This is a genomic window from Pseudomonas sp. HS6 (assembly GCF_023375815.1).
Classification (GTDB): Bacteria; Pseudomonadota; Gammaproteobacteria; order Pseudomonadales; family Pseudomonadaceae; genus Aquipseudomonas.
In genome coordinates this window covers 794,180-851,850 of record NZ_CP067412.1, presented here as the reverse complement: position 1 = coordinate 851,850, position 57,671 = coordinate 794,180, and the positions used below count along the sequence as shown (strand labels likewise).

Below are 57,671 nucleotides of genomic sequence, written 5' to 3'. Positions count from 1 at the left end.
TCCTGGTGTTGATCGCCTACAGCTTCAACGCCAACCGCTCGGCGACGGTGTGGACCGAGTTCTCGTTCGCCTGGTACGGGCGGATCCTGGCTAACCCGTCGATCCAGACGGCGGCGCTGAACTCGATCATCGTCGCGACCATCGCCACCGTGTGCGCCACGGCGATTGCGCTGCTCGCGGCGCTGGCGACTTACCGGCCGTTCTACGGGCAGAAAATGGTCGAAGGCGGGATCAACCTGCCGCTGATCCTGCCGGAGATCGTCACCGCCGTGGCCACCTTGCTGCTGTTCATGGCGCTGGGGATCAAGCTCGGGCTGGTCACGGTGATCGTCGCGCACATCGGCTTCTGCATTCCGTTCGCCTACCTGCCGATTCGCGCACGGCTCAACGATCTGGATAAGAGCCTGCTGGAAGCTGCCAACGACCTGTACGCCAACCCATGGCAGGTTTTCCGCCGCGTGACTTTGCCACTGCTGTGGCCGGCGGTGCTGTCCGGTTCGGTGCTGGCGTTCGTGGTCAGCCTCGACGATTTCATCATGACCTTCTTCGTCGCCGGCCCCGGTTCGACCACGTTGCCGGTGTACATCTTCTCGGCGATCAAGGCTGGCGTAACGCCTGAGATCAACGCGATCTCGACGTTGATGCTGGTGATTTCCATCGTGCTCGTGGTGCTGGCCTTCTGGCTTGGCCAACGCGGCAAACAACAATAAACCTGGAGCGCTCTGTTCATGAAAACCAAAAGCATGCGTTTGGCTATTTCCGGTCTGGCCCTGAGTTGTTTCACCGCGCTCAGCGCCCACGCCGCCGAGCCCAAGGAATTGTTCTTCTACAACTGGACCGATTACTACCCGGTGGACCTGCTGGCCAAGTTCGAAAAAGAGACCGGGATCAAGGTCACCATGGACGGCTACGACAGCAACGAAACCCTGCTCGCCAAATTGCAGGCCGGCGGCGCGGCGTATGACGTGATCGTGCCGTCGCAGTCGATCATGCAGACGCTGATCAAACAGGATCTGCTGCTGGAAATCGACACGCCGACCCTGAGCAACTTCCAGTACGTCAAAGGCCCGTTCCGCGACCCGAGCTTCGACCCGGGCCGCAAGTTCTCGGCGCCGTACCTGTGGGGCACCACCGGGTTTTCCTATGACAGCGCCCGGGTGCCCGGCGGCAAACTCGACGATTCGTGGAAAGAGTTCTTCGAACCGCGCAAGGAACTGCAGGGCCAGCTCGCCGCCCTCGACACCTCCAGCAGCGTGATCAACGCCGCCAGCCATTACCTGAACGTCGACGAATGCACGGAAAACCCGCAGGACGCCAAGCGCATCCTCGAGCTGCTGCAAAAGCAGAAACCGTTTTTGAAGATGTACAGCTCCGACAACACCGTGGACCGCATGGCCTCGGGCGAGGTGATCATGATGCAAAACTGGAACGGCTCGACGGCCCGGGCCACGTTGCAGAAGAGCACGATCAAATACGTGTACCCGAAAGAAGGCCTGGCGATGTTCCAGGACAACTTCGCCGTACCGAAAAGCGCCCCGCATCCGGGCAACGCGAAGATCTTTATCGACTGGATGATGAAGCCTGAGAACGCGGCAGCCGTGTCCAACGCGATTGCCTATGCCAACGGGATTCAGAGCGATCAGTTGCTGGATGCGAAATGGAAGGTTATGGACGCGATCAACATGCCCGAGGAATACGCCTCGCGGCTGCGGCCGGAAAAAGAATGCAGCAACAAGGCGCGGGAGCTGCAGGATCGGATTTGGTCGAAGCTCAAAGGCTGATCGTGGATCGCTGGTTTTAGTGAAACGCCGACTTTCCAGGTTGACCTCGAAGAGCCCCCTCACCCTAACCCTCTCCCCGAGGGAGAGGGGACTGACCGAGTTGTCTCGCGCTGTCCGCCGACCTGAAAGACCTGGTCGATTATGGATTCAGAGATCAAGTCAATTATGGATTCAGAGAGCGAGTCGATTATGGATTCAAAGTAGATCGTTCAGGTCGGCGTAACTCTTCAATATCCCCCATTCGGTCCCCTCTCCCTCCGGGAGAGGGCTAGGGTGAGGGGAAAAAATTTAAAGAACAAAAGAGGTTCCAATGACTGCCCCCCGCTGGCTCAGAAACATCCGCCCCTACGGCGCCCCCGCCGAAGACCTGCTGATCGAAAACGGCAAATTCACCCAACGCCGCCCGGCCTCCAGCACCCCGTTGGCCGCCACCGACATCGACGGCCAGAACCAGCTCCTGACCGCCCCGCTGGTGGAAAGCCATGTCCACCTCGACAAGACCCTTTACGGCCAACCCTGGCGCCCGAACAGCGCCGGCCCGACGCTCAAGGACTACATCAGCAACGAGCGCCGCGTCCTGCGTGAAGTCAAAGCGCCGATTGCCGTACGCGCCGGCGCCCTGCTAGAAAACTGCATCGCCAGGGGTTCGCTGACGATGCGTTGTCACGTCGACATCGATCCGGAATTCGGCCTGCGTCACGTCGAGGCCATGCAACAACTGCGCGAAACCTACAACGACCTGATCGACCTGCAACTGGTGGTCTTCCCGCAAACCGGCCTGATCAGCCGTCCCGGCACCGCCGGGCTGATGCGCGAAGCCATGGCCCTGGGCGTGGAAAACGTCGGCGGGCTCGACCCGTGCGGCATCGACAACGACCCGATCGCGCAGCTGGATTTCGTGTTCAAACTGGCCAGCGAGTTCCAGCGCGGCGTCGACATTCACCTGCACGACAAAGGTGAACTGGGTCTGTGGCAGATCGCCCGGATCGCCGATTACACCGAGCGTTTCAACCTGCAAAACCGGGTGATGATCAGCCACGCCTATTGCCTCGGCATGTTGCCCTGGAGCCAGGTCAAACCGGTCGCCGAACGGCTTGCGGCGCTGGGCATTTCGCTGATGAGTTCAGCGCCGGCCGACTGCGCCGTTCCACCGTTTCTGGCGCTGCGCGAGACCGGCGTCAACGTGTGCCTGGGCTCCGACGGCATTCGTGATGCGTGGTCGCCGATGGGTAATGGCGACATGCTGGAGCGAGCGATGTTGCTGGCGTTCCGTTTCGACCTGGGCAAGGACGATGAACTGGCGGCCGCATTCGAAGCAGCGACGGTCAACGGTGCGCGCGCATTGGGGATCCAGGATTACGGCTTCGACATCGGCCGGCCGGCGGACTTTCTGTTGATGCCGGTCGAAACACTTGGCGAGGCAGTCGTCGCGCGGCCAGTGCGTCAGGTCTATCGCGGCGGCGAACTGATCGCCAGCGGCGGTCGTTTGCTGGGCAGCCGTCTGTGAAACGGATCGGCCTGAAGGCCGGTTGCGTAGTCGGTTTCGACGGCACGCAACATGTGCTGTGGCGCGACGGCGAAGTGGTGTTTGCCGGCTCGCGGATCGAGTTTGTCGGGCGCGGTTATCCAGGGCTGGTGGATCAGTGGATCGACTACGGCAATGCGCTGATCGGTCCCGGTTTCATCGACCTCGACGCCCTCGGCGATCTCGATTCCACGGTGCTGACCCTGGACAACGGCGATGAACGTGCGATGGGCCGCATGTGGTCGGCGGAGTATCTGGAGGCCGGGCCGCGTGAGTCGTTCAGCCCGGAAGAAGAGGTCTTCAAATACCGCTACGCCTTCACCCAGTTGATCCGCAACGGCATCACCACGGCAATGCCGATCACCTCGATGTACTACCGTGAATGGGCGGAAACCTACGACGAGTTCGCCACTGTCGCCGACGTGGCGGGTGAACTCGGGCTGCGTACCTATCTCGGCCCCTGCTACATGAGCGGCATGAGTTACTGGCGCGCCGATGGCAGCCTCGCCCACCACTGGGATGAGGCGCGGGGTCTGGCCGGGCTGGACGCGGCCGCACGTTTTTTCAAGGATTTCGATGGCGCACATGCTGGACTGATTCGCGGTGCGCTGCTGCCGGATCGCATCCAGACCTGCACCCCGGCGCTGCTGCAACGCACCTCCGCATTGAGCCGTGAACTAAATGCACCGATGCGTCTGCATTGCTGTCAGGCGCCCGGTGAAGTCGCGATGGTTGAACATCTGCGCGGCACCTCGCCGTTGGGCTGGTTGCAACAACTCGACTTGCTCACCCCGCGCAGTCTCTTGCCCCACGGCATCTACACCTCAGGCGATGACGATCTGCAACGGATCATCGACGGCGGCGCGAGTCTGGTGCACTGCCCGCTGGTGTTCGCCCGCGACGGCGAGGCGCTGAATTCGTTTGGCCGCTATCGGGCCAAAGGCATCAACTTCGCCCTCGGCACCGACACATGGCCGGCGGACTTGCTGGCAAACATGCGCCACGGTTTGAACATCGCCCGCTTGATGGAGGGCGACTCGGCGCTGACCAGCAGCCTCGACCTGTACAACGCCGCGACCCTCGGCGGCGCCAAGGCTTTGGGTCGTGACGACCTCGGACGTCTGGCCCCCGGCGCTAAAGCCGACATCACCGTGTTCAATCTGCGCGGCCTGCACCTGGGCCCGCTGTTCGATCCACTGAAAAACCTGCTGTTGGCTGGACGCGGCGACGACTGCATCGCCAGTTACATCGATGGTCGCTGCGTGATGCACGACGGTCTGGTCAACGGCGTCGACTACCCCACTCTGCAACGCCAGGCCCAGCGCCAATACGAAAAACTGATGCGCAGCCACAGCGACCGGGCCTTTGGCCGACCGGACTGGAAAACCCTGTTCCAGCCGGCCATTCCGTTCGCCGACGACTACAGCGCCGAAGCGCCATTGAGCGCCATTGATCCACTTTCCTAGAGATTTCTGCCATGCACAGCTTCGATTTCAGCCAACTGAGCCCACGGGAAAAATACAAGATTCTGATCGGCAGCGTGGTGCCGCGCCCGATTGCACTGGTCACCACCATCGATGCCGAAGGCCGGGTCAACGCGGCGCCGTTCAGCTTCTTCAATGCGCTGTCGGCGGACCCGCCCATTCTCGCGCTCGGCGTGGAGAACTACGGCGACCAGAGCCCCAAAGACACCACGCGTAATATCCAGATGAAACAGGAATTCACCGTCAACATTGTCAGCGACGCACTGGTGGAAGCCATGAACGTCTGCGCCGTGCCGTTCGCGCCAGGCTTCGATGAATTGACCGCAGCCGGCCTGACGGCAATCCCCGGCACCTCGGTCAAATGCCCGCGAATCGGCGAAGCACCGGTGGCGCTGGAGTGTCGGCGGATGATGGCGCTGAACATCGGCCAGTCGCGGGAGATCATTTTTGGCGAGGTGTTGATGGCGCATGTGCGTGACGAGTTGATAGACCCGAAAACCCTGTACATCGATCAATTGGGGCTGGATGCGATCGGGCGCATGGGCGGCCATGGTTATGCGCGAACCCGGGATTACTTCGACCTGCCGACCCGCTCGTTGCAAGCGTGGACGGAGGCACCGGGGGGGGGGCGAGCGGTTCTGGCCCGCCAAATAAAACGGCGGCTCACCGAGGTGGGCCGCCGTTACAGGTCGATCAGTCAGTGCCGTACTTCGGCGACCGTGGCCCATACAGCAGGCCTGCCGGATGACCGGCCGACAGCAGACGGTTGCTGGCCACACCGGCAATCGGGTAGCCGGCATCGGTGGAGCTGTTGACGATCTGCTTCACCGCAGCGGTGATCAGCGCGCCGATCAGGCCGCCGCCACTGTTATTGCCGCCCTCTTCGCTCGACGCCCGGGCCGAACCGGTCCACAGGGTGGTGCCGGTTTTCAGGTCGACCAGTTTGGCGCTGGCGGTGACAGCGGTTTCGCTGCTGATCACCATGTAGCGCGTGCCGTACTCGCTGACGGTGATGTACAGCGCCGCGTCGGCACCGAAGATTTCGTGCAATTTGTTGGCCGGCGCCTGATGGATGTCATCCGGCGTGGTCAGGCCGTTCTGGCGGAACGTCTCGTCGACCAGGGTGATCGGCAGCACGTAGTAACCGGCCTCGGCTAGCGGGAACGTCACTTGCGACAGCAGACTGTAGGACGCCTTGACGTCCGGCGAGGTGTTCAGCGGCGGCAGCACCAGAATGGATTTCGGGCGCGCTTGCTTGTACGCCGAATAGTCCACGGCCTTCGGGGCAACGCAGCCGCCGAGAACGGTCAGCGCCAGGCCCGCAGCCAGCCCTTTCAAGGCACGCGAGATCATTTGGCGTCTCCGGTCTTGGCGTTCTTAAGCAGAAAATCCATGTACGTGCCGGACTCGGGGAACAGGGTCTTTTCGGTGCGCAGTTGCTGCACCATCTGATCGTCCTTGCCCATGCTCAGGTACAGCAGACCGAGGTGTGCGTGGTAACCCGGCGGGACGGGTTTGCCACTGGCGCGGATTTTTTGCAGATCGGCTTCCAGCGCTTCGGCCTGGGCCTCTTTCGGCGTTTCGCTTTTGAAGTATTCGTAGACTTGTGGCTGGTAGCCTTCCCACTGGTAAAGGGTTTGCGGGCTGCTGCAACCAGCCAGCAAGGCGCTGGCGGTCAGTGTCAAGGCCATCAACGGCCGGGACAGGGACAGATTCATGGTGTGTTGCTCCTTGCGATGGGCGTCTATCAGTTGCCCGGTTTCCAGGCACCGGCGTTCATGCCATCGACCAGACGATTGATCGCCTCGCGCATGGCCAGATCGAGGACTTTGCCGTTGAGAGTGGAGTCGTAGGCAGCGGTGCCGCCGAAACCGATGATTTCGCGGTTGGACAAGGCGTATTCACCGGCGCCCTGGGTCGAATACACCACTTCGGACGTGCTGATGTTGACGATGTTCAGGTTGACCTTGGCGTACGCGACCTGGGTCTTGCCACGGCCGAGAATGCCGAACAGTTGGTGATCGCCGGTCTCTTTGCGGCCGAACTCGGTGACGTCACCGGTGACCACGTAATCGGCGCCTTTCAGACGCTGAGCCTGGCCCTTGATCGCGGCTTCCTGCTGGATCTCGCCCATGTTGTCGCGATCGAGCACGGAGAAACGGTTGGTCTGCTGCAAATGAGTGATCAGGATGGTCTTGGCCTGACCGCCGAGACGGTCGACGCCGTCGGAGAAGATCCCGCGCATGTAGCTCGAACGGTTGTCGAACTTGCCCACGGCCATCGGGATACGGACACCGGACCAGGCCTGAGAGGCGCTTTCCACCTTGGCCACTGGCAGTGCGCGGGAGCTTTCGGTGGCGCAACCGGAAAGCGAGCCGGCCAGGGTGCCGAGGACGGCAATCGCAACGCCCGAGACCAACATCCGGGAGATCATTCTCACTGTGCATTCCTTCTGAAAAATGATGTGTCCCGGCACCGCAAAGTCGTGGGGGATCGGGAAAGGGGCGGCATTATGCCAAAGTGCCACCATTGAGGACAGGTTTTTTTGACGTCAGCAAATTGGCTTGCGGATCAGCCAACTGCCGTCAGTGGAAGTCGCGGCTCTGCACACGAATGCCGTTGAGCAACGGGCTGAGGTCACTCAAGCGTCCTGCGATCAGATGCCGGACTTCGCCTTCACGCTCCCAACGGCCATCGACCTTGAGCAATTGCGAGCCCACCAGCACCTGACGCTGACGCTCGGCCAGATCGCGCCAGACCACCACGTTGACGTTGCCGAACTCGTCTTCCAGCGTCACGAAAGTCACGCCACTGGCGGTGCCCGGTCGCTGGCGCCCAGTCACCAGCCCCGCCACGCTGACCGGCCGGCCATGCTCGACCTCCAGCAACTCCCGGGAACTGCGACAACGCCGCGCCCGCAACTCGTCGCGCAACAAGGTCAGCGGGTGCGGCCCCAGCGTGGTGCCGAGGGTGGCGTAATCGGTGAACAGGTCTTCGCTGACACTCGGCGCAGGCAGCAGCACATCCGGCTCCTCCTGACTCGGCAACCCGGCAAACAGTCCAAGCTGTTTCTGCACCCCGGCCACTTCCCAGCGCGCGCGATGGCGGTGACCGGCCAGGTCGCGTAACGCGCCAGCATCCGCCAGCAATGCCTGGGCCCGACTGTCGAGCCCGGCCCGTTCACCCAGATCGGCGACATCGGCAAACGCGCCCCTCGCCCGCGCGCTTTCGATGCTCCGCGCATCCTCCTCGCGAAAACCCTTGATCATCCGCAGGCCCATGCGAATGGCCGGTTGCTCGCCGGCAATCGGCTCCAGGCTGCAATCCCAGTCACTGGCGCGCACGTCCACCGGACGGATCTGCAAATGATGCCGGCGCGCATCCTGAAGAATCTGATCCGGGCTGTAGAAGCCCATTGGCCAGCTGTTGATCAGCGCACAGGCAAACGCCGCCGGTTCATGGCACTTGAGCCAGCAACTGGCATAGGTCAGCAAGGCAAAACTGGCGGCGTGGGACTCGGGAAAACCGTAACTGCCGAAGCCTTTGATCTGCTCGAAGATCTGCGCGGCGAATTCCGGGCTGTAGCCGTTTTTCTTCATGCCGGCGGCCAGCCGTTCCTTGTGCGGCTCCAGCCCGCCGTGGCGTTTCCATGCGGCCATCGAGCGGCGCAACTGATCGGCCTCGCCGGGGCTATAGTCGGCGGCGACAATGGCGATCTGCATGACCTGTTCCTGAAACAGCGGCACGCCGAGGGTGCGTTTGAGCACCACTTCCAGTTCCGGCGACGGATAGGTTTCCTCTTCTTCCTTGTTCCGGCGACGCAGGTACGGATGCACCATCCCGCCCTGAATCGGCCCCGGCCGGACGATGGCCACCTCGATCACCAGGTCGTAGAAGGTTTGCGGGCGCAGGCGCGGCAGCATCGACATCTGCGCCCGGGACTCGATCTGAAACACGCCGATGGTGTCGGCGCGGCTGATCATGTCGTAGGTCGGGCGATCGTCAGGCGGGATGGTGGCCAGGCTCAGATCCTGATGGCGATGGCGGCGCAGCAGGTCGAAACAGCGGCGAATCGCGCTGAGCATGCCGAGGGCGAGGATATCCACCTTGAGCAGCCCGACCGCATCGAGGTCGTCCTTGTCCCACTGGATGATGGTGCGGTCGGCCATGGCGGCGTTTTCCACCGGCACCAGCGTGTCCAGCGGTTGCTCGGAAATCACGAAACCGCCGGGGTGCTGCGACAGGTGCCGGGGGAAACCGATCAGTTGCCCGGTCAGGCTCAGCACGCGATGCAGGATCGGGCTGTCCGGGTCGAAGCCGTTTTCACGCAAGCGCTCCACGGGCGGCGTTTCATCGCTCCAGTGACCGCAGCAGTCGGCCAGCGCGTTGATCTGGTCTGGCGGCAAACCCAGCGCCTTAGCCACATCGCGCACCGCACCGGCAGCGTGGTAGGTGCTGACCACTGCCGTCAGCGCCGCACGACGGCGACCATAGCGACGAAACACGTATTGCAGGACTTCTTCGCGGCGCTCGTGCTCGAAATCCACGTCGATGTCCGGCGGCTCGTTGCGCTCCCTCGACATGAACCGTTCGAACAGAAGCGTGGTGTGATCCGGGTCGATCTCGGTGATACCCAAGGCAAAACACACCGCCGAGTTGGCCGCCGACCCGCGACCCTGACAGAGAATTTTCTGCTCCCGGGCGTAACGCACCACGTCGTGCACGGTGAGGAAGTAGCTTTCGTAGCCGAGTTCGGCAATCAGCTCCAGCTCATCGTCGATCTGTTTGAGCACCTTGGGCTGTGCGCCTTTCGGCCAACGCCAGGCGATACCCTCCTCGGTCAGATGCCGTAGCCAGGAACTGGCGTCGTGTTCCTCGGGCACTAGCTCTTTGGGGTATTGATAGCGCAACTGGCCCAGATCAAACGTGCAGCGGCGAGCCAGTTTCACCGATTCGTCCAGCAAGGTCTGCGGATACAACTCGCGCAACACATCGAGGCTGCGCAAATGCCGCTCGCCGTTGGGGTGCAGGCGCAACCCCGCTTCGGCCACCGGGACGTGATGGCGGATCGCGGTCATGGTGTCCTGCAAGGCCCGGCGACCACGGGCGTGCATGTGCACATCGCCGCTGGCCACCGCTGGAATCTGCAGTTCGTCCGCCAGACTCAGCAATGCGGCCAGCCGCTGCTGATCGTTCTGCCCGCGATGCAGCTGCACCGCCAGCCACAGGCGCTCGCCGAAGGTCTGTTTCAGCCAACGACCCTCTTCCACGTCATTGACCGTATCCGGCACCCACAGCACCAGCAATCCCGGTAATGGTTCGCTGAAGTCCTCGCGCAGTATTTGATACTGGCCTTTCTGGGTACGCCGTCGGGCCTGAGTGATCAAGCCGCACAGTGCCTGATAACCCTCAATGTTCTCGACCAGCACCACCAGCTTCGGACCGTTCTCGATACGGATTTCGCTGCCGATGATCAGCGGCAGCTCCACGGATTTGGCCGCCTGCCAGGCACGGACGATCCCGGCCAGGGTGCATTCATCGGTGATCGCCAGCGCCTGATAGCCGTGCTTTTTCGCCCGTTGGAACAACTCCAGCGCACTGGACGCACCGCGCTGAAAACTGAAATTCGACAGGCAGTGCAGTTCGGCATAACCCTGGTTCACGCGAACCAGCCCTGCAGCCACAACGGGCCGCCCTCACCCACCGCCCGGTACGCCCAGCCTTGCTGGCCGGCGCGGTTCTGGATCAGGTAATAGTCGCGGCGCACGTCATCACCGTCCCACCAACCCGATTCGATGCGTTCCGGGCCCATGAGGATGCGCGCCGAACCTTCGGGCACGGACTGCGGCTCGCCCAACAACCAGCCCGGACGCTGCACGCCCGGCAATGCCGCGCAACGCTGCTTGTCGTCGGCGCTCTGCCATGCGCACTCCGGTCGGTGATCGGCCTGAAAGCGCAGCCCCTGCACCGCCTCATCCCCCAGCCGTGCCCGCAAGCGTTCGCGCAGTTGCTCCCAGGGCAAGGTCTGCTGCGGACGGTCGTCGAACAATTCCTGAAACTGCGGCACGAAACTCGGCAGGTCTTCGGCGCGCAGACGAAAACCGCGCACCGGGGCTTCGACCTGCACCTGCTCCAATCGACCACGGGCCAGCTCGAAGAGCATCGCCGGATCGCGCTCGGCGCTGAGCAGGCCGACCTTGATCAGCGTGTCCGGCAGCCCCGCATGTTCCAGATGCAGATCGAAGCGCTGTACGCCGCTGTCGCGCCCGCACAAAAACGCCGCCAGATCGGACGTCAGGCGGCGCAACGGGAACAGCAGCGCCTGATGGGACTGCACGTCGAAATTGAGTTCGATGCGCACATCGAAGCGATCCGGCGGCAGGTAGAACGCCAGCGCCAGTGGCCGTGCGCCGAACAGCGTATCCAGATGCTTGAGCATCGGCGCCTCGAAACGCCGGGCCAGGGCCTGACGCGGCAGACCCTGCACCTGATGGAGGTTGCGAAGGCCCATGCGCGACAACGCCGTGGCCACGCTCGGTTCAAGCCCGATGCGGTCGACCGGCAGTTGCCCGAGGTGATGGCGCAGGGCTTCACCGTCGGGCACCACCAAGCCGTCATAGGCATTGGCCAACACCCGCGCCGCCACCGGGTTAGGCGCGGCGACGATGCGGTGACGAAAGCCCAGCTCAGTCAGCTCCGTGCGCAAGCGCGCCTCGAACTGCGCCCAGGAACCGAACAGTCCGAGGCTCGATTCAATCTCGAACACCACGGTGCGCGGGTAATGCACGCTGACCTGAGCGCTGAAGCGATAGGCCCAGGCCGCGAGAAACTGCTGCCAGTGCTCGACCTCGGCTGCGTCGTAATCGACGGTGACAAACCCTTTGCTCATGGCCTGCGCGGCGGTCATCGACTGCCCCGGACGCAAGCCCAGCGCCCGCGCCGAAGGATTGACCGCTTGCAGCACCCGGCGCTGGGCCGGGCCGCTGAGCAGCGCCAAGGGTTGCTCGGGATCGGGGCGCTGACGCAGCACGGCGTCGAGGGCCAATTGCGGGAACAGAATGCAAACCCAGCGCATGGCGACCTCAATGCCCCACGGTGAAGGCAATCGGTGCACTGCGCGCCAGTCCGCCCCGGCATTTGAGCACGCGCAATTGCGCCGGGCGCGCATCGATGGCAATGCGCAGCGCGGCCGGTGACGGGTTGACCGCTTCGCTCAAGGGTCGCCATGCGAACGCCAGGGTCTGGCCGGTTTCCGCCGCCACCTGCAATCGTCGCAAGGCGCGGTCATCGGCCTTGTGCGGCCAGCACAGCACCGCGCCGCAACTGCCCGAGCGCAGGCATTGCTCCGCCGCCCACAACGCATCGCGTTCGCTGGCCTGGATCACCGACAACTGACGCAAATCGACCCCGGCATTGGCCCACGCCTGCGGATACGGCACGAACGGCGGCGCCACCAGCACGATGCGCTCGCCCGCCGCTGACAACCGCGCCAGCGTCGGCCACACCAGTTGCAGTTCGCCGACACCGGGGCCAGCCAGGAGGATTTCGCTCAGCGCCGCTTCCGGCCAGCCGCCACTGGGCAAGGCGGCGTCCAGCGCCGCGTGCCCGGTGGGTTGCGGGCTGGCGGCCGGTGGCGCAGGCCGGCCCTTCCAGACCTGGCCGCCATTGAACAGCGTATCCAGCGCAACGACGGCACCCATCAGCCTTGCCTCACCAGACCGCAGAACACCCCTTCGATGGCCAGGTCCTGATCGGCCCGCACGACAATCGGCTGGTACGCCGGGTTGCGCGGCAGCAGGCGAACCTCATCGCCGACCCGCTCGAAGCGTTTGATGGTGACCTCACCGTCGAGCCGCGCCACCACGATCTGGCCGTTGAGCGCCTCGGGGTTGCGGCGTACGCCGACCAGATCGCCATCGAGAATGCCGTCTTCGATCATCGAATCGCCCTGCACCCGCAGCATGTAGTCGGGCGTGCGGGAGAACAGCGCCGGATCGAGCATCAGCCGATTGTGGATGTCGGCATCGGCGCCGATGGGCGCACCGGCGGCCACCCGACCGAGTACCGGGACTTCGAGCAGTTCCGGTCGCGCCGGTTGCCCGAGCAAGCGAATGCCCCGGGCCTGATGCGGATTGACCTCGATAAACCCGGCTTCAGTGAGCGCCAGCACATGCTTGCGCGCCACGCTGCGGGAGGCAAAACCAAAAGCCTCGCTGATTTCAGCGAGGCTTGGGGGCTGACCGTGTTCGGCGATGCGTTCGCGGATAAAGGTCAGGATGGCGGTACGGCGGGGAGTCAGAGTCGTCATGGAGTACATTTGTACTCTTATGGGAATTTCCTGACAAGCACCGCCAGTCAGCTCAAATCCTGTGATCGATGGTTCCCACGCTCTGCGTGGGAACCATCTCTCTGTCAGCTCAAACCGCGTTCGGCGAGAAACCCTGCGATGTAGTCGATAAACGCGACAACCTTGGCCGTCGCCCGTCGATGGCTCGGGTACACCGCCAGAATGTGCGGGCCGAAGCTGTCCGGATCGATCTCGTAATCGGCCATGACCCGCACCAGTCGCCCGTCGGCGATGTACGGCGCGGCGCTCCACAGTGGCGTGTGCAGCAAGCCGCGTCCGGCCAGGGCGCTGGCCAGCAGCAAATCGTAATTATCACTGCGCAACAGCGGCGCCGCCGGTTGCGCCAGGCTCAGGCGCTGGCCGTCGCGTTCGGCCCACCAGAACTCGCGGCTGAGCAACGGATGTCGGTACAGCAGCCATTCATGCTGATCGAGGGTTTGCGGTGTCACCGGCAAGCCCTTGCGCGCCAGGTATTCGGGGCTGCCGCACAGTGCCAGGCGATTGCTGCCGACCACTCGGGCAATCAGCCCCGGCAAGTCGTCATGTCCCTCGCGCAACGCCAGGTCGTAACCGCTTTCCAGCAGATTGACGAACTCGTCGCACAAATCCACTTGCAGGCTGATCTGCGGGTATTGCTGCAAAAAACCGTCACACACCTGATCGAGAAACGCCCGCCCGTACGCCAGCGGTGCGGTGATTTTCAGGCTGCCACGCAAACCATGCTGCAACTGCTCGATTTCCTCGCTGGCCTCGTCCAGCCGTTGCAACACCTGGCGTGCGGTTTCCAGATACAGCCGGCCGATTTCGGTCAGCAGGATCCGTCGCGTGCTGCGCTCGAACAGCCGCGCGCCGAGTTCGGATTCCAGATGATTGACCGCTTTGGTCAGGGCCGACGGGGTCTTGCCCAGTTGCTCGGCGGCGCGGCTGAAACTGCCGAGCTGCGCGGTGACCACGAACATTTTCAGTGCACCCAGCTTGTCCATGCTTTTTCCATTCAGGCAAAAACGTTTTTCGTGAGGGAGGCGTTCTGTCGGGCGTTGACAGCCACTAATCTGGCCATCAGACGCAATAACAAGGAAATGTTCAATGAAAAGATTCATTCCGCTTTTCACCAAAAATGTCTTGATCGCCGCTGTGAGTTTTGCCTCGATGGAAGCCATGGCCGCCACCGATCTGGTGCTGCTCAATGGCAAGATTTTCACCGCCGACCGCGCTCAACCGAAGGTTCAGGCCCTGGCCGTGGAGAACGGCAAGGTGCTGAAAGTCGGCAGCGATGCGCAGATCAAGGCCTTGATCGAGCCCGGCACCCAAGTGATCGACCTCAAAGGCCAGGCGCTGATGCCCGGTCTGATCGACAGCCATTCCCACGCGATTTTCGGCGGACTGGAAATGGTCTCGGCGAACATGGAAGACGACGTGGTCGGTCTGGATGAACTGCAAAAACGCCTGCGCGGCTGGCGCGACGACGGCAAGGCCCGGCATGGCGATGTGCTGAGCGTGGCCGGCATGAGCTCGGTGTATTGGGCCAAGGCTGAAGCCCTGGGCAAGATTTTCAACCACGGCGAATGGGCCGACGTGCCAGTGGTGTTCACCGGCAGCGATCACCACACCGCATGGGCCAACGACGTGATGCTCAAGCGTGCGGGCATCGACGTCGCGCTGCTGAAAGCCCTGCCGGACGCGGAAAAAGACACCATCGGCAAACTGCCCAGCGGTGAACCGAACGGCTTTGTGGTCGATGCCGGTTGGGATCGGGTCGCCTCGAAAATGCCGGTGCCGAGCCCGGCCGACATGCTCAAGGCGGCGCAATCGGCGGTGCGCTTCAACAACAGCCTCGGCATCACCGCGTGGATGGACCCCGCCGCCAACGCCGCGCCGGGCGAACCCGTATTCGCCCTCAAACCCACCGAAAAAACCGTCGGCGTATTGCCGGCCTACAAGGCCCTGTCGGAAAGCGGCGGCATGACCGCCCACGTCGCCGCGCTGCTGGTGGCCAACCCGAAAAGCGTCCCGGCCGATCTCGACACCCTCGACAAAGTACGCCAGCAATTCCAGGGCATTCCCAACCTGACGCTGCCGGGGATCAAGATCTTCGCCGACGGCGTGATCGAATACCCGGCCCAGAGCGCGGCGATGATCGATCCCTACAGCAACTCGCACAAACAGGGCGAGTTGCTGATCGATCCGCAGCATTTCGGCGAACTGGTCAGCGCCATCGACCAGCGCGGCTGGCTGGTGCACATCCACGCCATCGGCGACCGCGCCGTGCGCGAATCACTGAACGGCATCGCCCAGGCGCGCAAGGATCGGCAGAGCGGCGTGACGCACTCGATCACGCACCTGCAAATGGTCAATCCGAAGGAGTTCGCCCGCTTCAAGCCGCTGAACGTGATTGCCTCGATGCAACTGCTGTGGGCCAGCGCCGACGACTACACCACCGACATGATCAAGCCTTACGTCAGCGCCCTCGCCTTCCGCTATCAGTACCCGGCGCATTCGCTGCTCAAGCAAGGCGCGACGATTGCCGGCGCCAGCGACTGGCCGGTGTCCTCGCCGAACCCGTGGAACGCCATGGCCCAGGCCATCACCCGCACCGGGCCGCTGGGCGTGCTCAACGCCGACGAACGCCTGGACCGCGAAACCATGTTCTACGCCTACACCGTCAACGCGGCGCGCACCATCGGCCTGGAGCAACAGATCGGCTCGCTGAGCCCCGGCAAACAGGCCGATTTCATCGTGCTTGATCGCGACGTATTCAGCGTCGATGACAAGGCGCTGCATGACACTCAAGTCCTGCAAACCTGGTTCGCCGGCCGTCAGGTCTACGCCCCTACCCTCTAATAACAATGGCCGTCCCCCCTGCCCGACCCCGCGCCAGCCGCCGGGGTCCGGCGCAGCCTTGCCCGCTTCCTGCCCATAACAATCACAACATCGGGACTTCACATGAAAGCCATGCCCCTGCTCGCCCTCACTTCCTTGAGCCTGCTACCTTTGAGCAGCCACGCGATCCCCTTGAACGATGATTTCGCGGTGCTGGTCGACCTGACGCTGGCCAGCGACTACCGCACCCGCGGCATCTCCCAAACGCAGAACGATCCGGCGGCACAGGCCGGTTTGACCCTGGCCCACAGCAGCGGTCTGTACCTCGGCGCGTGGAGTTCGAACGTCGATTTCGGCGGCGGCCTGAAAACCCGTCAGGAAGTCGATTACTACGCCGGCTGGCTGTGGCAGGCGACCGAGGCTGTGAGTCTGGATTTGGGCTACATCAAATACGCGTATCCCAAGGAGAGCCAGTTCAACCAGAGCGAGGTGTATTCGATTCTCAGCGCTTATGGCGTGAAACTCGCGGCGTATTACTCCAGTGACGCGCCGGGCATCGACAGCAAACAAAGTTCGCTCTACAGCTACATCGGTTATGAAACCGAATTACCGTTCGATTCCAGTCTGAAGCTGCGCTACGGCAACATGGACTTCAAAGACCCGCATCTGTACTCGGCATCCGGCCATAGCGAAGAGTCCTACCGGGAGTGGGAAGTCAAACTGACCCACAACCTGGCCGGTGTGGTGCTGGGCCTGAGCTACATCGACACCGACCTGTCGCAGAACCAATGCCTGAGCAACTGGGGCTTCAAGGATGTGTGCACGGCGACGGTGGTGGCCAGCGTCAGTAAGTCGTTCTGAGCCACTGAAAACCTGCCGCGGTGCAACGATTCGACTTACCGGCGATGGGGCCATGGTGACTGGCGGGCAGCCATCGCTGGCAAGCCAGCTCCCACAGGGGACGCGGTGTCCTCAAGTATTGAGCTGCGCCAGGTACTGCCACGGGTAGATCCCGCGTTGATGACCATCGCTGAACACCAGTTGCAGGCCGTAACCCTGGGGGTTGAGTTCGATCACACGCACCCGATCATCCACCAGCGGCGCCGAGCCCCGCAGGCGAAACGCCCGGCACTGCGAACACGGGCACTGGCGGCGCAGTTCGGCATGGTCGAGCAACTGCTCGCGGCCATCCGGCCAGCTCAGCCGTAACCGGTGTTCACTTTGGGAATTGCCGATCGCCAGCGGATTCATTGCAGCTGACTCAGGGCAATCCGCACGGCCTTGCGCACTTCCGGGTCGCCGTCATCCTGCGCGGCCTGCAACGCCGCCACCGCCCCGCGATCATTCAGCTCGCCCAGCGCCAGCGCCGCTTCCTTGCGCAGGTTGCTGATGCGATGACCGAGGGTGTCGATCAGGGCGTCGAGGGCCGGCACGTAACGCAAACGGCCGAGGCTGCGGGTCGCGCGCAAGCGTACTTGCCAGTAATCGTCGCCCAAGGCTTCGATCAAGGCCGGCCCCGCGTCGGAATGGCCGACTTTGCCAAGTGTGGTCGCGGCTTCTTCGCGCACTTGCCAGGCGTCGTCCTGCAAGGCCTGACGCAAGGCGGGCAGCACGTCAGCACCACTCGCCAGGCCCAAGGCGCCGGTGGCTGCGCGGCGCACTTCGGTGTCCGGATCATCACTCGCCAATCGGGCCAGGGCTGGCAGTGCGTCGAGTTGCTTGAGCCAGCCAAGCACGCCAACGGCTTCGCGGCGCACGCTGGCATCAATATCGTTCAACGCCTGAATCGCGGCAGGCGCGGCGCCGGGGAAACGCAACTCGCGCAAGGCCCGAAACGCGGCAACCCGCACGCTGGTTTCGCCATGGCCAGTCCACGGCAGAATCACCCTCCCCGCCGCTTCGGTTTTGAGCAGGCTCAGGCTCTGCGCCGCAGCAGCTTGCACCGCTGACGACGGATCGGTCAGCGCCTGGCACAGCGCTTCAACCACCGGCTCGTCTTCCCAGGCCTCCAGTAAACGCGCCGCTTCGGCACGCACTTCTTCGGCCGGGTCTTCGGCCAGTCGCTCGACCAGCCAGAGCAGACCGTCCGGCTCTTCGAGGTCTGCCAGGTCGATCAGGGCAATCCTGCGCACACCGGCGTCATCAGCGGTCAGACGCGGTTGCAGGGCGAGAATATCGTCGTTATCGGTCACAGCAAAAAATGAGGTCATAGGGCAAATCTCGGCAAGGCGTTTTCAGGAGGCAAACCGAGCGGATTGAGGCGCGGCAGCGGTCGGTCGTTGTCGTGGCGCAGCAGGTCGAGGCAGTGGCGCTTGAGGCGCGAGAACTCGTGGCTGGTGACCAGTTCGGTGGTGCGGGGGCGCGGGAAATCCAGGCGCAGGTCTTCGATGATCCGCCCTGGTCGTGCGCTCATCACCAGCAGACGGTCGGCGAGGAACAGCGCTTCGTCGATGTCATGGGTGACAAACACCACGGTGGTGCGAATCCGCGTCCAGATGTCCAGCAGCAGTTCCTGCATGTTCAGTCGGGTCAACGCATCCAGCGCGCCAAAGGGTTCATCCATCAGCAACAGCCGGGGGCGATTGACCAGCACTCGGGCGATCTCCACCCGTTGCTGCATGCCGCCGGAAAGCTGATCCGGCCAGCGCTCGGCGAAACCTTCGAGGCCGACCAGTTTGAGGATGTCATCGGCGGCGCGATGGCGCTCGGTCTTGCCGATGCCACGCATCTTCAGGCCGAAAGCGACGTTGTCGCGCACCGTGCGCCATGGGAACAGCGTGTGATGCTGGAACACCATGCCGCGCTGTGGCGACGGGCCGGACACTTCGGTGCCATCGACTTTCAACTGCCCGCCATGGGGTTGCAGATGCCCGGCCAATGCGCCGAGCAAGGTCGATTTGCCGCAACCGGACGGCCCGAGAATGCACACGAACTGGCCGGGCTCGATCTGACAATCTAGGCCCTGCACCGCTTCGAACGCCTCCCGGCCTTCGCCGAGGACGATGGATAACTGGCGGATGTCGATCCGCCCTTCCGGGGTTTGCATCACGCTCATCAGGCTTTTCCTCGTGGTCGGTGCCAGGGGGTGAACAATCCGCCCAGGCGTTTGATCAGCAGGCTGCTGCCCATGCCCAATACGCCGATCAGCAACATGCCGACCACGATGTCGGCGTAGTTCTGGATGGTGTAGGACTCCCAGGTGTAGTAACCGATGCCGAACTGGCCGGAGATCATTTCGGCAGTCACCAGGCAGAACCACGAGGTGCCCATGCCGATCGCAAGGCCGGTGATGATGCTCGGCGCGGCGCCCGGCAGGATCACTTCCAGCAGGATGGCCCGCCGCCCAGCCCCGAGGCTTTTTGCCGAGGCGATCAAGCGTGGGTCGACGCCTTCGACGCCGTGCACGGTGTTGAGCAGAATCGGGAACAGCGCGCCGGTGAAGGTGATGAAGACCATCGACAGTTCCGACGACGGGAACATCAGGATCGCCAGTGGAATCCATGCGACGGCGGGGATCGGGCGCAGGACTTCCAGCGGTGGCAGCAGCAGGTCTTCGGCCCACTTCGATCGGCCGATGGCCAGGCCCAGGGCGATGCCGATGATCAGCGCTGCAAGGTAGCCGGCGAACACTCGGCCGAGGCTGGCGGTCAGGTGCTGGAGGAGTTTGCCGGAGTCGCCGAGGCCGAGGGCGGCTTCGATGACGGCCACCGGGGTTGGGACGTTGGCGAAGGTGACGAGGCCCAGGTTCCAGTGGTGGCTGGCGGCTAGTTGCCAGAAGAGCAGGCAGAGTGACAGGGAGGTTGCTCTTGGTATCCAGCGGTTTTTTGGGATTTTCATGGAGCGGATTTCCGTGTGATGGCTGAGATCGAACCCCCTCACCCCAGCCCTCTCCCCCAAGGGGGCGAGGGGGAAAGGGAGCCGATCTTCAAGCCTTTCAAAATCTCGGTTCGGCTCGATAGCGAGCAGGTACTCATGACTTTCAAACCTGAGCTCGGCTCGATAACGAGCAGATGTTCATGATGTTCAAAACCTGAGTTCGGCTCGATATTTCAGGTCGGTGTAGCTCCAGCAAACACCTCGGTCAGTCCCCTCTCCCTCCGGGCGGTCCGACGTTTCGGGAGGGTTAGGGTGAGGGAAAGCTTTTGATCTGCTGTTAGCGTGCGGCAACGGCCTGGGTCGTGGCATCGGTGAAATCAAACACCTTCCCCCCCTGCGCCGATGCAAATTGCTGAGCCTGCCCTTTAAGCAAAAACGCACTCAACCGCCCCTTCCCATCACTGGCAAACCAAGCCTGCTCCGCCAGCAACTTGATCCCGCTGTCACTCGCCTGCGCATACACCGCCCGGATGTTCTTGCCTTCCGATTTCAGACCGGCCAGTGCGGTAAACGCCTCTTCAGCCGAAGAATAGCGACGAACCTTGTCCTCACCCCGCACCCAGATTTCCGCAACATGGCTGAAATCCGAAATGGTCTTTCCGGTCACCGCATCGACGGACTTCAACGGCGTCTGCGCGTAGTTGGCCAGTTGCGCGGTGTAATCCAGATTCGAGGCCTTGAACGCCGCGCGGATGTACTGATCGTCGATAAAGGTATTCAGGTCGAGCCCGCGATCCGCTTTCTTCAGCAGCTTCAGCGTGTCGATGGCGGTGCCCACAGCCTGGCGATACTCCGGTTTCCAGCTCAGGTCACGGGTCTGTACGCCGAGCGGGCCGTGGAACAGGTAATTGACCTCGGCATCGACACCGGTGACTTTGGCGATCAGCTCGCTGTACTTCTCGGGTTCGGCGGCCAGCAGTTGATTGGCCTCGATGCTCGCGCGCAGGTAGGCGACGACAATTTCCGGGTACTTCTTCGCGTAAGCCTGATCGACCAGCGCACCGTGGAAAGTCGGCGCGTTGGCTTGGGCGCCGTCGTAGATCTTGCGGGCGAAGCCACGGCTCGGGAACAGTTCGGCGAACGGCACGAAGTCGGCGTGGGCGTCGATCTTGCCGGCCTGCAAGGCAGAGCCTGCGACCTCCGGCGGCTGGGCGATGATGTTCACATCCTTCAGCGGATCCCAGCCCTGCTCCGCCACGGCGCGCAGCAACATGCCGTGGGCGGTGGAAGCGAACGGTACGGAAATGGTCTTGCCCTTGAGTTCGCTCAGCGACTGCACACCAGACGCACTCGGCACCACGATGCCGTTGCCGCTGCCCTTGATGCTTCCCGACAACACGCTGATGAACAGGCTGTGTTTGCCGGCGGTTTCGAACGCCACGCCGTTGAACGCGCCGGGGAAATCGGCCATGGCGCCGAAGTCGAGTTTGCCGGCGACCATCTCGTTGGTCAGTGGCGCGCCGCTGGTGAAGTTCTTCCACTGCACGTCGTACTTGGCGTCCTTGTAGGCGCCGTCGTGGGGCAGGTATTTGTCGAGCAGGCCCAGCTCGCGGATCAACAGGCCGCCAGCGGCGCAGTTGATGGTGGTGTCCTGGGTGCCGATGGCGATGCGGATGGTTTCGGCGGACGCCGACAGGGTGAACGAAGCCAGTACCAGACCGGCGATTGCTGCACGCAACATGGTTGAATCCCCTCGAATCATTTATAGGATGTTCGTCTCCGCCGCGATCAGGGCGCGGTGGGAAACGAGGGGTGTTTGGTGAATCCAGCGTCCGGGGTTTACGGATGGCTTTTGGGCTGTCTGTGCGGGCCTCATCGCTGGCAAGCCAGCTCCCACGGGTTCTATGGCGTTTGCGAATTCTTCATCCCACTACAAATCCTTGTGGGAGCTGCGGTGCGACGATTCGACTTGCCAGCGATGGCGTCCTTTCAGTCAACGCAGTAAGTAAGGAATGTCGACTTTTACCGCACCGGTCGGGCAGTCCTTTTCGCACGGCATGCAGTACCAGCATTCGTCGAACGCCATGTAGGCCTTTTGCGTGGCCGGGTTGATCGCCAGCAGGTCCATCGGGCAGACGTCGACGCACACGGTGCAGCCCTTTTCGGCGATGCATTTGTCCTCGTCCACGGTGACGGGGGCGTTGGAGCGGAAGAAGATTTCCTGGGCTTGATAGGCCATGGTTCGGACTCTCTCTAGTGATGCATCAAGCGGCGAAAGCGCCAACCCGAAGGCGGTCATAGGCCTGCATTTCCTCGGCATCGAGCGGGATGATGTAAGGCTCGACGGCTTTCTTGAAACTGGTCATGCGTCCGTCCTCGCCCTTCTTCAGGTGGCAATGGCAGAACCATTCGCGGTCGTCCCGTTGTGGGTGATCGACGCGGTAGTGGTACAGGCCCCAGCGACTTTCGGCGCGGAACAGCGAGGCGCGTGCAGCCATTTCGGCGCAGTCGCGGATCACGCTGGTTTCCATGGCGCGCATCAGTTCGTGGGCGTTGTTGGCCTTCATCTCGTGCAGATCGCGTTCGATGTCGCTGAAGCGTTGCAGGCCGATTTCCATTTTTTTGGTCACTTTCGGCGGTTGCAGATAGTCGTTAACGAAGCGCCGCAGCTTGTACTCGACCTGAGCCGGCGGCAGACCGTGTTCGCGATCCAGCGGTGCGTAGACCCGCGCCTTTTCCTTCTCGATCTGCTCGGCATTCAGCACGGAGAACTCACGTCCGGCGACAAATTCCGCGGCGTTGTGGCCAGCGAACCAGCCGTAGGTGAACGCGCCGAGCATGTAGTTGTGCGGCACGGCGGCCATATCACCGGCCGAGTACAACCCTTTCACCGACGTTTCGGCCCGCTCGTTGACCCACACGCCGGACGCCGAGTGACCGCTGCAAAAGCCGATTTCCGAGATGTGCATCTCGACCATTTGCGTGCGGTAGTCGGTGCCGCGATTGGCGTGAAACTGGCCGCGACTCGGGCGTTCGTTGCTGTGCAGGATTTCTTCAATGTTCTGGATGGTTTCCTCGGCCAGGTGATCGAGCTTGAGGAACACCGGGCCGTTGCCGCTTTCCAGCTCCTGGTGGAACTCCCACATCATCTGCCCGCTCCAGTAATCGCACTCGATGAAGCGTTCGCCCTTGTTGTTGGCGGTATAACCGCCGAGCGGGCCGGTGACGTAGGCGCAGGCCGGGCCGTTGTAGTCCTTGATCAGCGGGTTGATCTGGAAGCACTCGAGGTTGGCCAGTTCGGCCCCGGCGTGATACGCCATCGCGTAACCGTCACCAGCGTTAGTCGGGTTTTCGTAGGTGCCCATCAGGTAACCCGAGGACGGCAGGCCAAGCCGCCCGGCAGCGCCGCAGGCAAGGATCACCGCTTTGGCCTTGATCACATGGAAATCGGCGGTGCGGCAGTCAAACCCCATCACGCCGTTGACGGCGCCCTCCTCGTCGGTCAGCAAACGGGTGCAGACCAGTCGGTTGGTGATGCTCACCCGCGCCCGCTTCAACTGGCGATACAGGACTTTCTTGATGTCGTGACCTTCCGGCATCGGCAGCACGTAGGCGCCCATGTGGTGGACTTTTTTCACCGCGTAATCGCCGGTTTCGTCCTTCTCGAACTTCACGCCCCATCGGTCGAGCTGTTCGATGGTTTCGAAACTGTGTGTCGCGTAGGCGTACACCGCCGCCTGATTGACGATGCCGTCATTGGCGATGGTGATTTCCTTGGTGTACTGCTCCGGCGTCGAGTGGCCGGGGATGATCGCGTTGTTCAGGCCGTCCATGCCCATGCTGATCGCGCCGCTGCGCTTGACGTTGGCCTTGTCGACCAGCAGCACGCGCAGTTCCTTGTTCTTTTCCTTGGCCTTGATCGCGGCCATCGGGCCTGCGGTGCCGCCGCCGATCACGACGATGTCGTATTCCTGTTCAAGAGTATTGCGGGTCATGTCAGGCCCCTTTTTGCCGGTCGATCCGCAAGCGGTACTGGAACGCATCGCCACGGTAGTAAAGGTGTTCGAAGTCCAGCGGCTGGCCGTTGGCGTCGTGGGTCAGACGCTCGATGCGCATGATCGGCGAGCCGGCTTCGACGTTCAGCGCCTGGGTCAGGTCGCTATCGGCCAGCACCGCGTCGATGGCCAGATCGGCGTGGCCGAGGGCGATGCCGCAGTCGTTTTCGAGGATCAGGAAGATGTCGCGGGTGACCAGGTCGGCCTTCTCCAGCCGTTCACCGACGGCTTTGGGCAGGTAGGTGATTTCCAGCGAGATCGGCTCGCGGTTGATCAGCCGCACGCGTTTGATCTGCGCGACGATCTCGCCCTCGGCGACCTGCAAACGCTCGGCGACCAGTTTGTCGGCGGCGATGAATTTGAAGCTGCGCAGGCGGTTGATCACTTCGTAGCCACGGCCGGTCATGGACTCGGCGAGGCCTTGCAAGGTGCTGACGTTTTGAAAGGTCTTGGGTTTGGCGACGAAAGTGCCTTTGCCGTGGATCTTGAAGATCAGCCCTTCTTTCTGCAGATCGCCCAGGGCCTGGCGCACGGTGATGCGGCTGACCTTGAACAGCGTGCCAAGCTCGCTTTCGGACGGCATCTGACTGTCTTGCGGGTATTCGCCGTCGAGAATCCGGGCGCGCAGCACGTCGCGCAGTTGGGTGTGCAGCGGGACGCTGCTTAAGGAGAGAACGTTATCGGTCATCACGGGATCACTTGTTATAACGAGTTATGACGTGATCTTAGAGACGTTATGACAAGCTTGAGAAATACCGAATGAGCATAAGGTTAGATGCGCCTTCAGTGACGCTTGAGGATCTGGTCCATGACCCAATCGGTCTTCAGGGCTTCGGCGGCGACTGCCGGGTGCTGCGATTCACCGCGAATCTGCGCGTTCATGCCGAGTACGTGATGCCACTGGATGTGTTCGTGATGGGGGATTTCCAGGCTGATATCTTCTTCCGCGTGCAGCTCGACCGGATGCTCATCGAACACCGAAAAGCCGATCCGCCCTTGGCTGCCAATGATCTCGACCCGATCCTCACGGCGATCCGCGACAAAGCTCCAGCAGCCCATGCCCAACGCGCCCGATGCGAATCGCCAACTGGCGCTGACTGCATCTTCCGCCGCGTACAAACCCGCTTGACGCGCGGTGAAGCCAGCGACTTCAACGATGTCGCCGAGCAGGTACTGGAACAGGTCGAAGCCATGGCTGGCCAGATCCGCGAAATACCCGCCCCCGGCCACCGCCGGATCGGTGCGCCAGTTTGCGCTACCGTCCAGATCCTTGGGCGACGGCGCCTTGGTCAGCGTCCAGCTCAGATGCCGCACTTCGCCGATGCGGCCCTGCTCCAACCATTGCCGAACCTGCTGGAAACGCGGCAACGAACGGCGGTAATAGGAGACGAACAGGTGCAAACCGGCATCGGCAAACACCTGCTGCATTTCGCGGCTTTGCCCGGCGTTGAGCGCCATGGGTTTTTCCACGCAGCAATGCTTGCCGGCGGCGGCGACTTTCAGGCTGTAGGCGTGATGGCTGTCGGGTGGCGTGGCGATGTACACCGCGTCCACCTCGGGGTCGTTGATCAAGGCATCGACGTCGGTGTAAGTCCGGGCGATGCCGTGGCGTGACGCGTAATCGGTCACGGCATCGAGGCGTCGGCCCATCACCGCCACCAACGCCGAACCGGGCGCCTTGTAGAAAGCCGGCCCGCTCTTGCGTTCAGCGACGCTGCCGCAACCGATCATGCCCCAACGCACCATGTTCATCGCACTTCCTTGTGTCTTAGCCGATGCGCAGCGCGCGCAGGTCGAGGTGGCCGTTTTGCAGCGGCGGGCACCAGTAGTAGCCGCCGGTGATCGGCCGGCTGATGCGGTACAGACCGTCAGTGATGCCGTCTTCCAGACCGCTCATGCGGCGCAGTTGCGCTTCGAAGGCATCGAGGGAGAAACCGAACGCCAGGAACATCAGGCCGGCGCGGTCGCCTTCGATCCACGGCATCGAACGACGCACGACGAAGGCTTCCGGAGCGAAGCTTTCCTGGGCGGTGCGCTTGACGTGGGCGGACACCGGGGCGTCGTCGATCTCTTCGTTGTCGCTCAGGCGACGGCCCATGATGTTGTCCTTGTCCTCGGCGGACAACGCATGGAAACCCTTGAGGTCGTGCTGCCACTGCTGGATCGCAGCGAAGCTGCCACCGACCAGACCGTCGGCGCCTTCACTTTGCAGAGCGGCGGCGATGGCGGCTTCGTCATGCGGGTTTTCGGTGCCGTCTTCATAACCGGTGAGGTCATGACCGTCCTTGTGGCGGAAGGCTTCCTGCATCTGCACCAGACGCAACGCCGGGGCCAGTGCGGCCTCAAGCGCGGTGCTGCGGTTGAGCAGATCGCCACGGTCGACGCCGTGCAGCCAGACCCACAGGGCGTGCTGGGTCGACGGGTTTTCTACGCCGACACCGGTCAGCGCCGGGAAGCTGCGCAGGCCGTCGATGTTCACATTCAGGGCCTTGACCAGGGATTCACCGAAACCCACCACTGCCGACTTGCTGTCCACCAGGTTCAGCAGGTTGTCGATCGCCTGCGGCAGCGCTTCAACCGATTCGAGGGCGAAAAACAGGTGACGTGCTTGCGACGGAACTGGGGTGGCGAGGATGCCCGGCTGGTAGTAACTCATGTGAACTCCTTGGGAAAGAGCGCGGAGTTTAACTGTAGGCGGAGGGTTTGTGGGGGGTTGATTGGCGTCAAAAGCTTCCCCCTCACCCTAGCCCTCTCCCGGAGGGAGAGGGAACTGACCGTAGGGTCTTGCGGGAGTCTGCGACGTGACAGACCGAGTCGATTGTGGATTCAACGCAGATTCGTTCAGGTCGGCGTATCTCTCGAATATCCCCGAATCGGCCCCCTCTCCCTCCGGGCTCGCCTGCCGACAATGCTAAGGTTCAGCCCTAGCTTATGTACTTTTCCAAGGAAGCCTTCATGCCGGACACTCAGTCCCTCAACGCTGCATTCATGGTGGTTCAGAGCAACAGCCTGGACGAACTGCGCAGCCTTGTGATCAGCATAATGCGACGCTACCCGCTGGCTCCCCTGGAGAACGAAATCGCGCTCGTGCAGAGCAACGGCATTGCCCAATGGCTCAAGCTGGCATTGGCGGAGGATCCCGAAGAGGATGACCTTGGCGGGTGCGGCATTGCCGCCGCAATTGATGTGCAGTTGCCGGGCAGTTTCATGTGGCAGCTTTACCGCATGGTTCTGGGACGAGATGAGATCCCGGCAAAGTCCTTGCTCGACAAGGCACCTCTGACCTGGCGGCTGATGCGCTTGTTGCCGCAGGTCATCGACTTGCCGCATTTCGAACCGCTGCAACGATTCCTGACCCATGACTCCGACTTGCGCAAGCGCTACCAGCTGTCCGAGCGTCTGGCTGATCTATTCGATCAATATCAGGTGTACCGTGCCGACTGGCTTGAGGATTGGGCCGAGGGGCGTCATCAACTGCGAAATGTCAGGGGGGAAGTAAAACCGCTCCCCATCACCAGTTGCTGGCAGGCAGAGCTGTGGCGTGCATTGCTTGAGGATGTCGGTGAACAAGGCATGGCTCAAAGCCGTGCGGGTGTGCACCAGCGATTCATCGAGTGCATCAACAGCCTTGAAAAAGCACCGGCAGGCTTGCCGTCACGGGTCATTGTTTTTGGGATTTCCTCATTGCCCGCACAAGTACTCGAAGCATTGGCAGGGCTTGCCCGTTTCAGCCAGGTCCTGCTCTGTGTCCATAACCCTTGCCGTTATCATTGGGCCGATATCGTTGCCGACAAGGATCTGTTGCGTCATCAATACAAGCGTCAGGCTCGCAAGAGTGGCATGCCCGTGGTTCTGGACTCTGAATCACTGCATCAGCATGCCCATCCGCTGCTCGCCGCCTGGGGCAAACAAGGTCGTGACTACATCAATCTGCTCGACAGCTTTGACGACCCCGGCAGCTATCGCGCGGCATTTCGCAATGGTCGAATCGATCTGTTCAGCGAAACTGTTCCGCAAAACATGCTCAATCAACTGCAGGATGACATTCTGGAACTGCGTCCGCTCAGTGAGACGCGTGAGCTTTGGCCCGATGTCGATCTGAAGCAAGACCAGTCGATTCGGTTCCACATTGCCCATAGTGCCCAGCGTGAAGTGGAGATTCTCCACGATCAGCTTCTGGCCCGCTTCAGCGCCAATCCCGAACTTCGCCCCCGTGACGTGATAGTGATGGTGCCTGACATCGACAGCTATGCACCGCATGTCCGTGCGGTGTTTGGGCAGCTGGATCGTCATGATCCGCGGTTCATTCCTTTCACGCTGGCAGACCAAGGACAACGCGGTCGGGATCCACTACTGATTGCTGTCGAACATCTGCTCAAACTGCCAGACAGTCGCTTTCCCGTCAGCGAAGTCCTCGACTTGCTCGATGTTCCGGCGTTACGCGCACGGTTCGGTGTGGAGGAGCGGGACTTGCCGACTCTGCACCGCTGGATCGAAGGCGCCGGTGTGCGCTGGGGGATGGACGCTGACCAGCGCGCCGGACTGGGATTGCCCAATGAGCTGGAGCAGAACAGCTGGCGTTTCGGCCTGAGGCGGATGCTCCTGGGGTATGCGGTTGGCGACTCAAGTGCCTGCGCGGGTATTGAGCCCTACGATGAAGTTGGCGGTCTCGATGCCGCATTGATCGGTCCCCTGGTCGCCTTGCTGGATGCCTTGGAGTACTCGCACCAGCAATTGTTGAAGTCTGCGAAACCTAAAGAGTGGGGGAGCCGGCTGCAGGTACTGATGCAGTTGTTTTTCAAAGCTAGCAATGAGCATGACGACTACTTGCTGACTCAGCTTGAGGAGCTGCGCGAAACCTGGCTTGAGACCTGTGAGTCTGTCGGACTGGAAGACGACTTACCGCTAACCGTTGTTCGCGAGGCCTGGCTGGCCGGACTGGACCAAGGGCGTTTGTCTCAACGCTTCCTGGCCGGTGCAGTGAACTTTTGTACCCTGATGCCGATGCGGGCAATTCCATTCAAGCTGGTTTGCCTTCTGGGTATGAACGATGGCGATTATCCCCGGGCACAACCACCGCTGGATTTCGACCTCATGGGTAGCGATTACCGGCCAGGTGATCGCTCCCGTCGTGAAGATGATCGCTATCTGTTGCTCGAAGCGCTGCTGTCTGCTCGTCATCAGCTCTACATCAGTTGGGTAGGCCGCAGCATTCGTGACAACAGTGAGCGGCCACCCTCGGTGCTGATCGGTCAGTTGCGCGATCATCTCGCCAACGGTTGGCGAACGACTGATGAAGGCGTCGATATTTTGCATGCCATGACTCAGGAGCACCCGCTGCAGCCATTCAGTTCACGTTACTTCCATGAGGGTGATGAACTGTTCAGCTATGCCAGCGAATGGCAGTTGCTGCATCAACGTCATGAGCCTGTTGATGTGAGAAGAATGCTCGAACCCCATGTCCAGGAGGAGCCGCTGAGTCTCGCATTGTTGCAGGATTTCCTGCGCAATCCGGTGCGACACTTTTTCACTCAGCGCCTGAAGGTTTATTTTGAAGCGGCGCAAGTACCTCAAGCAGACGAAGAACCCTTTGTGCTGGATGCGCTGCAACGATATACCCTCAGCGACAGTTTGCTTGAAGCGGCCTTGAGACGTACGGAGAGTGTTGATCAGGCTCTGGAGGCTCAGGCTCGGCGCCTGCAAAACAGCGGGCTGCTGCCCATGGCGGGATTCGGTGAGTGCCTGCAGCGAGAGTTGATTGAACCGCTTCCTGATTTGCTGCAACGCTATCAGCAGCTACTGACGCTTTGGCCGACTCCGCTGACCAGTGCAATTCCGATCAATCTTGAATGGCAGGGATTACGGCTGGAAGGATGGCTTGGAGGTCTGCATCAACGCGCTGATGGCGGTGTGCTCTCGGTGACGACGATCCCCAACAGCATCGGCTCGATCAAGAGCCGAAAATGGCACCGTCTGACCAAGCCATGGGTCAATCATCTGGTCGCTTGTGCGAGTGGGCTTTCTCTGACTACGGCGCTGGTCGCCAGTGACGACACGCTTTTGCTTGAGCCGATGAAGCAGGATCGGGCCTGGAGAATACTCGAAGACCTGCTGCTCGCCTGGCAGTCAGGAATGCGTCAACCGCTCCCGGTTGCGGTGAAAACCGCTTTTGCATGGCTGGGTCAGAATGACCCGCTGAAGGCCGTAGCCGCTGCCCGCAAAGCCTATGAGGGGGATGGCCAGAGTAGCGAAGGCGAGCGACGCGAAAGCCCCGCATTGGCGCGACAATTCCCGAATTTCGATGCGTTGTTGGCCGAGGAGACCTTCCCCGATTGGTGCAATGCTTTATACCGCCCAGTGCTTGAAGCCCCTTGGCAATCCTTGGCCAGCGCGGGAGTACGTTCATGAGTGCAAAGCAGCCACTTGCCCTGGCGTTTCCGTTAAAGGGTAGTCAACTGATCGAGGCCAGCGCGGGTACTGGCAAGACATTTACGATCTCCGCGTTGTATCTGCGCCTGATCCTTGGTCATGGTGGTGACGCGAGTGGCTTCGGTCGCGAGCTGTTGCCTCCGCAGATTCTTGTGGTGACCTTCACCGATGCGGCGACCAAGGAGTTGCGCGAACGTATTCGCACACGCCTGGCCGAGGCTGCACGCTTCTTCCGTGACGAGACGCCGCCTGCTGATACGTTGATCGATGAGCTGCGCGCGCAGTTCGACCCTCAGCAATGGCCTGGATGCGCCAACCGCCTGGATATCGCCGCGCAATGGATGGACGAGGCTGCGGTCTCGACGATCCACAGTTGGTGTCAGCGAATGCTGCGCGAACACGCATTCGACAGCGGTAGTCTGTTTACCCAGACCCTGGAAACCGATCACAGCGATCTGCTGGGCGAAGTGCTCCGCGATTACTGGCGCCTGTTCTGCTATCCGATGCAGGGGGATGCCCTGAATTGGGTTCGCAGTCATTGGGGAGGACCGGCCGCCCTGTTGCCTCGCGTACGTGCTCTCTTCGGTACTGAATGTAATGGAGCGGAAGGCAGATCTCCTGCCGAACTCATCGAAGAATGCCTGCAAGAGCGCCGTGCGGCATTGGTTGAGTTGAAAAAGCCCTGGCAGCAGTGGGCAGATGAGTTGCTCGCCATTTGTCATCAGGGCGTCGCCAGCAAGACAGTCGACGGGCGCAAGATGCAGGCCCGCTACTTCGAGCCATGGTTCGAAAAGCTCAAGACCTGGGCCGAAGAAGAGTCTGAGGAACAACTGGACATCGGTACCGGATTTACCCGGCTCACGCCTGACGGCATGGCCGAAGCCTGGAAAGGCGAGCCACCGAGCCATCCGGGACTGGACGCCATGCAGGCACTCAAATCGAGCCTCGACGGGCTGCCAACCCCCGATGCCGCGGTGCTGCAGCACGCCGCCAAATGGGTGGGCGAGCGCTTTGAAGAAGAGAAGCGTCGACGCGCCGAGATGGGTTTCGACGACATGCTGTTGCGCCTCGACGCAGCCTTGCAGTCCGAAGGTGGAGAGCGCCTCGCCACGCTTATCCGCGAGCAGTTTCCGGTCGCCCTGATCGACGAATTCCAGGACACGGATCCGGTGCAATACCGGATCTTCGAGAACATCTATCGCATCGAGGAAAACAATCCCGAGACCGGACTGTTTCTGATCGGTGATCCGAAACAGGCGATCTATGCCTTCCGTGGCGCGGACATCTACACCTACCTGCGCGCGCGAAAAGCCACCACCGGGCGACTGCATACGCTGGGTACGAACTTCCGCTCCAGTCACGGAATGGTCCGTGCGGTGAACCAGGTGTTCGAGCGCGCCGAGTCCCGGGAACTGGGGCGCGGTGCGTTTCTGTTTCGAGAGAAAAACGGTGACAACCCGGTGCCGTTTCAGCCTGTGGACTCTCAGGGGCGCAAAGAGCATTTGCAGATTTCCGGGCAAGACGTGCCGGCGCTGAACATTTGGCAGTTATCCACCGAGCAGCCAGTCTCCGGTGTGGTCTATCGCCAGCAGTTGGCTGGGGCCTGCGCCAGTGAAATCACCGCCCTGCTCAATGGCGGACAAGCCGGCAGCGCTGGTTTCGCGCAGGACGGCAAGGATTTTCGCGGTCTACAGCCGGCGGACATCGCGATTCTGGTTCGCGATGGCAAAGAGGCTCAAGCGATACGCGGTGAGCTTGCCGCCCGAGGGGTGCGTAGCGTCTATCTGTCGGACAAGGATTCTGTTTTCGCGGCTCAGGAAGCCCATGATCTGTTGGCCTGGCTCAAGGCCTGTGCCGAACCGGATGTCGAGCGCTCGCTGAAAGCAGCCCTGGCCTGCACCACGTTGAATCTGCCGTTGACTGAGCTGGAACGCCTGAATCAGGACGAGCTGGTCTGGGAAGCCCGAGTCATGCAGTTCCGAGCCTATCGCGAAATCTGGCGCAAACAAGGCGTGCTACCGATGTTGCGGCGCTTTCTGCATGACTTCCATCTGCCGCAAACCTTGATCGCGCGCAGTGACGGTGAGCGGGTGCTGACTAACCTGTTGCACCTGTCGGAGCTGATGCAGCAGGCGGCCTCCGAACTCGATGGCGAGCAGGCGCTGATCCGGCATTTGGCCGAGCACCTTGCGCTGTCCGGTCAAGCGGGGGAGGAGCAGATCCTGCGCCTTGAAAGCGACGAGCAACTGGTCAAGGTCGTGACGATCCACAAGTCCAAGGGGCTTGAGTATCCGTTGGTGTTTCTGCCGTTCATCTGCTCAGCCAAACCCGTGGACGGCAGTCGGCTGCCGTTGCATTACCACGACGCATCCGGCAAGGCTCAGGTCAGTCTCAAGCCTGATGCCGAGCTGATTGCCCTGGCCGACAATGAGCGGCTGGCGGAGGACCTGCGTTTGCTCTACGTCGCGCTGACCCGCGCACAACATGCCTGCTGGCTTGGCGTGACCGACCTTAAACGCGGCAATAACAGCAGCTCGGTCCTGCATCTTTCAGCACTTGGCTATCTGGTGGGTGGTGGCGCATCACTGAGTGAGTCCAGCGGTCTGACCCGCTGGCTCGACGATTTGCAGCAGCATTGCCCTGCGCTGAGCATCGTTGAAATGCCACTGGCAACCAGCGAGCGCTACCAGCCTCCACGCAACGAAGCTATCCCAAGTGCCACGTTGATCCCCAAACGCAAGGCCAGCGAGAACTGGTGGATCGCTTCCTACAGTGCCTTGCGCATCAGTGATGTGTTGAGCATGGGCAGTGAGGAGGCGCCGGACAGTCCGCAAGCGCAGAAACTGTTCGACGACGAGCGCCTTGAGCCCGATGCCCCTCGCGAGATCATTCCGGGAGGCGCCGAGATTCATCGCTTCCCCCGTGGGCCGAATCCGGGAACGTTTCTCCATGGACTGCTCGAGTGGGCAGGTGATGAAGGGTTCGCGGTTTCACGCGAGGCAATGGAAGACGCGGTCGCCCGACGCTGCAATCGTCGCGGCTGGGAAGGCTGGATCACGACCCTCAGCGACTGGTTGCAGCATTTGCTCAAATCCCCAATGCCAGCAGGTACCGGTCGACCACCGATGGTGTTGGAGCAATTGAAGCAGTATCGGGTCGAGATGGAGTTCTGGTTCGCCAGCCACAAGGTCGATGTCGTCAGACTCGACGAACAGGTTCGCAAGTTCACCCACAATGGTGTTTCCCGGGTCGCCGCCGAAGCGGTGCAGCTCAACGGCATGTTCAAAGGCTTCATCGACCTGACTTTTGAACATGCCGGTCGATACTACGTGGCGGACTACAAATCCAATTGGCTGGGCGTCGATGATGCCGCCTACACCGAACAGGCCATGGAGCAGTCGATTCTGGAAAACCGCTACGACCTGCAATACGTGTTGTACCTGCTGGCACTGCATCGTCAGCTCAAAGCCCGCCTCGCCGATTACGATTACGACCAGCATGTTGGCGGTGCGCTGTATCTGTTCCTGCGCGGAACACGGGCGGACAGCGGTGGTGTGTATTTCGTTCGGCCGCCGCGAGAACTGATCGAGCGTCTGGACCGGATGTTCCAGGGCAAACCGGAACCGAAAGCCGAGCCCGTGTGGGAACAGGGAGAATTGCTATGAGCCGCACCTTCGCGGATTTTTCGCCGGTTTCGCTGGATGCCGACGGCCTCGCGCAGCTCACACCCCTGACGCGAGCCTATGACCTGTTGCAGTTACTTAACCTATGGGTTGAGCGTGGATGGCTGCGGGCTCTGGACAAGGCATTCGTGGCATTTCTTTACGAATTGGCACCTGACGTCGATCCGCTGGTATTGCTTGCTGCCGCATTGACCAGTCATCAACTCGGCCACGGCCATGTGTGCCTGGATTTGTTCGAAACCCTCAAGGCCCCGGACTTCGCCCTGTCCCTGCCACCGGAGGGAGATGTGCAATCGGGTGTGTTGTTACTGCCATCGCAATTGCTGGAATCGCTTGAGGGGGCGCACTGGTGCAAGGTGTTGGCCGGCAGCTCGCTGGTGGCGCTGGCTGCCGACGACAATGAGTCTGCACGGCAATGCCCTCTGGTGCTGTCCGGTAAACGCCTGTACTTGCGGCGGTACTGGGCCTATGAGCGACGCATCGACACTGCTCTGCGTCAGCGCTTGGCGGAGCATGAACCGACGCCGGGCGACCTGTCGCAACGTCTGGACGAGTTGTTCGGATCGGCAAAGCAAACCGGTGCGATCGACTGGCAGAAACTCGCTTGCGCGTTGGCGACCCGAGGTGCCTTCAGCATCGTCACGGGCGGGCCAGGCACCGGCAAGACCACCACGGTGGTACGTCTGCTGGCGTTGCTTCAGGCCCCGGCGGTCGAGGCCGGTCAGCCTCTGCGCATTCGCCTGGCGGCCCCCACGGGTAAAGCGGCTGCGCGGTTGACCGAGTCCATCAGCCAGCAAGTGCAATCGCTGAAAGTCGCCGATGCCGTTCGGGAAAAAATCCCTTCCGAGGTCACCACAGTTCACCGCTTGCTCGGCAGCCGTCCCGGTACACGACACTTCCGTCACCATGCCGGTAACCGTTTGCCGCTGGATGTGTTGGTGGTCGATGAAGCATCCATGATCGACCTGGAAATGATGGCCAACCTGCTTGATGCGTTGCCGTCACACGCTCGTCTGGTGTTGCTGGGAGACAAGGATCAGTTGGCCTCCGTCGAGGCCGGTGCGGTGCTGGGGGATCTGTGCCGCGACGCCGAGGCGGGTTGGTACAGCCCGCAGACCCGCCAGTGGCTGGAGTCCGTGAGCGGCGAGTCCTTGCAAGACAGCGGTTTGCACGAGGACAGCGACGGTACGCACCCGTTGGCGCAGCAAGTGGTGATGCTGCGTCACTCACGGCGTTTCGGCGAGGGCAGTGGTATCGGCCAGCTTGCGCGACGGGTGAATCAGCAATTGCCGGATGAGGCTCGCCAGCTGTTGACTGCGCGAAGCCATGACGACGTGTATTCACTGGCGCTCAACGGAGAGCAGGACCACGCACTGGAGCGACTCGTTCTGGAAGGGCACGGCGATGGTCCCCACGGGTATCGGCATTACTTGAGCGTTCTGCGCAATCAGCGTCCAGCCGGCGGAGCTCCCCTTGAGCATCCAGGTTGGCTCGATTGGGCGCGTGAGGTCTTGCAGGCGTTCGATACCTTCCAGCTCCTGTGCGCGGTACGTAAAGGGCCGTGGGGTGTCGAGGGGCTGAACCAACGCATCACCGACGCGCTGCTCAAGGCGCGGATGATCGACAGCGACCAGCAATGGTATGAAGGTCGCCCGGTCCTGATGACTCGCAATGACTACGGCCTGGGGCTGATGAACGGTGATATCGGCATCGCCCTCAAATTGCCCGAGCGAGATGGGCCGAACGCCGGTGAACCGGTCCTTCGGGTGGCGTTCCCGCGTAACGACGGACGCGGCGGGGTGCGGTTCGTGTTGCCGAGCCGGCTCAATGATGTTGAAACCGTCTACGCGATGACCGTGCACAAGTCGCAAGGCTCGGAGTTTGCCCATACCGCGCTGATCCTCCCGGACGCCTTGAATCCGGTGTTGACCAAAGAGCTGATCTACACCGGCATTACCCGAGCCAAGCATTGGTTCACCTTGATCGAACCGCGAGCCGGGGTGTTTGAGGAAGCGGTGCAGCGCAAGGTCAAGCGCTTGAGCGGTCTGATGTTGGAACTGGAGGAGGGGGGGCGTGGATAAAAATGCCGGCGCTTGCTGGCGTTAACTGACCAGCCGGTCAGAGAGTGCTGTATCGCTGGCGTTCCAACGCTGTGCTATCGTTGCGGCATCATTCCGTAACGATCCAAGAGAATCCCTGCATGAAGCTGGCTGTCTGGGCGACAGAGCGCGTAGTTGGCAGCAAGCGAGCGTTGCTTGCCGTTCTGCTCTGTATGCTCACAGGTGTAGTTGCTGCCCAGCCGCAAACACCGGTCGGTATGGCCGAACAACGGGCTAAATCCGTCACTCAGGTGGTCCTCGGTATTCTCAGTTATGCCCGTTGGCCGGTCGAGCCTGCACAATTGCGCCTGTGCATCGTCGGCCCGACCGAATACACCGATGATCTAGTGAAAGGCACGACCCAGGCCACGGGCCGACCTGTCACCGTGCGTCGCCTGCTGGCCGATAACCCTTCCATTGTCAGCGAGTGCGATGCCGTGTACATCGGTAAACTCACCGCCGATGAGCGCAGTCGGCTGTTTGCGTCACTGATCGGTCACCCGGTGCTGAGCATCAGCGAGGGCGGGGATCAGTGCACGGTTGGCAGCCTGTTCTGCCTGCGGGTCGGCGATGAGCAGGTATCTTTCGAGGTCAATCTCGACTCCGTCGCCCGCAGCGGCGTACGCATTCACCCAAGCGTGCTGCAGCTGTCTCGCCGCAAGCCGGCGGTCCCATGAGACGCAACAAATCCACAGGGCGACCGACCCTGGGCTCGGTCATCGGTCGCGGGTACTTGATCGTTGCGCTGGTCGCCGTGGCGATGGCCAGTGTGTCCCTGACCCTGCTCGGCGTGTTGGCGCTGCGGGTCTATGCCGATCACAATCTGCACCTGATCGCTCGTTCAATCAGTTACACCGTGGAAGCGGCGGTGGTATTCAACGACAAGCCTGCCGCGACGGAGGCACTGGCGTTGATTGCCTCGACCGAAGAAGTGGCGGACGCTCAGGTGCTGGACAGCCAGGGTCAGTTGATCGCGCGCTGGCAGCGTCCGGAAAACGGCTTGTTTTCCGGGCTGGAAATGCAGATAACTCGAGTGATTCTGGAAAAACCGATCAGCCTGCCGATCCTGCATCAGGATCGTGAGATCGGCCGGATCCTGTTGATCGGTCACGGCGGCAGCTTGATGCGTTTTCTGTTGAGCGGTCTGGCCGGCATCATACTCTGCACCGCGATCAGCGCCTGGGTGGCGTTCTATCTGGCACGTCGGCAGTTACGCGTGATTATCGGCCCGCTGCACAGTCTGGCGGGAGTGGCCCACGCCGCACGCAGCGAGCGCGCACTGGATCGTCGCGTACCGCCGGCGAAGATCGCCGAACTCGACAATCTCGGTAACGACTTCAATGCCCTGCTCGATGAGCTGGAGTCCTGGCAGACCCACCTGCAAAGCGAGAACGAAACCCTCGCCCACCAGGCCACTCATGACAGCCTCACAGGTTTGCCCAATCGGGCCTTTTTTGAAGGCCGCCTGATCCGTGCGTTACGCAGCGCCAACAAACTCAACGAGCGTGTGGCGGTGCTGTTTCTCGACAGTGACCGTTTCAAGGGGATTAACGACAACTTCGGTCATGCCGCCGGCGATGCGGTGCTGGTGGCGGTGGCGAATCGGGTGCGGGCGCAGTTGCGCGAAGAGGATCTGGTGGCGCGCCTGGGCGGCGATGAGTTTGCTGTTTTGCTGACACCGTTGCACAAGACCGAAGACGCCGAGCGCATTGCCGACAAGATTCTCGCCAGCATGGACACCCCGATTGCACTGCCGGGCGACACCAGTGTGGTGACTTCGCTCAGTATCGGCATTGCGGTTTACCCCGATCATGGTGCCACGCCCGGCGCTTTACTTGATGCGGCCGACGCCGCCATGTATCAAGCCAAGCGTCTGTCGCGTGGCGCCCAATTCACGGCCGGGTCGGAGCACCCGGTCGATCCCGTTCAAACCAGGAGCTGATGCCCGTGTTCTCACTTTCCGTTCGATTGTTTTCCACACTGATGTTGATGGCCATGTTGGCCCTGACCGGATGCCAGACCGCCCCGCAAAAAGGCCTGACTCCGGCACAGATTGCCGTGCTCAAGCAGCAAGGCTTCGAACTGACCGACGACGGCTGGGAGTTCGGTCTATCGGGCAAAGTGCTGTTTGGCAGCGACGTCGAGAGTCTGAACAAGCAAAGTACTGAAATTGTCGAGCGTATCGGCAAGGCGCTGCTCGGTGTCGGCATCGAGCGGGTGCGGGTGGATGGCCACACCGACGCCTCGGGCAAGGAAAGCTACAACCAGCAGCTGTCGCTGCGCCGAGCGAAAAGCGTCGGTAAAGTCCTGACCACGGTCGGCATGAAGGAAGAGAACATTCAGTTGCAAGGCCTCGGCAGCCGCGAGCCGGTGGCCTCCAACGACACCGTCGCCGGCCGCACCGAAAATCGCCGGGTATCGATCGTGGTCAGCGCCGATTAATCGGCGAACTGCATCTGCCGGGTCTGCCCCATCAACAGCGCCTGATTGCGCTCGGTCACCTCACGGATGTAATCCCACAACAGGGTGATCCGCTTGAGCTTCCTCAAGTCCTCCCGGCAGTACATCCAGAACTGCCGGGTGATGTCGATTTCCTCCGGCAGCACTGGTAACAGGCGTGGATCCTGCGCCGCGAGGAAGCACGGCAGAATCGCCAATGAGCGCCCCTGCTGCGCTGCCACAAACTGTGCAATCACGCTGGTGCTGCGCAAATTGGCGCTGGCGCCGGGCACCACGTTCGCCAGATACAGCAGCTCCGAGCTGAACGCCAGATCATCCACATAACTGATGAATTGATGCTTGCCCAGGTCGGCGGGGCGGCGGATCGGCGGGTGTTTGTCGAGATATTCCTGGGTTGCGTAAAGCTGCAAGCGGTAGTCGCAGAGTTTGCAGCACACGTACGGCCCGTGTTCCGGGCGTTCGAGGGCGATGACGATGTCGGCCTCGCGTTTGGACAGGCTGATGAAATGCGGCAGCGGCAGGATGTCCACCGAAATTGCCGGGTAGGCGTCGACGAAGTGGCTCAATTGCGGCGTGATGAAGAAGCTGCCGAAACCCTCGGTGCAGCCCATCCGCACATGCCCGGACAGCGCGACGCCGGAGCCGGACACCTGCTCGCAGGCCATGTGCAGTGTGCTTTCGATCGACTCGGCGTAGCTCAGCAGACGCTGGCCTTCGGCGGTCAGCACGAAACCGCTGGTGCGCGACTTTTCGAACAGCAAAGTGCCGAGCGCCGCTTCCAGCGAACTGATGCGCCGCGACACGGTGGTGTAGTCCACCGCCAGGCGTTTGGCCGCAATGCTGGCCTTGCGGGTACGGGCGACTTCGAGGAAAAACTTGAGGTCGTCCCAGTTCAACGAGCCTAAAGACGTGATGTTTTTTTGCATGATGGACGGGCTTTTATGTGCGTTCTTATTAGAAGTTTGCACATCTATACTCCAAAAACAGTCCGACAACCAATTCGTGACACACGCCTCATCTCAAGGCGAACCCTTCGCCTTGGCTCCTAAGATAAAAACAAGTTCTGGAGACCAGCATGAACGCATCGCTTACGCCCAACGAAACCACGATCCAGAAGGTCAAGCTGCTGATCGACGGCGAGTGGGTCGAGTCGCAGACCACCGAGTGGCACGATATCGTCAACCCGGCGACCCAGCAGGTGCTGGCCAAAGTCCCGTTTGCCACCGCTGCTGAAGTCGACGCTGCCGTCAGTGCCGCCCAGCGCGCCTTCCAGACCTGGAAGCTGACCCCGATCGGCGCACGCATGCGCATCATGCTCAAGCTGCAAGCGCTGATCCGTGAGCACTCCAAACGTATCGCCGTGGTGCTGAGTGCCGAGCAAGGCAAGACTATTGCCGACGCCGAGGGCGATATTTTCCGCGGTCTGGAAGTGGTCGAGCACGCGTGCTCCATCGGCAGCCTGCAAATGGGCGAGTTCGCCGAAAACGTTGCAGGTGGCGTCGACACTTACACCCTGCGTCAACCGATCGGTGTTTGTGCGGGCATTACGCCGTTCAACTTCCCGGCGATGATTCCACTGTGGATGTTCCCGATGGCCATCGCCTGCGGCAACACCTTCGTGCTCAAACCGTCCGAACAGGACCCGCTTTCCACCATGCTGCTGGTGGAGCTGGCGATCGAGGCCGGCGTTCCGGCGGGTGTGCTCAACGTCGTGCACGGCGGCAAGGACGTGGTCGATGGACTGTGTACCCACAAGGACATCAAGGCGATTTCCTTCGTTGGTTCGACTGCGGTCGGCACCCACGTGTATGACCTGGCCGGTAAACACGGCAAGCGTGTGCAATCGATGATGGGCGCGAAAAACCACGCCGTGGTGCTGCCGGACGCCAATCGCGAGCAAGCGCTCAATGCGCTGGTCGGTGCCGGTTTCGGTGCGGCCGGTCAGCGTTGCATGGCCACGTCTGTGGTGGTGCTGGTGGGCGCGGCCAAGCAGTGGCTGCCGGATCTGAAAGCGCTGGCGCAGAAACTCAAGGTCAACGCGGGCAGCGAGCCGGGCACCGATGTCGGTCCGGTCATTTCGAAAAAGGCCAAGGCGCGGATTCTCGATCTGATCGAAAGCGGTATCAAGGAAGGCGCGAAACTCGAGCTGGACGGTCGCGACATCAGCGTGCCGGGTTACGAGAAGGGCAACTTCGTCGGCCCGACCCTGTTCTCCGGGGTGACCACCGACATGCAGATCTACACCCAGGAAATCTTCGGCCCGGTACTGGTGGTGCTGGAAGTCGACACCCTCGATCAGGCCATTGCGCTGGTCAACGCCAACCCGTTCGGCAACGGCACGGGCCTGTTCACCCAGAGCGGCGCGGCGGCGCGTAAATTCCAGACTGAAATCGACGTCGGTCAGGTCGGCATCAACATCCCGATTCCGGTGCCGGTGCCGTTCTTCAGCTTCACCGGTTCGCGCGGTTCGAAACTCGGCGACCTCGGCCCGTACGGCAAGCAAGTGGTGCAGTTCTACACCCAGACCAAAACGGTCACGGCGCGCTGGTTCGATGACGACAGCGTCAACGACGGCGTGAACACCACCATTAACCTGCGCTGAGGAATGGCCATGAAAATCGCATTTATCGGTCTGGGCAACATGGGCGCGCCGATGGCGCGCAACCTGATCAAGGCCGGGCATTCGCTGAACCTGGTGGACCTGAACAAAACCGTGCTGGCGGAACTGGAGCAGTTGGGCGGCACTATCCGCTCCTCGGCTCGCGAAGCCGCAGAGGATGCGGAACTGGTGATCACCATGTTGCCGGCCGCAGTGCATGTACGCAGCGTCTGGCTCGGTGAGGATGGTGTGCTGGCCGGCATCGGCAAAGGCGTGCCGGCGGTGGATTGCAGCACCATTGATCCGCAGACTGCACGCGACGTGGCGGTGGCCGCTGCCAAACAAGGCGTGGCCATGGCCGATGCGCCGGTGTCCGGCGGCACCGGCGGCGCAACCGCAGGCACACTGACGTTCATGGTCGGTGCCACCCCTGAACTGTTCGCCAGCCTGCAACCGGTGCTGGCGCAAATGGGCCGCAACATCGTGCATTGCGGTGAGGTCGGCACCGGGCAGATCGCCAAGATCTGCAACAACCTGTTGCTCGCCATTTCGATGGTCGGCGTCAGTGAGGCGATGGCCTTGGGCGACGCGTTGGGAATCGATACCGGTGTGCTCGCCGAGATCATCAACAGCTCGACCGGGCGTTGCTGGAGTTCGGAAATGTACAACCCTTGGCCGGGCATCGTCGAAACGGCGCCGGCTTCGCGCGGTTACACCGGTGGCTTTGGCGCCGAGCTGATGCTCAAGGATCTCGGGCTGGCCACCGAGGCGGCGCGTCAGGCCCATCAGCCAGTGGTGCTGGGCGCGGTGGCGCAGCAGTTGTATCAGGCGATGAGCCTGCGCGGGGAAGGTGGCAAGGACTTCTCGGCGATCATCAACAGCTATCGCAAGCCGCAGTAATCGTCGTCAGGCCTGTGCTTGCCACAGGTCTGCCATTCAGATGCAGTAGGTGTTGCCGGGAAATCACGTCGGGTGGTTTCCCGGCTTTTTTGTATCAGGCGAACACGAAATATTTGCGCACGGTCTCGACCACTTCCCAGGTGCCTTTCATGCCCGGCTCGACCACGAAGATATCGCCGGCGCGCAGGTGAATCGGCTCCATGCCATCCGGGGTGATCACGCAGTAGCCCTCCTGGAAATGGCAGTACTCCCATTTCACGTAATCTACCCGCCACTTGCCTGGCGTGCAGATCCAGGTGCCCATGATCTTGCTGCCGTCTTCGCTGGTGTAGGCGTTTAGGTTGACGGTGTGCGGGTCGCCCTCGAGCTTCTCCCATTTGCAGGCGTCGAGTACTGGCAGCGGGTGGGTATCGCGCAGAACGGTGATAGGTGCAGGCATGACGGCTCCAGGCCAAGGGCAGTTTGAGTCGCCACCCTAGCGCTGGTTTACGTGCTCGGAATGTCTGGGGTCGACTTCCAGATGCCCGTTAGCGCTGGAGGAGATCCTCCGCGAACTGGGCGTTTGCACCAATCCCGTGCATATATGACGGTTTTAATACAAGCGAGCACCATAAAAGTTCAATAAATTTTTAGACCAAAACGAGATAACCATTCGGACACCTATTGCAAAACAAAATCGTCTGTACTATAACATTCGTACTAAAGGACAATCCCACCCTAATGGAGCTACACCAGAGTCACGGACAGACTTGAATCGGCTTTTCTTCACATAAAACTGACTTGGCCTTTGGCGCAAGCGTGAACCTGTCGTTAATGAATAACGACAGTTGAATGAACCGGTCAGTTGACAAGTTGCGCAGACGCAATGTCAGGCGTGCTTTGAATAGAAGCCTTAAATAAACAGTTAATTATTATTTGTGCATCGGCGGAGTTATATCTGCGGGATACGCACGCTTTTCGGATTTTTATGTGCCCGGCATCAATGGAATGAGGCTTTATTGTGGACGACATAAATGTAGTTGAAGTTTCGACGACCGTGAATGATGCGAGTGAGTTGGGCCGGCATGTCTGGATTCGTGCTGGTAGCCGCCTGCAAAACGTTCAGGTCGCCGATGATTGTTTCATCGGATTCAAGTGTGATTTGCAGTTCACTTCTGTTGGCGCGTCCAGCATGTTTGCTACCGGCGCACGATGCCTGGGAACGGCGCAGTCACCGGTTCGAATTGCCGAAAACGTCTGGCTGGGCGCCAAGGCCACCGTGGCCGCCGGCGTTTCCATCGGTGCGGGAGCGGTGGTCGCAGCCGGAGCGTTGGTGACTACCGATGTGCCGGCCGATGCCATCGTGGTCGGCCGCCCGGCCCGAGTCATTGCCCAGCGCACCGTGGTCGAAGACGGCCTGCCGAGCCCGGCGCCGGTGCTGGCCAAAGTCCGGGACCGGGCCCGCCAGGGCTTGCCGTCGATGCTCGATCGGTCCACGCAGTCGGTGCCTCGCCTCAAGGCGTTGAACCCCGATACCGCGACCTGGGACATCAGCAACGAAACCTTGATCGATGCCGAATTGCGCGGCGGAGCGTCGGTTGAAATCGCCCGAGACTGCATTTTGATCGGGCGCAGCAACCGTCAGGGCGGCATGTCGCAATTGGGCGGCATTGAACTGGGCACTGGCGTCCGACTGGCGGCGGGTGTGGTTATCGAGGCTGCCGGCGGCGTATCCGTCGGGGCCTTCAGCGAGTTGTCCGAGGGGGTCACGATCGTTGCCTCCACCCATGATCATTCTTTCCGCTCACTGCCTTGGGAGGAGGCACCTGTGCGCATTGGAAGTCGTTGCGTTATTGGCGAGGGCGCCATCTTGGTAGGTCCACTGAATATTGGTGACGGTGCAGTTATCAAACCGTACTCGGTGGTAATAAGGGATGTATTGGAAAACACTGTGGTTCATGGCGTTGTTCAACTAATGGAGATTCAAGAATGATTTTATTTGCCCCTAACCCAACCGGTTCCGGCCACAATATGCGCGTGCTGTCCATCGCTCAGGCGATCAAGAAGCAACGCCCGGATATGCCATTGACCGTGGCGCTGGCTTCTTTGCAGCCAACGTTTACACCGTTGTTCGAAAAGTCCGGAGTTGAGGTTGTCGATATCGCCGGACGGCTGGTCGACTACTCGAAAAAGAGCAACTTGTCGAAACAGCTGGATTGGGCGACTTATATTGGAAGTTATATCGCAACTACCTTTTTGTCCGGTGAGCGAATCCTGTCTTATCTGGCCTTGATTGCGGAATACAAACCGAGCGTGCTGGTATCTGACTACAACATGGCAGCCTGTCTTGCCGCGATTTTCACAGGCACACCGCTGGTGTTCGTGACCGAGCGTTATGACTTCACACTTTGCCAATTGCAGGATCACGATTTGGCAGAAGGCGGTTTCGAGGTGAATGCTCTGGAAATGTCCCGGGCCCGAACGGCGTTGCACAGTCAGTTCAGCTGGATGATCAACGAGGCGAAGTTGGTACTGACAGACAAACCCTTTATCGCCTCACTCGACCAAGGCACTCCGGTAGCCGACGCGCTGGTCAGCGGCAAGGCGCACTTTGTAGGGCCGATGATCCGTGACATCACCGTGCAGAGCGGGCTGAACGTACGCGAGCAACTGAAACTGGGTGATTCGCCGTTCATTGTCGCCTCTATCAGCGGCACGACCATGTTCGCGGAGAACAAGGACGGACTGCTCGCTGCTTATCTGGACAGTTTCCGAGTCCTGCGCGAACGCAATCCGGATCTGAAGATGGTGTTGCTGGGTCGCAAGGATATCGAGGATCAGGACGGTGTGATTTGTGTGCCGTATTACCCGGACTGGATGGGACTGCTGCGTGAAGCCAGTCTGCTGATTTCGGCCCCAGGCTGGATCACCGTAACGGAAATTGCAGCGATGAACATTCCGACCCTGTTCCTGTTGTCCTCCAAGTCCGAGTACCACGAACTGGAAGCCCTGCGTCGTCTGGAGCTGCTCGGTTTCCCGACACACATCGGATTTGAACGCGACCGTATCGTTGAACTGGTTCAGGGTGAGCTGGATAAGGACACGCGGGTATCGGCTTACTTCGCCCCTCATCAACAAGTGGCTGCACCGGACGGCGAAGGTGCTGCCCGCGCAGCAATGCGCATCATCGAGTTGTGCCAGGGCAGCGTTGTGTCGCTGACCGCAAGCAAAGCTGCCTAACCTCAAGGAAGAGGGATTTACCATGCCGCTGCATCCGCAGTTTGTATTTGATCAAGGCCTCAAGGACATTGAGTACGGCGGTTTTTTTGCTGTCACCGATGCCAGTGGCGAAGTCGCGATTTCCACTGACAAGCAGTTGCAGGATCAGGTCGCGGTCACGCTCTACCAGGCTGACCACGGTGACGATGTTCAACTGCGTTTTGCCCACGACGGGCTGATGCGTTTGTACGATGCGCCGAACGCCGGTTTTCACGAGCTCGCCGACCGCTATTGGACGCCGCACGGTTCGGGACGTTGCCGAACGCTGGCGCTGCAACTGGACGCATTGGCTGCACTGATTGCCTATCAGCGTCGAGTGCCGCAGGACGCGGCGAACGACGCCGTGATCCACGGCATGCTGGAAAGGGTCGAAGCGCTTTACGCCCGTTCCACGGTTGCCGGCCTGTACAGCAGCGACTGGTCGACGCCTCTGGAACTGGCCACCTCGATCGATCTCGACATCAGCGCCACGGCCTTGCTGGCGCGCATCGGCAACGAGCCGTTGGGTCTGGGGCTGGTCGGGCACTTGCAGATTCACGCAGAAAACCTGATCGGCCGCGTGGCCGGCAGTGACAGTGCATCCTGTGTCGATGTCACGCTGACCCGCTGCGCCGTGCGCGCTCAGGTCAGCCTGGTGCTGGCGCGTCTGGCCGATGTGCGGGACGACAACGCGCTGTCGAACCTGGCCCGTTCGTTCCTGCTGCAAACCCTGGCGTTGTTCCGCGATCCAGCCTACGGCGGTTACTGGGACCGAATCGGGATCAACGGCAAAGTGCGTTGCGACTGGCACACCTCGTACAAGAACCACGAGTCGCCATTCCCGATCAAGACCGCCTACGACGTGGCGCTGCTGTTGCAAGCCATCCAGGCCTTGCCGTCTGGCGCGAGCGAAGCTGACCGGACTTCGGTGACGGCAGCCTTGCTGGAGTTTCACGACGCCCGCAATGGCGGACTGTTCATGGGCAAGGGCTACTTCTGGTCGACGCCCGATGACCCGACCGTGCCGTTCATTCGGCAGTTCTGGGCGCCGCCGCGTCAGCCGGGGATTTTCAGCATCGGCAACCTGACGTACCTGCCGCTGCACCTGAAGAGCCTGAAGACCCAGCTCGCTGCCGCCCACGCCTTGCAGGCCATCGAGCCGGCCCCTGCCGTTGCTCATCATGACGATGCGATGCTGGTAAACCGTGAGCTGCAAGTGATCGATGGCGGTGGCGACGTCCAGCGCATTCACCCGAATGGCGTGCCGACCATCAATGTCGATTTGCAGCGTTATCTGGCGTGGCTGGCCAAGGCCCGGGCGTCGAACGAAACGCCTTACGGGCTGACCGCTGAAACCGCGCCGCTGGGTTTCCGTGCCGACAAGACCTGGCAGGTGTTTTCCGGGTTGCACGTGATTTCGGACTTGCACGCTCTTGGCCTGCAAATCGAAAACAAGGCCAGCCTGATTGATTGCATCAGGGCCTCGCAAAACACCGACGGCGGGTTTGCCGAGCAGCCGGGGCACTTGAGCGATGTGTTCGCGACCTACTGCGCGGTGTTGTCGCTGCGAGTACTGGGCGCCTTGCCGAACGATATCGGCGGTTGCGTGCGTTACCTGCAAGCGTGCCAGAACCCCGATGGCGGGTTCGGTGATGTGCCGGGTTTCGGTTCGGACATCTGGCACACCAACCTGGCGGTGTTGTCGCTGCATGCGCTGGAAGCCAAGGCGCCGGACGAGCAGGGCGTGATGGCGTTTGCCCTGCGCTGCCGCTCGGCCGACGGCGGTTTCGCCAACAAGCCCGGGTATCCGCCGGACGCTTTTTCGGTGTACCGCGTGGTGTCGACGCTGTTCATTCTCAACCGACGCATCGTCGATGCCGAACAGACCGTCGCCTGGCTGCAAAAGCTGCAACTGGCCAACGGCTCGTTCCACTACCGGCCGGGCAAAGCGGTCAGCCTGGTGGGGACTTACATGGCCATCGCGGCAATGTTTCTGCTCGACGCGCAACCGACGTATTTACAGGAATCGAAAGACTGGATCGCTTCCCATCAGAAGCAGGACGGTGGTTTCGGCCCGCTCAACGCGACCTCGGCGACCACCGATGAAAGCTTCGTCTGCATTCAGACGCTGCTGATTCTTGAGCAAGGGCTGTCGCAATACTGGGTGGCCTTGTTGAACTGACCCGCACACAAACGCGGGCTGCATCGAAGGACTGTAAATCATCATTTTGCCAGGGGAGGCGCTGATGAAAATTTTAGTGACAGGGGGCGCGGGCTTCATTGGCTCGGCCGTGGTGCGGTTTCTGATTGAAGAGACCGAATGTGAAGTGATCAACGTCGACAAGCTGACCTACGCCGGCAATCTCGAGTCGCTGGCCGACGTGTCCGACTCGCCACGTTATCGATTCTGCCAGGTGGACATTTGTGACAAGTCGGCGCTGGACGAACTGTTCGCGCGACTGCAACCGGATGCGGTGATGCACCTGGCCGCCGAGTCCCACGTGGACCGCTCGATCGATGGCCCGCAAGCCTTCATCGAAACCAACATCGTCGGCACTTACACGATGCTCGAAGCGGCGCGCGGTTACTGGAACCGGCTGGACGCGGCGCGTCAGGCGGCGTTCCGTTTCCATCACATTTCCACCGATGAAGTGTATGGCGACCTGGAACCCGAAGATCCGGCGTTCACCGAGCGTACGCCGTATGCACCAAGCTCGCCGTATTCGGCGACCAAGGCCGGTTCCGATCATCTTGTTCGCGCCTGGCATCGCACGTATGGCTTGCCGGTGGTGATGAGCAATTGCTCGAACAATTACGGGCCTTATCATTTCCCGGAAAAACTGATTCCTCACGTCATTCTCAATGCGCTGCAAGGCAAGCCGTTGCCGGTGTACGGCGATGGCGCGCAGATCCGCGACTGGCTGTTTGTCGAGGATCACGCCCGCGCCCTGTATGCGGTGGTCACGCGCGGTGAGGTCGGGCAGACCTACAACATCGGCGGCCACAACGAGAAGACCAACCTGGAAGTGGTGCAAACCTTGTGCGACTTGCTTGAAGCACGCGGAGCGGAAAAGCCGGTGGGTGTTGCGCACTTCCGCGACCTCATCACCTTCGTCAAGGATCGTCCGGGCCACGACAAACGCTACGCCGTCGATGCCGGAAAAATCCACGCGACGCTGGGCTGGACGCCGCAGGAAACCTTCGAAAGCGGCATGAAGAAAACCGTCGACTGGTATCTGGATAACCGCGCCTGGTGGGTGCGGGTGATGTCCGGTGCTTACGCGCTGGAGCGTCTCGGCGAGCAACGTAACGAAGCCCTCGCGGCCTGAACATTCAGTCATTCAAATCTCTCTGCTTGAAAGGAAAAAAGCATGGCCAAGTACAAAGGAATTCTGCTGGCGGGCGGCGCCGGTTCGCGTCTGCACCCGATCACCCTAGGCGTTTCGAAACAGTCGCTGCCGGTGTATGACAAACCGATGATTTATTACCCGCTGTCAGTGCTGATGCTGGCGGAAATCCGCGAGATCCTGATCATTTCCACCCCGGAAGATTTGCCGGGCTTCCAGCGCATGTTCGGCGACGGCAGCCAGTTGGGCCTGAGCCTGAGTTACGCGGTGCAACCGAGCCCGGACGGCCTCGCTCAGGCGTTCATCATCGGTCGCGAATTCGTCGGTGAAGACAACGTTTGCCTGGTACTCGGCGACAACATTTTCTACGGCGCCGGTTTCGGTGAAACCTTGCTGCAAGCCGCCACTCGCGACGAAGGTGCTACGGTGTTTGGCTATTACGTAGCCGATCCCGAGCGCTTCGGTGTGGTCGAGTTCGATGCCGCCGGCAAGGCCCTGAGCATCTGCGAAAAACCGAGTGATCCGAAGTCCAACTACGCGGTCACCGGCCTGTATTTCTACGACAACGAAGTGCTGCAGATTGCCGCCGACATCAAGCCGTCGCCGCGCGGTGAACTGGAGATTACCGACGTCAACAACGTCTACCTGCAACGCGGCAAATTGAACGTGTCGGTGATGGGCCGTGGCATGGCCTGGCTGGACACCGGCACCCACGATGCGTTGATGGAAGCCGGTAATTTCGTGCAGGCGATCGAGAAGCGTCAGGGCCTGAAAATCGCCTGCCTCGAAGAGATCGCTTACAACAAGGGCTGGATCGATGACGCGCAATTGCTGGTGCATGCGGGCAGCATGAGCAAGACCGGTTACGGTCAGTATCTGGCGCGGTTGATCAACGATGATGTGGTGGTTTCGATGGATGCGCAGCGCCTGTTGAAAGGCGCTGCCTGACCGTTACGAGATCAATGTGGGAGCATGGATGCTCCCACTGTCTCAGTGGCCGGTCACACGGTCATGTTGCGGGCTTTTGACGCCCGGATGTGGTTCGGCGGGCGAGGGTTGCAGGGATTGCAAGCGAGCCAGGCGATTAGCGTGAGTCGGCGCCTCGGCCGCCAGTGGCGAGCGGCGTTTGCGGGTTTCTTCACGCAGCACCGGCAACACTTCCTTGCCGAACATGTCGAGTTGTTCCAGTACGGTCTTCAGCGGAATACCGCCGTGGTCGAACAGGAACAACTGGCGCTGATAGTCGCCGAAGTGCTCGCGGAAGGTCAGAGTTTTGTCGATGATTTCCTGAGGGCTGCCGACGGCCAGCGGGGTCATTTCCATGAACTCTTCCAGGGATGGACCGTGACCGTAAACCGGCGCGTTGTCGAAGTAAGGGCGGAACTCCCGGCGCGCATCCTGGGAGTTGCGGCGCATGAAGATGTGCCCGCCGAGACCGACGATCGCCTGCTCCGGCGTGCCATGGCCATAGTGGGCAAACCGTTCGCGGTAAAACTCGACCAACGCCATGAAGTGTTCCCGAGGCCAGAGGATGTGGCTGGCGAAAAAGCCGTCGCCGTAATAGGCCGCCTGTTCGGCGATTTCCGGGGTGCGGATCGAGCCATGCCAGACAAAGGGCGGCAGGTCGTCCAGCGGTCGCGGGATCGAGGTGAAGTGGTTCAGCGGTGTGCGAAAGCGCCCGCTCCAGTTGATGTCTTCCTCGCGCCAGAGCCGGTGCAGCAGACTATAGTTTTCCATCGCCAAGGGCAGGGCGTCGGCGATGCTCTTGCCGAACCATGGATAGACCGGCGCGGTGTTGCCACGGCCGAGCATCAGGTCCATGCGTCCGCCGCAGAGGTTTTGCAGCAGTGAATATTCTTCGGCCAGCCGCACCGGATCGTTGGTGCTGATCAGGGTGGTGGACGTCGAGAGAATGATGCGTTGGGTCTTCGCTGCGATGTAGGCCAGCAGCGTGGTGGGAGAGGAGGTGATGAACGGGGGATTGTGGTGCTCGCCGGTGGCGAACACGTCCAGTCCGATGTCTTCGGCCTTCTGCGCAATTTGCAGGGTGGCCTGGATGCGCTCGGATTCACTGGGGGTACGGGCGTTGGTAGGGTCCTGTGTGACGTCGCCAACGGTGTAGATCCCGAATTGCATAAAGCCTCCTTGCCTTGGGTAAAGGTGTGTTTGAAACCCTTGCCGCGAAGAATGAATCAACGTGGCACTTGAAATGTACGCCTGTACACGTACAATCGCAATCGTGGGGCATTGTACAAACGGATTTGAAGACCTCATCGAGAGAGGAACGCGACATGGAACTGGGATTTATCGGTCTGGGCACCATGGGTGCGCCGATGGTGCTGAACCTGCTGAAGGCCGGGCATCGGGTCCGCGTGTGGAATCGCTCGTCGGCACCGCTTGAAGCACTGATCACAGCCGGTGCTGAAGCTGTCGATACACCGGTGCTTGCAGCGCAGGCCGAGGTGCTGATTTCGATGCTCGGCGATGACACGGCGATCCGCTCGGTGTTCCTCGGCGCCAAGGCGCTGGAAGGTCTGCAGGCCGGCAGCGTTCACGTCAACATGTCCACGGTGTCCGTGGCGCTGGCCAAGGAACTGGCGGCCCTGCACGAGGCGCGCGGCGTCGATTACGTGTCCGCGCCGGTTCTGGGGCGGGTCGATGTTGCGGCCGCCGGCAATCTGAATATTCTCGCCTCCGGGCCTGCCGAAGCATTGGCCCGGGTGCAGCCGCTGTTCGATGTGCTGGGCCGCAAGACCTGGCACTTCGGTGAAGCTGCAGACGTGGCGTGCGCCGCCAAACTGTCGGCCAATTTGATGGTCGCCTCGGCGATCGAGTCGCTGGCCGAAGCCTCGACCCTGGCCGGTGGCTACGGCATCAGTCGTGCGGCGTTCATCGACATGATCACTTCGACCCTGTTCCCCGTTCCGGTCTATCAGGGTTACGGCAAGCAGATGGCCGATGAGACCTTCGAGCCGGCCGGTTTCAAATTGTCGCTGGGCCTCAAGGATGTGCGCCTGGTGCTGGAGGCCGGGGAGGCCGCTCAAGTGCCGTTGCCGTTTGCCAGCGTGTTGAAGGATAACTTGCTGGACGGCATGGCCCATGGTCAGGCCGATCAGGACTGGGCATCGCTGTCGCGGGTCAGTGACCGGCGTGCCGGCGTGAAGTAATTAAAAGATTCAAGCAACGTAACTTGTTCGCAAGTTACGTTGGCCTCTTGCGCCTTGCATTATTGTCGGACAGTGATTGCACTTTCATTGAGATTTGAAAGAAGTCTGAGAATAATGCTTGTCAAATGTACGACTGTAGACGTACATTTTTATCGGGGTTTAACAACAATAAAAAGTTCTGTCTGTTTTTTCGTCTGCTGATCGTAAATAAATAATAGCTAGGAGCCGTTATGAAAAATCTAATGCAATGGAACAGCCTTCCCTCCGAATCCAATGAATGGCTCGAGAAGGTGCGTGCACTGAACCCGCTGATTATTCAGCACCGCGATTACAGCGAGCAGACCAATGCGACGCACAAGGATGTGATGTCCCGCTTCTTCAAGGACGGTTTTGGCCGTACGTCGGTGTCCCGAGCGTTCGGCGGCTCCCAGGTCGATATCCAGACCACTTCCGCGCTGGTGCTGGAATTTGCCCGGCATGATGCCTCGCTGTCCTGGCAGCTGGCGGTTCAAGTGGCGATGGGGCGCCTCTCGGACTACCTGCCGGAAGCCACTTCCGAAGCGATCTACAACCACTGCGACGGTTTCGTGATCGGCGCCATTCACTCCGGCGGCGAAGCGCTGCCAATGGGCGACGACTACCTGCTGAGCGGCAAGTGGGCCTTCGCCAGCGGCTCGGCCCACGCCGACTGGCTGGTCTGCACCGCCACCGTCAAAGGCACCGAAAACAACACCACCCCGGAAGTGCGGATGTTCTTCGTACCCGCCAGCCAGTGCACCATCCTGCCGACCTGGGACACCCTGGGCATGCGCGGCACCGGCAGCCATCACTTCCAGTGCTCCAACGTGATCGTCAACAAGGCGTTCTCGCTGGACGTCGAAACCCTGAAAAAATCCCCCGAAGTACGCAGCTCCCGGGCCTACGCCACCGGTTACTACGAATTCGGCACCCTGGCAGCGATGTCCACCGTACTGGGCGTGGCCCGGGCCGCCGTTGATCACTTCCGCAATGATCGTGCGATCAACACCGACCCGGGCCTGGAAGGGGTGATCTTCGAGAAGACCGGCCGCGCCATCTCCTCGGTGCACACCGCGCAATTGCTGCTGGAAGATGCAATCCATCAGGTGATTGGCCGTGGTGAAACCATCGGCGAACCGGTCAGTGCCCGCGTCGGTCTGGCAGCTTCGGTACTGACCGAGAATTCGGTCAATGCAGTTAACCAACTCTACTCGATGGCCGGTTCCAAAGCGGTCTACAAGTCGCACTTCCTGGAGCGTTGCTTCCGCGATATTCATACCGGTTCGAAGCACTTCACGCTGTCGCCTTTGAACTTGCACGGTATCGGCAAGTATTACCTGGATAAAACCAACGTACTGGCCGCGGCGTAATAGCGGATAAATAAAACGGGCGCGTTATCAGTGAATGTTCACAGGGATCAATAGCGCGCCCGTTCTAAGTTGCACCTTTATTTTCTTAAATCTCAAACTTTTGTGCTCGCAGTAAAGAGTCAAGGGAGTGCCATATGCTTGCTCGAAATATTATTAAGTCGCTGGTGTTTATTATTCTGGTCGTAGTGCTGTCCGCCGCGCTCGGCTGGCGTTTCTGGTCGCCCCAACCGGCTGCGGCCGAGCAACGGATTCCCAGCACCCGGGTCGGTCTGGCCGTGGTCAAGAAACAACCGTACACCTACTACCTCGAAGCCATCGGCAAACTCGAAGCACAGCGTCAGGTGCTGGTCTCGGCTGAAGTCAGCGGCAAAGTGGTGGACATCGATTTCGAGTCCGGTGATGAAGTGAAGGCGGGGCAGGTGCTGCTCAAGCTCAACGACGCACCCGAGCAAGGTGAACTGGTTCGCCTGAAAGGCGAGTACGAATCGGCCAAGGCGCAGTTTGCCCGTGTTCAGGAACTGGCCAAGACCGGCGCCGAAAGCCGTCGCGCCTTCGACAGTGCCCGCGCTCAATACGACGCGGCCAAGGGCGATATGGAACGCATGCAGGCGCAGATCGCTCAACGGCACATTCGTGCGCCGTTCGGCGGCACCCTCGGTATTCGCCAGGCGCACCTTGGCCAGTACCTGCAAGCCGGCAGCGCGGTAGCGACCCTGACGGATCCGGGCCTGCTGCGCGTCAACTTCACCCTCGCCGAACGCGATGGCTCGCAAGTGCAACTGGGCCAGACCGTGCAGGCCAAGGTCGATGCCTGGGGTGACGCGACCTTCGCCGGCAAGATCGTTGCGGTCGATCCGCAGATCAACCAGTCCCATACCATCAACGTTCAAGCAGTCATCACCGACACGCAAAAACGCCTGCGCCCCGGCATGTATGCACGGGTTTCGGTGACCCTGCCACAGACCGCCGAGCTGCTGATTCCGGAAACCGCGATCACCTACAACGCCTACGGCGAGAGCGTGTTCTCGGTCTACACCGACGAGGCCGGCGTGCAGAAGGTCAAGCGTGAAAGCATCAAGGTCGGCGAGCGTCGCGATGGCTGGGCGGTGGTCGACAAGGGCTTGATCGAAGGTGTGCAAGTGGTGACTTCCGGTCAGCTCAAACTCCACGACGGCGTGGCGGTGGAAGGCGTGCCGGACACGATTGCTCTTAAACTCAGTGGGCTGGAAAAATGAATTTCACCGACCTCTTTCTTCGCCGCCCGGTGCTGGCCGTGGTGGTCAGCACGCTGATCCTGCTGTTCGGGGTACGTGCGCTGATGAACCTGCCGATCCGTCAGTACCCGATGCTGGAAACGTCGACCATCACGGTCACCACCCAGTATCCCGGCGCCTCTTCGGAACTGATGCAGGGCTTTGTTACGCAACCGATCAGCCAGGCCGTGGCCTCGGTCGAAGGCATCGACTATCTGTCGTCGGCCTCGACCCAGGGTCGCAGCCAGGTGACGATCCGCATGGCACTCAACAGTGACTCCATCGCGGCGCTGACCGAGGTCATGGCCAAGGTCAACCAGATCAAATATCGCTTGCCGAAAGATGCTTACGACCCGGTGGTTGAACGTACTTCCGGCGGTTTCACCAGCGTGGCCTACGTCGCGTTCGCCAGTTCCAACCTGACCATTCCGGAGATGTCGGATTACATCTCCCGTGTCGTCGAGCCGATGTTCGCCGGCATCGAAGGCGTGGCCAAGATCAACATCATGGGCGAGCAGAAACTGTCCATGCGCCTGTGGCTCGATCCGCAGCGTCTCGCCGGTTACGGCATGACCGGGCAGGACGTTTCGGCCGCCATCGAAGGCAACAACTTCCAGGCAGCGCCGGGTCAGGTCAAAGGCCTGTACGTGGTCAGCAACCTGCGGGTCAACACTGACCTGAACAGCGTCGAAGACTTCCGCGACATGGTGCTGCGCAACGACAACGGCCACATCATCCGTGTACGTGACGTCGGCACGGTGGAACTGAACGCAGCCTCCACCGACACCAGCGGCGCGATGAGTGACGTACCGGCGCTGTTCCTCGGTCTGGACGCCGCTCCGACCGGCAACCCGCTGGTCATCGTCAAACGCGTGCGCGAATTGCTGCCGCAGATCCAGGAAACGCTGCCACCAGGCGTGACCGTGCAGATCCCGTTCGAAGTGGCGCACTTCATTCAGTCGTCGATCGACGAGGTGAGCTACACCCTGCTCGAAGCGCTGGTGATCGTGGTGCTGGTGATCTACCTGTGCCTCGGTACGTTCCGCACCGTGCTGATTCCGCTGGTGACCATTCCGCTGTCGATGCTCGGCGCGGCGATGCTGATGCAGATGTTCGGCTTCAGCCTCAACCTGCTGACCTTGCTGGCGATGGTGCTGGCCATCGGGTTGGTGGTGGACGACGCCATCGTCGTGGTGGAAAACGTTCACCGTCACATCGAAGAGGGCAAGACGCCGTTCGACGCTGCACTGATCGGTGCGCGTGAAGTGGCCGGGCCGGTGGTGGCGATGACCTTCACCCTGGCGGCGGTGTACGCGCCGATCGGTCTGATGGGCGGCCTCACTGGTACGCTGTTCAAGGAGTTCGCGCTGACCCTGGCGGGCGCCGTGGTGATTTCCGGCATCGTCGCTCTGACCCTGTCGCCGATCATGAGTACCCGCCTGCTGGACGCGAAAACCAGCGAAGGTTTCATGGCGGTCAAGGCGGATCGTTTCTTCCAGTACCTGTCCCGTCGTTATGGCGCGCTGCTCGGCGGTTCGCTGGCACGTCGCTGGATCAGTCTGAGCGTGGCGCTGGTGATCTTCTTCAGCCTGCCGTTCCTCTATCGCTCGGCGCAGACCGAACTGGCGCCGCTGGAAGACCAGAACATCCTGCTGACCGCGATCAAGGCGCCGCAGCACGCCAACCTGAATTACCTCGAGGCCTACGCCCACGAGTTGTACAAGACCTTCAACGAAATCCCCGAGGGCTACAGCAACTGGGTGGCGAACGGTTCCGACGGCCTGTCCAACAGCGTCGGCGGCATCAACCTGGTGGACTGGGAAAAACGCGGCCGCGATGCCAACACCATCCAGCCTGACTTGCAGGCGCGGGTGAACCAGATCGAAGGCACGAGCATTTTCGTGTTCCAGATGCCGCCGCTGCCGGGCTCTACCGGTGGTCTGCCGGTGCAGATGGTGATCCGCAGCGATCAGGATTATCTGGCGCTGTACAACGTGATGGATCAGCTCAAGAAAGCGGCTCAGGCCAGTGGTCTGTTCGCGGTGGTCGACAGCGATCTGGACTTCAACAACCCGGTGGTGGAAATCCAGGTCGACCGCGCCAAGGCCAACGCCCTGGGCATCCGCATGCAAGACATCGGCGAGACGCTCAACAGCCTGATCGGCGAGAAGTACGTCAACCGGTTCTCGTTCCACGGTCGCTCCTACGACGTGATCCCGCAGTCGGTGTCGGCGGATCGCCTGACCCCGGAAACCCTGAAGCTGTATTACGTGAAGGATCAGAAGGGCAATCCGGTGCCGCTGTCGACGCTGGCCACCCTCAGCGTCAAGGTCGAGCCGAATCGCCTGACCCAGTTCAACCAGCAGAACTCCGCCACGTTCCAGGCCATTCCGGCGCCGGGCGTGACATTGGGTGATGCGGTGGGCTTCCTGCAGAAACAATCGGAAAACTTCCCGGCCGGCTTCAGTTTCGACTGGCAGTCCGACGCCCGCCAATACGTGCAGGAAGGCAACAGCCTGGCGTTCACTTTCGGCCTGGCCCTGGTGATCATCTACCTGGTGTTGAGCGTGCAGTACGAGAGCTTCCGCGACCCGTTCATCATTCTGATCAGCGTGCCGTTGTCGATCTGCGGGGCTTTGGTGCCGCTGGCGCTGGGCATGACCTCGATGAACATCTACACCCAGATCGGCCTGATCACACTGATCGGTCTGATCAGTAAGCACGGGATCCTGATGGTCGCGTTCGCCAATGAGTTGCAGCGCCAGCAAGGCATGGACCGCGTGCAAGCGATCCAGCACGCCGCGCAAGTACGTCTGCGGCCGATCCTGATGACCACCGCTGCCATGGTGGTCGGCCTCGCGCCCCTGTTGTTCGCCAGCGGTGCCGGCGCCAACAGCCGCTTCGGCCTGGGCCTGGTGATTGTGGTGGGGATGCTGATCGGCACCTTGTTCACCCTGTTCATTCTGCCGTCGGTGTACACGCTGCTCAGTTCGATCAAGCAACCGAGCCACGCACCCGAAGCCGAGCCGGCCGGTGTGCCGCAACCCATCCTGTGAGGACGTGACATGTATTCGATTACACGTTTGATGCTGGCGCCCCTGGCGGCGTCCATCCTGTTGGCGGCGGGGTGTGTGAACTACGCCGGGATCGATCATCAGGGCAAATTGCTGGCGGTCGGCGATGCGCCGTCCGACAGCCTGAAAGACAAGTTGCCACCGGCCCAGTGGCCGCGTGCGGACTGGTGGACATCGCTGGGTGATCCGCGTCTGGGCGCGTTGATC

The 57,671-nt window shown here is 61.2% G+C and carries 45 protein-coding genes and 1 pseudogene (2 of these 46 running past the window's edge); 25 read left to right on the top strand and 21 right to left on the bottom strand.

What is annotated here, in order from left to right; all coding sequences use genetic code 11:
* The 5 genes and pseudogenes from JJN09_RS04015 to JJN09_RS03995 form a co-directional block, all read left to right on the top strand.
* Nucleotides 1–710, top strand: partial view of an ABC transporter permease gene (locus tag JJN09_RS04015; protein ID WP_249485816.1) — the 3' portion only. It extends 79 nt beyond the left edge of the window; only the last 710 of its 789 coding nucleotides appear in the window; its start codon lies beyond the left edge, outside the window; the stop codon is at nt 708–710.
* Nucleotides 711–728: 18 nt separating this feature from the next.
* Nucleotides 729–1,781, top strand: coding sequence for an extracellular solute-binding protein (locus JJN09_RS04010; RefSeq protein ID WP_249485815.1), 1,053 nt, complete (start codon nt 729–731; stop codon nt 1,779–1,781).
* A gap of 310 nt (nt 1,782–2,091) precedes the next feature.
* Complete coding sequence (locus JJN09_RS04005; protein ID WP_249485814.1) at nt 2,092–3,288, top strand: amidohydrolase family protein; 1,197 nt, start codon at nt 2,092–2,094, stop codon at nt 3,286–3,288.
* Nucleotides 3,285–4,772, top strand: coding sequence for an amidohydrolase family protein (locus JJN09_RS04000; RefSeq protein ID WP_249485813.1), 1,488 nt, complete (start codon nt 3,285–3,287; stop codon nt 4,770–4,772). The genes JJN09_RS04005 and JJN09_RS04000 overlap by 4 nt, the downstream gene beginning before the upstream one ends.
* A gap of 11 nt (nt 4,773–4,783) precedes the next feature.
* Nucleotides 4,784–5,444, top strand: a pseudogene (locus JJN09_RS03995) (flavin reductase family protein).
* A gap of 39 nt (nt 5,445–5,483) precedes the next feature.
* Here JJN09_RS03995 and JJN09_RS03990 read toward each other — a convergent pair.
* From JJN09_RS03990 to JJN09_RS03955, 8 genes are all read right to left on the bottom strand, one after another.
* Nucleotides 5,484–6,143: a DUF799 domain-containing protein gene (locus JJN09_RS03990; protein WP_249485812.1), complete on the bottom strand. Its 660-nt coding sequence runs from the start codon at nt 6,141–6,143 to the stop codon at nt 5,484–5,486.
* Nucleotides 6,140–6,508 carry a DUF4810 domain-containing protein gene (locus JJN09_RS03985; protein ID WP_096819990.1) on the bottom strand — a complete coding sequence of 123 codons (369 nt, stop codon included), beginning with the start codon at nt 6,506–6,508 and terminating at the stop codon, nt 6,140–6,142. The genes JJN09_RS03990 and JJN09_RS03985 overlap by 4 nt, the downstream gene beginning before the upstream one ends.
* Nucleotides 6,509–6,537: 29 nt before the next feature.
* The gene (locus tag JJN09_RS03980) at nt 6,538–7,224 is read right to left on the bottom strand and encodes a CsgG/HfaB family protein (protein WP_162130490.1); all 687 of its coding nucleotides are present in this window, start codon (nt 7,222–7,224) and stop codon (nt 6,538–6,540) included.
* A 151-nt stretch (nt 7,225–7,375) separates the two neighbouring features.
* Nucleotides 7,376–10,474, bottom strand: coding sequence for an error-prone DNA polymerase (locus JJN09_RS03975; protein WP_249485811.1), 3,099 nt, complete (start codon nt 10,472–10,474; stop codon nt 7,376–7,378).
* Entirely contained in the window at nt 10,450–11,865 is a 1,416-nt protein-coding gene (locus JJN09_RS03970) for a DNA polymerase Y family protein (RefSeq protein WP_249485810.1), read from the bottom strand. The genes JJN09_RS03975 and JJN09_RS03970 overlap by 25 nt, the downstream gene beginning before the upstream one ends.
* A 7-nt stretch (nt 11,866–11,872) precedes the next feature.
* A complete protein-coding gene (imuA, locus tag JJN09_RS03965) occupies nt 11,873–12,490 on the bottom strand; it encodes a translesion DNA synthesis-associated protein ImuA (RefSeq protein WP_011334534.1) in 618 nt (205 codons plus the stop codon).
* Nucleotides 12,490–13,107, bottom strand: coding sequence for a transcriptional repressor LexA (lexA, locus tag JJN09_RS03960; RefSeq protein ID WP_096819992.1), 618 nt, complete (start codon nt 13,105–13,107; stop codon nt 12,490–12,492). The genes imuA and lexA overlap by 1 nt, the downstream gene beginning before the upstream one ends.
* 95 nt (nt 13,108–13,202) lie before the next feature.
* Nucleotides 13,203–14,120 carry a LysR family transcriptional regulator gene (locus JJN09_RS03955; protein WP_085745456.1) on the bottom strand — a complete coding sequence of 306 codons (918 nt, stop codon included), beginning with the start codon at nt 14,118–14,120 and terminating at the stop codon, nt 13,203–13,205.
* A gap of 103 nt (nt 14,121–14,223) precedes the next feature.
* On the opposite strand from JJN09_RS03955, the gene JJN09_RS03950 reads away from it, so the two are divergent.
* Both JJN09_RS03950 and JJN09_RS03945 read left to right on the top strand, forming a co-directional pair.
* Nucleotides 14,224–15,978 (top strand): amidohydrolase, encoded by a 1,755-nt coding sequence (locus tag JJN09_RS03950; protein ID WP_249485809.1) that lies wholly within the window; start codon nt 14,224–14,226, stop codon nt 15,976–15,978.
* Between the two features lie 102 nt (nt 15,979–16,080).
* Nucleotides 16,081–16,818, top strand: coding sequence for a TorF family putative porin (locus JJN09_RS03945; RefSeq protein WP_249485808.1), 738 nt, complete (start codon nt 16,081–16,083; stop codon nt 16,816–16,818).
* A gap of 111 nt (nt 16,819–16,929) precedes the next feature.
* On the opposite strand, the gene JJN09_RS03940 is transcribed toward JJN09_RS03945, so the two are convergent.
* The 10 genes from JJN09_RS03940 to JJN09_RS03895 all read right to left on the bottom strand — a co-directional run bounded on the left by JJN09_RS03940 (nt 16,930) and on the right by JJN09_RS03895 (nt 26,484).
* On the bottom strand, nt 16,930–17,208 hold the full coding sequence (locus JJN09_RS03940; RefSeq protein WP_249485807.1) for a DUF971 domain-containing protein: 279 nt from the start codon (nt 17,206–17,208) through the stop codon (nt 16,930–16,932).
* Nucleotides 17,205–18,167, bottom strand: a complete 963-nt coding sequence (locus tag JJN09_RS03935) for a HEAT repeat domain-containing protein (protein ID WP_249485806.1) — start codon at nt 18,165–18,167, stop codon at nt 17,205–17,207. The genes JJN09_RS03940 and JJN09_RS03935 overlap by 4 nt, the downstream gene beginning before the upstream one ends.
* Entirely contained in the window at nt 18,164–19,012 is an 849-nt protein-coding gene (locus JJN09_RS03930; RefSeq protein WP_249485805.1) for an ABC transporter ATP-binding protein, read from the bottom strand. The genes JJN09_RS03935 and JJN09_RS03930 overlap by 4 nt, the downstream gene beginning before the upstream one ends.
* The gene (locus tag JJN09_RS03925; RefSeq protein WP_249490753.1) at nt 19,012–19,803 is read right to left on the bottom strand and encodes an ABC transporter permease; all 792 of its coding nucleotides are present in this window, start codon (nt 19,801–19,803) and stop codon (nt 19,012–19,014) included. The genes JJN09_RS03930 and JJN09_RS03925 overlap by 1 nt, the downstream gene beginning before the upstream one ends.
* Before the next feature lie 307 nt (nt 19,804–20,110).
* A complete protein-coding gene (locus JJN09_RS03920) occupies nt 20,111–21,514 on the bottom strand; it encodes an ABC transporter substrate-binding protein (protein ID WP_249485804.1) in 1,404 nt (467 codons plus the stop codon).
* Between the two features lie 252 nt (nt 21,515–21,766).
* Entirely contained in the window at nt 21,767–22,012 is a 246-nt protein-coding gene (locus JJN09_RS03915) for a ferredoxin family protein (protein ID WP_003225615.1), read from the bottom strand.
* Between the two features lie 25 nt (nt 22,013–22,037).
* Nucleotides 22,038–23,768 (bottom strand): fumarate reductase/succinate dehydrogenase flavoprotein subunit, encoded by a 1,731-nt coding sequence (locus tag JJN09_RS03910; protein WP_249485803.1) that lies wholly within the window; start codon nt 23,766–23,768, stop codon nt 22,038–22,040.
* Between the two features lies 1 nt (nt 23,769).
* Complete coding sequence (locus tag JJN09_RS03905) at nt 23,770–24,516, bottom strand: GntR family transcriptional regulator (RefSeq protein WP_249485802.1); 747 nt, start codon at nt 24,514–24,516, stop codon at nt 23,770–23,772.
* A gap of 95 nt (nt 24,517–24,611) precedes the next feature.
* Entirely contained in the window at nt 24,612–25,580 is a 969-nt protein-coding gene (locus JJN09_RS03900; RefSeq protein WP_249485801.1) for a Gfo/Idh/MocA family protein, read from the bottom strand.
* A 16-nt stretch (nt 25,581–25,596) separates the two neighbouring features.
* Nucleotides 25,597–26,484, bottom strand: coding sequence for a Dyp-type peroxidase (locus JJN09_RS03895; protein ID WP_249485800.1), 888 nt, complete (start codon nt 26,482–26,484; stop codon nt 25,597–25,599).
* A 299-nt stretch (nt 26,485–26,783) separates the two neighbouring features.
* Here JJN09_RS03895 and recC point away from each other — a divergent pair, with 299 nt between their 5' ends.
* The 6 genes from recC (at nt 26,784) to JJN09_RS03865 (ending at nt 38,481) form a co-directional block, all read left to right on the top strand.
* Nucleotides 26,784–30,236 (top strand): exodeoxyribonuclease V subunit gamma, encoded by a 3,453-nt coding sequence (recC, locus tag JJN09_RS03890; RefSeq protein WP_249485799.1) that lies wholly within the window; start codon nt 26,784–26,786, stop codon nt 30,234–30,236.
* Nucleotides 30,233–33,922 carry an exodeoxyribonuclease V subunit beta gene (gene recB, locus JJN09_RS03885; protein WP_249485798.1) on the top strand — a complete coding sequence of 1,230 codons (3,690 nt, stop codon included), beginning with the start codon at nt 30,233–30,235 and terminating at the stop codon, nt 33,920–33,922. Before recC ends, recB begins: the two co-directional genes overlap by 4 nt.
* Nucleotides 33,919–36,021, top strand: coding sequence for an exodeoxyribonuclease V subunit alpha (gene recD, locus JJN09_RS03880; protein WP_249485797.1), 2,103 nt, complete (start codon nt 33,919–33,921; stop codon nt 36,019–36,021). The genes recB and recD overlap by 4 nt, the downstream gene beginning before the upstream one ends.
* Before the next feature lie 119 nt (nt 36,022–36,140).
* Nucleotides 36,141–36,716, top strand: coding sequence for a YfiR family protein (locus JJN09_RS03875; RefSeq protein ID WP_249485796.1), 576 nt, complete (start codon nt 36,141–36,143; stop codon nt 36,714–36,716).
* Nucleotides 36,713–37,981, top strand: a complete 1,269-nt coding sequence (locus tag JJN09_RS03870) for a diguanylate cyclase (RefSeq protein ID WP_249485795.1) — start codon at nt 36,713–36,715, stop codon at nt 37,979–37,981. The genes JJN09_RS03875 and JJN09_RS03870 overlap by 4 nt, the downstream gene beginning before the upstream one ends.
* Nucleotides 37,981–38,481: an OmpA family protein gene (locus JJN09_RS03865; RefSeq protein WP_249485794.1), complete on the top strand. Its 501-nt coding sequence runs from the start codon at nt 37,981–37,983 to the stop codon at nt 38,479–38,481. The genes JJN09_RS03870 and JJN09_RS03865 overlap by 1 nt, the downstream gene beginning before the upstream one ends.
* Here JJN09_RS03865 and JJN09_RS03860 read toward each other — a convergent pair.
* Complete coding sequence (locus JJN09_RS03860; protein WP_249485793.1) at nt 38,478–39,425, bottom strand: LysR family transcriptional regulator; 948 nt, start codon at nt 39,423–39,425, stop codon at nt 38,478–38,480. The genes JJN09_RS03865 and JJN09_RS03860 overlap by 4 nt on opposite strands.
* 149 nt (nt 39,426–39,574) lie before the next feature.
* On the opposite strand from JJN09_RS03860, the gene JJN09_RS03855 reads away from it, so the two are divergent.
* Nucleotides 39,575–41,101: a CoA-acylating methylmalonate-semialdehyde dehydrogenase gene (locus JJN09_RS03855; protein ID WP_249485792.1), complete on the top strand. Its 1,527-nt coding sequence runs from the start codon at nt 39,575–39,577 to the stop codon at nt 41,099–41,101.
* 9 nt (nt 41,102–41,110) lie between these two features.
* Complete coding sequence (mmsB, locus tag JJN09_RS03850) at nt 41,111–41,998, top strand: 3-hydroxyisobutyrate dehydrogenase (protein ID WP_249485791.1); 888 nt, start codon at nt 41,111–41,113, stop codon at nt 41,996–41,998.
* Nucleotides 41,999–42,092: 94 nt separating this feature from the next.
* Here mmsB and JJN09_RS03845 read toward each other — a convergent pair whose 3' ends face one another.
* Nucleotides 42,093–42,437: a cupin domain-containing protein gene (locus tag JJN09_RS03845; protein WP_007953863.1), complete on the bottom strand. Its 345-nt coding sequence runs from the start codon at nt 42,435–42,437 to the stop codon at nt 42,093–42,095.
* A 561-nt stretch (nt 42,438–42,998) separates the two neighbouring features.
* Between JJN09_RS03845 and JJN09_RS03840 the strand changes: the two genes are divergently transcribed.
* The 5 genes from JJN09_RS03840 to rfbA all read left to right on the top strand — a co-directional run bounded on the left by JJN09_RS03840 (nt 42,999) and on the right by rfbA (nt 49,530).
* Entirely contained in the window at nt 42,999–43,970 is a 972-nt protein-coding gene (locus JJN09_RS03840; protein WP_249485790.1) for a DapH/DapD/GlmU-related protein, read from the top strand.
* Nucleotides 43,967–45,217: a hypothetical protein gene (locus JJN09_RS03835; RefSeq protein ID WP_249485789.1), complete on the top strand. Its 1,251-nt coding sequence runs from the start codon at nt 43,967–43,969 to the stop codon at nt 45,215–45,217. The genes JJN09_RS03840 and JJN09_RS03835 overlap by 4 nt, the downstream gene beginning before the upstream one ends.
* Nucleotides 45,218–45,239: 22 nt before the next feature.
* Nucleotides 45,240–47,417, top strand: coding sequence for a prenyltransferase/squalene oxidase repeat-containing protein (locus tag JJN09_RS03830; RefSeq protein ID WP_249485788.1), 2,178 nt, complete (start codon nt 45,240–45,242; stop codon nt 47,415–47,417).
* A 64-nt stretch (nt 47,418–47,481) separates the two neighbouring features.
* Nucleotides 47,482–48,564 carry a dTDP-glucose 4,6-dehydratase gene (gene rfbB / locus JJN09_RS03825; RefSeq protein ID WP_249485787.1) on the top strand — a complete coding sequence of 361 codons (1,083 nt, stop codon included), beginning with the start codon at nt 47,482–47,484 and terminating at the stop codon, nt 48,562–48,564.
* Nucleotides 48,565–48,606: 42 nt separating this feature from the next.
* Nucleotides 48,607–49,530, top strand: coding sequence for a glucose-1-phosphate thymidylyltransferase RfbA (rfbA, locus tag JJN09_RS03820; protein ID WP_249485786.1), 924 nt, complete (start codon nt 48,607–48,609; stop codon nt 49,528–49,530).
* Nucleotides 49,531–49,572: 42 nt separating this feature from the next.
* Here the strand turns inward: rfbA and JJN09_RS03815 are convergent, their stop codons facing one another.
* Nucleotides 49,573–50,718, bottom strand: coding sequence for an LLM class flavin-dependent oxidoreductase (locus JJN09_RS03815; protein WP_249485785.1), 1,146 nt, complete (start codon nt 50,716–50,718; stop codon nt 49,573–49,575).
* Between the two features lie 26 nt (nt 50,719–50,744).
* Here JJN09_RS03815 and JJN09_RS03810 point away from each other — a divergent pair, with 26 nt between their 5' ends.
* The 5 genes from JJN09_RS03810 to JJN09_RS03790 form a co-directional block, all read left to right on the top strand.
* Nucleotides 50,745–51,749, top strand: a complete 1,005-nt coding sequence (locus JJN09_RS03810; RefSeq protein ID WP_302851964.1) for an NAD(P)-dependent oxidoreductase — start codon at nt 50,745–50,747, stop codon at nt 51,747–51,749.
* A 230-nt stretch (nt 51,750–51,979) separates the two neighbouring features.
* Nucleotides 51,980–53,137 carry an oxidoreductase gene (locus JJN09_RS03805; protein WP_249485783.1) on the top strand — a complete coding sequence of 386 codons (1,158 nt, stop codon included), beginning with the start codon at nt 51,980–51,982 and terminating at the stop codon, nt 53,135–53,137.
* Between the two features lie 134 nt (nt 53,138–53,271).
* Nucleotides 53,272–54,372 carry an efflux RND transporter periplasmic adaptor subunit gene (locus JJN09_RS03800; protein ID WP_249485782.1) on the top strand — a complete coding sequence of 367 codons (1,101 nt, stop codon included), beginning with the start codon at nt 53,272–53,274 and terminating at the stop codon, nt 54,370–54,372.
* A complete protein-coding gene (locus JJN09_RS03795) occupies nt 54,369–57,446 on the top strand; it encodes a MexW/MexI family multidrug efflux RND transporter permease subunit (protein ID WP_096818710.1) in 3,078 nt (1,025 codons plus the stop codon). The genes JJN09_RS03800 and JJN09_RS03795 overlap by 4 nt, the downstream gene beginning before the upstream one ends.
* A gap of 9 nt (nt 57,447–57,455) precedes the next feature.
* Nucleotides 57,456–57,671, top strand: the start of a protein-coding gene (locus JJN09_RS03790) for an efflux transporter outer membrane subunit (protein ID WP_249485781.1). Its footprint extends 1,236 nt past the window's final position; the window shows 216 of its 1,452 coding nt (coding positions 1–216); the start codon lies at nt 57,456–57,458; its stop codon lies off the right edge, out of view.

Excerpts from the sequence above, each read along its gene's own strand:
- JJN09_RS03970 (WP_249485810.1), bottom strand. The coding sequence starts at position 11,865 with ATGCGCTGGGTTTGCATTCTGTTCCCGCAATTGGCCCTCGACGCCGTG.
- JJN09_RS03985 (WP_096819990.1), bottom strand. The coding sequence starts at position 6,508 with ATGAATCTGTCCCTGTCCCGGCCGTTGATGGCCTTGACACTGACCGCC.
- rfbB (WP_249485787.1), top strand. The coding sequence starts at position 47,482 with ATGAAAATTTTAGTGACAGGGGGCGCGGGCTTCATTGGCTCGGCCGTG.
- JJN09_RS03865 (WP_249485794.1), top strand. The coding sequence starts at position 37,981 with ATGCCCGTGTTCTCACTTTCCGTTCGATTGTTTTCCACACTGATGTTG.
- rfbA (WP_249485786.1), top strand. The coding sequence starts at position 48,607 with ATGGCCAAGTACAAAGGAATTCTGCTGGCGGGCGGCGCCGGTTCGCGT.
- JJN09_RS03935 (WP_249485806.1), bottom strand. The coding sequence starts at position 18,167 with ATGACCTCATTTTTTGCTGTGACCGATAACGACGATATTCTCGCCCTG.
- JJN09_RS03845 (WP_007953863.1), bottom strand. The coding sequence starts at position 42,437 with ATGCCTGCACCTATCACCGTTCTGCGCGATACCCACCCGCTGCCAGTA.
- JJN09_RS03875 (WP_249485796.1), top strand. The coding sequence starts at position 36,141 with ATGAAGCTGGCTGTCTGGGCGACAGAGCGCGTAGTTGGCAGCAAGCGA.
- JJN09_RS03805 (WP_249485783.1), top strand. The coding sequence starts at position 51,980 with ATGAAAAATCTAATGCAATGGAACAGCCTTCCCTCCGAATCCAATGAA.
- recD (WP_249485797.1), top strand. The coding sequence starts at position 33,919 with ATGAGCCGCACCTTCGCGGATTTTTCGCCGGTTTCGCTGGATGCCGAC.
- JJN09_RS03910 (WP_249485803.1), bottom strand. The coding sequence starts at position 23,768 with ATGACCCGCAATACTCTTGAACAGGAATACGACATCGTCGTGATCGGC.
- mmsB (WP_249485791.1), top strand. The coding sequence starts at position 41,111 with ATGAAAATCGCATTTATCGGTCTGGGCAACATGGGCGCGCCGATGGCG.
- JJN09_RS03940 (WP_249485807.1), bottom strand. The coding sequence starts at position 17,208 with ATGAATCCGCTGGCGATCGGCAATTCCCAAAGTGAACACCGGTTACGG.
- JJN09_RS03800 (WP_249485782.1), top strand. The coding sequence starts at position 53,272 with ATGCTTGCTCGAAATATTATTAAGTCGCTGGTGTTTATTATTCTGGTC.
- JJN09_RS03930 (WP_249485805.1), bottom strand. The coding sequence starts at position 19,012 with ATGAGCGTGATGCAAACCCCGGAAGGGCGGATCGACATCCGCCAGTTA.
- recC (WP_249485799.1), top strand. The coding sequence starts at position 26,784 with ATGCCGGACACTCAGTCCCTCAACGCTGCATTCATGGTGGTTCAGAGC.
- recB (WP_249485798.1), top strand. The coding sequence starts at position 30,233 with ATGAGTGCAAAGCAGCCACTTGCCCTGGCGTTTCCGTTAAAGGGTAGT.
- JJN09_RS03920 (WP_249485804.1), bottom strand. The coding sequence starts at position 21,514 with ATGTTGCGTGCAGCAATCGCCGGTCTGGTACTGGCTTCGTTCACCCTG.
- JJN09_RS04010 (WP_249485815.1), top strand. The coding sequence starts at position 729 with ATGAAAACCAAAAGCATGCGTTTGGCTATTTCCGGTCTGGCCCTGAGT.
- JJN09_RS03900 (WP_249485801.1), bottom strand. The coding sequence starts at position 25,580 with ATGAACATGGTGCGTTGGGGCATGATCGGTTGCGGCAGCGTCGCTGAA.
- JJN09_RS03835 (WP_249485789.1), top strand. The coding sequence starts at position 43,967 with ATGATTTTATTTGCCCCTAACCCAACCGGTTCCGGCCACAATATGCGC.
- JJN09_RS03815 (WP_249485785.1), bottom strand. The coding sequence starts at position 50,718 with ATGCAATTCGGGATCTACACCGTTGGCGACGTCACACAGGACCCTACC.
- JJN09_RS03855 (WP_249485792.1), top strand. The coding sequence starts at position 39,575 with ATGAACGCATCGCTTACGCCCAACGAAACCACGATCCAGAAGGTCAAG.
- JJN09_RS04005 (WP_249485814.1), top strand. The coding sequence starts at position 2,092 with ATGACTGCCCCCCGCTGGCTCAGAAACATCCGCCCCTACGGCGCCCCC.
- JJN09_RS03945 (WP_249485808.1), top strand. The coding sequence starts at position 16,081 with ATGAAAGCCATGCCCCTGCTCGCCCTCACTTCCTTGAGCCTGCTACCT.
- JJN09_RS03955 (WP_085745456.1), bottom strand. The coding sequence starts at position 14,120 with ATGGACAAGCTGGGTGCACTGAAAATGTTCGTGGTCACCGCGCAGCTC.
- JJN09_RS03860 (WP_249485793.1), bottom strand. The coding sequence starts at position 39,425 with ATGCAAAAAAACATCACGTCTTTAGGCTCGTTGAACTGGGACGACCTC.
- JJN09_RS03905 (WP_249485802.1), bottom strand. The coding sequence starts at position 24,516 with ATGACCGATAACGTTCTCTCCTTAAGCAGCGTCCCGCTGCACACCCAA.
- JJN09_RS03990 (WP_249485812.1), bottom strand. The coding sequence starts at position 6,143 with ATGATCTCGCGTGCCTTGAAAGGGCTGGCTGCGGGCCTGGCGCTGACC.
- JJN09_RS03895 (WP_249485800.1), bottom strand. The coding sequence starts at position 26,484 with ATGAGTTACTACCAGCCGGGCATCCTCGCCACCCCAGTTCCGTCGCAA.
- JJN09_RS03795 (WP_096818710.1), top strand. The coding sequence starts at position 54,369 with ATGAATTTCACCGACCTCTTTCTTCGCCGCCCGGTGCTGGCCGTGGTG.
- JJN09_RS03830 (WP_249485788.1), top strand. The coding sequence starts at position 45,240 with ATGCCGCTGCATCCGCAGTTTGTATTTGATCAAGGCCTCAAGGACATT.
- JJN09_RS03915 (WP_003225615.1), bottom strand. The coding sequence starts at position 22,012 with ATGGCCTATCAAGCCCAGGAAATCTTCTTCCGCTCCAACGCCCCCGTC.
- JJN09_RS03870 (WP_249485795.1), top strand. The coding sequence starts at position 36,713 with ATGAGACGCAACAAATCCACAGGGCGACCGACCCTGGGCTCGGTCATC.
- JJN09_RS03950 (WP_249485809.1), top strand. The coding sequence starts at position 14,224 with ATGAAAAGATTCATTCCGCTTTTCACCAAAAATGTCTTGATCGCCGCT.
- JJN09_RS03980 (WP_162130490.1), bottom strand. The coding sequence starts at position 7,224 with ATGATCTCCCGGATGTTGGTCTCGGGCGTTGCGATTGCCGTCCTCGGC.
- lexA (WP_096819992.1), bottom strand. The coding sequence starts at position 13,107 with ATGTACTCCATGACGACTCTGACTCCCCGCCGTACCGCCATCCTGACC.
- imuA (WP_011334534.1), bottom strand. The coding sequence starts at position 12,490 with ATGGGTGCCGTCGTTGCGCTGGATACGCTGTTCAATGGCGGCCAGGTC.